A 56,352-nucleotide genomic window follows, 5' to 3' on the forward strand; every position below is an offset into this window, starting at 1 on the left:
GCGAGGTCAGGCCGTCACTCCAGGGAAAAGGACGGTGTGGCATCCGGCGCACCGGCTTGTCGCCGTGCCCGGGGGAGGGCACGGGCGCCGTGGGCCCTCCGGCATTGCCCCTCGCCATGCCGGAAAGCCCCTCGGCTCAGGTGCGTGTCGGGACGGGGTGTCCACCCGGCGCGGTGGGTGGACACCGCCGACACGCACCCGCGGGCCTCGGAGCCGCGGGGGCAACGCGGAGCCGAGACCATGACCCGACTCGGCCAGGCGCGGTCGGCCGAGCGGGAAGGGGGGAATACACGGGACAACCTCTCGGTAAACGACAGTCGAGGGACAGGACCGTCATCGGTGACAGCGCGGGAGGTTCCGCGAGCCGCCGACCAACCGAGTACGGGTCAGTCGGGCGAGGTCGTCGGCAGGGCAGCCGCCCTGCCCGCGCCGACGACGTCCTGGTCGCGGCTGACGCCGAGCAGGCGCAACTGGGTGACCGTCGGGAGGTCACCCAGGACGCCGACCTCGCCGCGAGCGGCGTGGGTGCCGTCCTGATGGTGCGCCACGGTGGTCGAGGGACCCGCGACGGACGCGGGCGCGGGCGGTGAGGGCACCAGGGGCCCGAGTGGGCGCTCGGGCCCCTCGGCCTCGGAGTGCCGGGTGTCGTGGGCGTCGTCGGTCGGTACGGGCGAGATCCACGGTGAAGTGGTCGTGTCCCGCTCACCGGTCCGGTCGGGGCCCGACGGCGACGTCACCGTCGGCTGCTCGGCGTCCGTCAAGGGCGCCGCGGGCACCGAAGGCTCCGCGCGCGGCTCGGCGGGTTCGGTGGGGGCCGTCGCACCCGGTGGGCCGGGGGCCGGGTCGCCGGACCCGATCGGCAACCGGGGGAGTTCGATGCCGGGCAGCGTGTCGGTGAGCCCGGAACCGGGCAGCTCGGCCGGGACGTCCACGACCTCCTCCACAGCGCCGCCGACGGTGTCGGTGACCGCCGGCAGTGCCTCGCCGAGCATCCCGGTGAGTTCCGTCGCGGTGGCGGTCAGCTTCGAGGTGGTGCCCAGCAGCGTCCCGGTGGTCGCGCCGAGCAGTGTGGGGTGCTCGTCGTCCTCACTCGGCGCGACCCGGGGGCCGTCGGCGGGCAGCAGCGCGCTCTCACCGCAGGGCAGTGGCACCGAGGCGGGCTCCGAGCCGTCCTCGGACTCCGGCTGCTCCGGCTTCTGCGAGTCCGGCGAGTCGGTGCTGTCGGTGCTGTCGGTGCTGTCACTGCCGTCGCTGCCGTTGCTGCCGTGCGGCTCGTCGGCGTCGCCGGCGGGCGCGGTCGGTGTGCCCGGCTCCGCAGGTGTCGTGTCGTCGGCGTCGTCGCCGTTGCTCTCCGGGGCCGTCGGCTCGACCGGCTCGTCGGTATCGGGGTCGTCGGCGCAGTCGAGTGGGCCGGGTGACGCGGGCTCTGAGCGGGTGTCCTCAGGTGGGGTCGTGGCGACCGACGGGCAGGGGGCCGCCTCGTCTGCCGGGGCGGTGGTCGGTTCCTGGGCGGTGGCGGTTCCGGCGAGGACGGCGGAGACGAGCCAGCCGCCCACGGCGAGCGCGACCACGGCCAGGAACCGGCGGAGAGACAGTGGCAGGGGAGCGCGGCGGCGCACCGCCCACACAGCCCTCACCGCCATCACCACCTGTCGTGCTCCGTGCGTCGCGTTCGCGGCCCGCGTTCGTTCGTGATCGCGAACGACCCCCGGCTTACCCCGGGACTGCTATTTCTAGCACCCCGCGCGAGTGTTTCACCCCGTCGGTGTGCGATCCACCCCGGACGGCGGAACCGAACCCAAGGTACGCAACCGCTCAATCGCTTCGTCGAGCACCTCGTGACGTTTACAGAAAGCAAACCGCAGCAGATGCTTCCACTCGTTCGGGTGGTCGGTGAACACGCTGACGGGGACTGCGGCGACACCGACCGACTCCGGAAGTCGCCATGCGAGTTCCTCCGCATCGGTGAATCCGAGCGGGCGGATGTCCGCGCAGACGAAATAGGTCCCCTCGCTGCGGCGGATACCGAAGCCCGCCTCCGCCAGGCCCGCGCACAGCCGGTCGCGCTTGGCCTGCAGCGACGTGCGCAGCGAGTCGACCCAGGGGAGCTCGTGCCGGAGCGCGTGCGCGACCGCGGGCTGGAGCGGCCCCCCTGACACGAACGTGAGGAACTGTTTCGCCGCGCGGACGGCGGCCGTGAGTTCCGGGGTGGCGCAGACCCAGCCGATCTTCCAGCCGGTGCAGTTGAACGTCTTGCCCGCGCTGGAGATCGAGACCGTGCGGGGGGCCATGCCGGGGAATGTGGCCAGCGGCCGATGCCGCGTGTCGTCGAAAACCAGATGCTCGTACACCTCGTCGGTGATCGCGATCAGTTCGTGTTCGACGCACAACTCCGCGAGCGTAGCCAGTTCGGAATCGGTGAAGACGGTTCCGGTGGGATTGTGAGGTGAGTTGAGCAGAATCGCTTTCGTGTTCGGCGTGATGGCGTGGCGCACGGCGTCGAGGTCGAGGGCGAACCGGTCACCGTCCGGCACGAGCGACACCACGCGGCGCCTCGCCCCCGCCATCGCGACCGCCGCGGCGTACGAGTCGTAGTAGGGCTCGACGACGATCACCTCGTCACCGGGGCCCGCGAGGGCGAGCAGGCTCGCCGCGATGGCCTCGGTGGCACCGGCCGTGACGAGGATCTCGCGGTCGGGGTCGTACTCGGTGCCGTACCGCGCGCGGTGTGCCGCGATGGCCTCCCGGAGTTCGGGCCTGCCCGGCCCCGGCGGATACTGGTTGGCGCCCCCGAACAGGGCGTCTCGCGCCGATTCGAGCATCCCGGCCGGGCCGTCGGTGTCCGGGAAACCCTGCCCGAGGTTGACGGCCGACGTGCGGCTCGCCAGGGCGGTCATCTCGGCGAAGATCGTGGAAGTGAACGGTCGGAGGCGTTCGACGAGTACAGGTTCGCGCACGAGGATTCATCCTCACGGACAATCACGGTATGGAGCAAACGACGCCGGCCGAACTGCCGGTGGGGCGGCCGGGGGCGAGTGAGCGCGAGGAAGCCAAGCGACGCGGCCTGCGGCGGATGAAGCTGGTCGCGCTGTCCTTCCTCGTCGGCGCGACGGTGATCTTTCTGTTGACCAGCTGGGCGCAGGCGCGGGGCTGGCCCGCCTGGGTCGGCTACGTCCGCGCGGCGGCGGAGGCCGGGATGATCGGCGCGCTCGCCGACTGGTTCGCGGTCACCGCGCTGTTCCGCCACCCGCTCGGGTTGAAGATCCCGCACACCGCGATCATCCCGAGGAAGAAGGACGTGCTCGGCGACAGCCTCGGCGACTTCGTGGGCACGAACTTCCTGTCCGAGCCCGTCGTCCGGGCCAAGCTGCGGCGCGTGGAGACGTCGCGGCGGGCGGGGGAGTGGCTGGCCCGCCCCGACAACGCCGAGCGGGTCACGGCCGAGATGGCCACCGTCGTGCGCGGCGCCGTCACGGTGTTGCGTGACGAGGACGTGCAGGCCGTGATGGAACAGGTGGTCGTCCGGCGCATCGTCGACCGGCAGTGGGGACCGCCGCTGGGCAAGCTGCTCCAGCAGATCCTCACGGACGGCGCCCATCACCGCCTGGTCGACCTCGTGGTGGACCGCGCCTACGAGTGGGTGCGGGAGAACCACGAGACGGTGCTGCGGGTCGTGTCCGACCGGGCGCCGTCGTGGTCGCCCCGGTTCGTCGACTCGATGCTCGCCGACCGCGTGTACGGGGAGGTCCTGTCGTTCGCGTGGGCGGTCAAGACCGACGTCAACCACCCGATGCGGCTCGCCGTCGACCGGTTCCTCGTGGAGTTCGCCCGGGACCTGCAGTCCGACCCGGAGACGATGGCGCGCGCCGAGGCGGTCAAGCAGCAGTTGGCCGAGCACCCCGAGGTCCGGAAGGTGATCGACTCGGCTTGGTCGACGGCCAAGGACATGCTGCTCACCGCCGCCGAGGACCCGTCAAGCGAGCTGCGGCGGCGGGTCGCGACCGGGCTCGCCACGCTCGGGCACCGGCTGCAGGACGACCCGGCGCTGTCGCGGAAGGTCGACGGCTGGGTCGAGGGCGTGGCGGCGTACGTGGCGAACCACTACTCCGGCGAGGTCACCACGATCATCACCGACACCGTGGAGCGCTGGGACGCCGAGCAGACCTCCCGCAAGATCGAGTTGCAGGTGGGTCGGGACCTCCAGTTCATCCGTATCAACGGCACGGTGGTCGGCGCGCTCGCAGGCGTGGTCATCTACACGGTGGCGCAGCTGCTGTTCTAGCTCGTTCGTCCCGTAGAGCCCCTGACACATTGGCGTTCGATTAGGGAGCGGCGGCCAGGCGGACGCGTCGCAAGGCGGAGGAGCGTCCGCGTACTGGAAGTACGTGGGCGCTACTCCAACGCGGCGAGGCGCCGGCTGGGCGTCGCGAGCCGAACAGACCAATGTGTTAGGGGCTCTTAGTTCGTGACGAGGTAGAGCGAGCCCACCTGGCGGGTCGCGCTCTCGTCCGGGTGCGGGTAGCGGAGCACGGGAACCGGCTTGCCGACGGGCACGCCGGTTCCCCGCTCCTGCTTGCTGAACGTCAGCGTCCCGCTCCCACCCTGCACCTCGTGCAGCACGTTCAGGTTGAGCAGCTGCGCCCGGACATCGCGTGCCGTTGGGGCCGACGCCGCGCCCTCGGGAGCCGCCAGCCGGATGGCACTCGCCGCCGTGAGCAGGGCGTCGTGCATCATGATCGCCCCGCCGTCGTCGAGATGGTCGCCGTGGAAGTGCTTCTCGAAGGCCGTACGGAAGTCGCCGTAGTACTCGGGTGTGTCGGGGTCGTCCTGGTTCGCCCGCCATCCTTCGGCGTCCACCGTGGCGGCCGAGATGATGGTCAGGTTGGCGTCCGCCAGCTCGTCCTCCGAGCCGCGGAGCACGTCGCCGAGTTCCAGTCCGGCCGTGAGGATGGTGAGCGGCAGGCGGTAGCAGGTGCGCTGCTCCAGCGAGTCGAGGAACGCCGCGAGATCGACCTCCCGGCCCGCGTACAGCACCGCACGCAGTCCCTCGGCCGCCGCCGCGCAGATACTGGCGCGGACACCGGCGAACAGGTTCGGTTCGGCCGTGCGTGCCAGCGACGAGCCCGCGAACTGCTGGGTGGGAAAGTGCAGCATGTCGGCCATCTGACGCTGGAACTGCCGCTCCAGCGTCTGGGTGTAGAGGTCGAGCCCGGCGTCGGAGTTGGAGTCGCGCACGAGGATGGCCGAGTCGATGTCGGTCTCGGCGGTGAGGTACTGCCGGAGTGCCTCGACGTAGTGGCGGTTGCTCGGTGAGGTCTTCACGAGACCGGGGATGCGTTCGTAGTCGAATCCGTCGGCGGTGAGATAGGCGCCGACCATCGGGATCCCGTGCCGCGAGAGCATCGCGGCCTGCTGCTGCGTGTGCTTCGCGCTGATGCCCAGCCCGATGACGCCGACCACCGGGTTGTCCCGCGTGCTCAGGTCGATGATCTCTTCGGTGACCTCCCGCCACTGTTGCTCGGAGGTGCCCTGGTTGGCGAGCAGCAGCTGGATCTGCGGACTGGCGTCGCCCGCGACCGCCGTGGTGTTCACCCTGCGCAGCGCCGTGTACGCGCCTTCGAGCCGGTTGCGGACCTGCTCGGCAGGCAGACCGCCGCGCGCGGTGGCGGTCAGCGGGTCCACCAGCACGAGAGTGACGTAGTCGGAGGTGGCCTCCCGCACCCTGGCGTTCTCGGCCGCGATCTTCTCCTGCACGTGGGCCAGTTCCGGGTGGAACTCGTACGAGCCGTCGGTGACACCGATGCAGTCGTCGTCCACGACCGACACCCCGGACCACGGGGTGCCGCACGAGCGCATGATCGTCGTGCCGCCCCACACCGCACCGGCCAGCACCAGCACGACCACCGCCACCAGCGCGGTGCGCCTGCGCCGCCGCCGCTTGCGTGCCGTGCCGGTCAGCGGCGGCACGATCTCGTCGAACGACTCACTCATCCTGGCCTCCCCTCGCCGTTGAGCCCGTCAGTCCCACCACTCGGCCTCCCTGCGGTGCCGCCGCGTCGCCTCGAGGAACACGGTGTGCGGGCCGCCGGGACACAGCCGCGACACGGCGGAGAAGTCGTCGGCGATCTGGAGGTGCAGATCGCGTCGGCGGCTGTCGGTGAACGGGTCGGCCGCGATCCGCAGCGCCGCCACCAGCCTGGCCACGCACACCAGCGGTTCGTCCGGTTCCGCCTCGTCGAGTCCGGCGCGGACCTCGTCGATCGGGGCCTCGGTGTGCCGGTGCTGGGACGGGGCGAGAGTGACGGCTTCGAGCAGCTCGAACCACACCTCGCTGTGGAGTTCGAGCAGCCGGTCGTAGAGCTGGCGCGTCACGTAGCCGAGTTCGTCGTCGGCGAGTGCGTAGTAGAGGTCGCCGGTCTCGTCGCCCTCGGCCCGGCACAGCACTCGCAGCCTGGCGTGGACACCCGACCAGCTCGGCAGGTCGGACTCTCCGCCGCGCGCGGCGAGGCGACGGCGGAGCAGCCGGTGCAGCAGGGTACGGCCCGCGGACTCCTCGGCGGGCCACAGGATCGGGTCGAGCACCTCCTCGTAGCCGGTGAGCCCGCTGACGAGCAGGTCCTGCTGGCCGGCCAGCGCGAGGGCGTGTTGCCGCTGCCGCGCCGCCGAGCAGGTCACCAGGTCCCGCAGCGCCACGTCGGAGACCTCGCCGAGCAGCCGTTCCAGCAGCCGTTGCTCGACCGTCGGCACCGATTCCGCGAAGTGGCCGGGTTCGTCCCTCTCGAGCATCGACTCCGGGGCGAACCACCGGCTCGGCGCCGCCGTGGCCGCCGCGTCGACCAGCAGCCGGGTCGCGGCGGAGTGCCCGCCGGTGAGCTGGTGAACCACCCGGCTCAGGCACTGGTTGTCTCCCCAGTCCATCGCCATGTCGGTGACGGTGCGGGCCACCTCGTCCTCGGTGAGGTCGGGCAGCCGGTAGCGCAGCCACCAGCGCTGCGGTGACTCGGCGATCGAGCCGCCCGCGCCGAACCGGGGCAGCTCTTCGCGGGCCACGGTCTCCACGCCGTCGGCGACGTCCGACAGCAGCGCTCCCCTGCTGGTGGCCACCACGGTGAGCGGGTCGGCGTCCTCCTCATCGCCCGCGACCCGTTGCCGCCGCGCGCGCACGAGCTGGTGCAGGAAGCGGCGGCCGAGTTCGGTGTCGACGTTGTCGAGCAGCACGACGCAGTTCACCGACCGTTCGTCGGCCTGCCTGCCCTTGCCGAACTCGGCGCGCAGGTCCGCGAGGAAGGCGGACCAGAGCAGGTCGTCGATCCGCTGCCGGGTGTCGTCGTCGCCGTAGTCGCTGGCCCAGCGGTTAAGATCGACCAGCACGTCGATGGGATCGTGGAGCAGTCCCAGGTCGCGGTGGCCGTACCAGTCCTGGAACGCGCCCAGCACGAGCCGCCTGCTCACGGACCGGTCCGCCAGCCATTCGATCACGGAGTCCAGCAACCGGGTCGGTGGCACGGGCACTCCCGAGGGGCCGACGGTCGCCAGCACCTCGCCCGCCGTTTCGGCGAGCACGCCGCGCACGGTGTCGAAGCCGCGGTGCCGCTTGAGCGCGTCGACGACCTGGTGCCGGGCCTTCTCGTGGTCACGCAGGTCCAGTTCGAGCGACATCGCGAGCTGTCCCACGATGAACCGGGGAAAGCCGAGGGAGTCGTACCGGGGCCGTTTGCGGCTCAGGTCGAACGCGATGGCGGAGAGCAGTTGCGGCACGGTGGCGTGCCGGTTGGTGTCGAGGTCCAGCCTGGCGTGCGGGATGGACTGGTCGAGCAGGTCCGCGAGCGCGGTCACGAGCGCGCTCTTGCCCGACCCGCGAAATCCCTCCACCACCAGCACCGGCACGTGTCTGCTCCGCAGTGCGCCGTTGCGCTCCTCTCGCGTCATCAGGACCTTGACCAGATCTATGACGCCCTTCAGCCCGTAGACCCGGTGATCGATCGTCGCCACGGTGGTACACACCTCCCGGCAAAACAGGCTCAGCACTCTACTCTGCTGTTTCACCCTGCCGGGGCGTTTTGCCGACGATGACCGGTAACCACCCGGTCAAGATCGGTCGCTGTTCGCGGGAGTGGCACGGCTGTCTCGCGCTCCGGCACACACGGCGCTTTCACTCCGGAGGGTGAAGTTATCCACAGCCCCGAGAGTTATCCACCGAGTTATCCACAGGGCATTCGCCGACTTTGGAGGTTCGATGAGTACGTCGATCAGGTTGGACTGCGTGGTGCTGGACTGTCCCGACCCCGAGCGGCTGGCGCGGTTCTACGGCGCACTGCTGGGCTGGGTCGCGGACGAGCCCGAGGACGACGGCAACTGGGTGACACTGCGCGACCCCGCCCGGAGTGGCGCCACGGGGGCTCCGATCGCGCTGGCGTTCCAGCGTGACCCGGACTTCCTGGCGCCGACCTGGCCGTCGCCCGAGCGGGCGCAGATGTCGCACCTGGACTTCCTCGTGACCGACCGGGATTCACAGGGGCGGCGGGCGCTCGAACTCGGTGCGACCCTGCTGCGGGACTCGCCAGGGGCGAGCTTCACCGTGTACGCCGACCCGGCCGGCCACCCGTTCTGCCTGTGTGACCATCCCGCGTGAGGCAGAGTACCCCGAGTGTATACGTCGGGTGTATAGTCCGGGCGCATGTCGATCGGACGAGCATTGCCGGGCCGCCCGCCTGACACGGCGGCCCGCCAGGAACCCGGCCTCCTGCGCGCCCACGACGGGCACACCTACGACAGCGGGGTGCCCGCATGCACGCGCTGAGGGAGCTCGTACTCGGGGCGCGACTCGCGTTCCGGGCGGGTCGCAGCCGGGGAACGGGGCTGGTGCGCACGGCGTTGACGGCGCTCGGCATCGGACTGGCCGTGGCCGGGCTGCTTCTGGTGTTCGCGTCGGGCAACGGGCTGCAGGAACGCCTCGACCGCGTCGCAGGGCGGACGGCGGTGACCGCCTCGGCGGGGGAGCCGTCGCTGGCGTACCTGGAGGTGCCGTCGAGCTACCGGGGCAGCGAGCTCACGGCGGTCTACCTGCACCCGGAGCACGGGGACGCGCCCGTTCCCCCGGGGCTGGACACACTGCCCGCGCCGGGCGAGGTCGTGGTCTCGCCCGCGCTGTCCGCCTTGCTGGACTCGGACGGGGGCGCACTGCTGCGGCCGCGGTTCGCCGAGACGCACATCGCGGGCACGATCGGCGACGAGGGGGTGGCCGAGCCCGGCGAACTCCGCTACTACGTGGGCGCGGGTCCCGACCTGCGCGAGGCGGGCAGTGTGGAATCGGTCGGCGGGTTCGGCGTGCCGTCCGGGGCGCTGAGCCTGGGGCCGTTCTTGACCTTCGTGCTGGCGATCGCGGGTGCGGTGCTGGTGAGCCCGCTGCTGGTGTTCCTGGCCTCCAGCGGCAGGCTCGCCGTGGCGGATGCCGAGCGGCGGTTGTCCGCGCTGCGGCTCGTGGGCGCCGATGTGGGCCAGATCCGGCGGATCGCGGCGGCGGAGTCGCTCGTCGGGGCCCTGATCGGGCTGGTGCTGGCGGGAGGACTGTTCCTGGCGGGTCGCCCGCTGGTGGCCGCGGCCGACCTCGGCGGGCTGAGCCTGTTTCCCGAGGCGATGGTGCCGCCCTGGCCCGTGACTGTGCTCGTGTCGGCCCTGGCTCCCGTTGTCACGGTCGGTAGCGCGCTCGCCGGGCTGCGCCACGTCATCGTCGAGCCGCTCGGCGTGGTGCGGGAGTCCGCGACGACCCAGCACCGGCGCGGCGGCTGGCGGGTGGCGCTCGTGGTGGTGGGCGTGGCCCTGTTCTTCCCCGATGTGTGGTTCGGCGTCGACGAGCGGAGTGGAGCGAGCGCGGTGTTCGCGGGTGCCGGGTCGATGGTGCTGCTCGTGGGAGTCCCGGTGCTGGTGCCGTGGCTCGTGGAACGCGGTGTGCGGCGACTGCGCGGCGGGCGGCCGTCCTGGCAGCTCGGCATCCGCAGGCTCCAGCTCGACATCGGCACGCCCGCGCGGGTGGCGGCGGGCGTCACCGTGGTGCTCGCGGGCGCGGTGGCGTTGCAGGCACTCTTCGGCGGCCTCGCCGACCGCGACGAGCGGGGATCGGATCTCGCGTACGTGACGTCGACGGAGTCCGAGCAGCAGGTGCGGGAGCTGGTCGCCGGGGCGCCCGGGGTGACGCCGACGGGGCCGTGGGAGTTCAGGCTCGACCCGGCCGTGCCCGAGGCGGCGGAGCACCTGCGCAACGGCCTCGCACCGCTCGGCTGGCGGGTGAGCGTCTACCGCGATGCCGATCGGGACGGGGCGGCGAACACGGCGGGCACGCTCGCCGCGCTCCTCGGCACCGCCTCGACCTTCACGCTGCTGCTCGCGGGAGCCAACCTGCTGGTCCTGACCAGTGCTCAGGTGATGCAGCGGCGGGCCGCCTTCGCGGCACTGCGGGCCACCGGAGTACCGGAGGGAGTGCTCGCCCGCTCGCTGCTCTGGCAGAACGGGGTGCCGGTGTGTCTCGGCGTGGTCGTCGCCTCGGCGGTGGGGCTCGGCACGGCCGCACTGGTCGGCAGGCTGCTGGGAGTGTCCGTCCAGCCCTCCTGGCTCGTGGTGGGGGGATACTCGGCCGCATCCGTGCTGCTGGTGCTGGCCGTCACGGGTGCGTCACTGGTGACGTTGCGCGCCGCCGTCCGCGACGGCTTGCCGCGAGGCGGTTGAGTCGAGCGGGGTGTCACACGGAGGAAGCGAATCTGCGTAGGCTGTGATCGTGATCTGTCCCAAGTGCCAGAACGTGATGACGACCGTGGACAAGAACGGCGTCCACCTCGAACAGTGTGGTGGGTGCCGGGGCATCTTCCTGGATCGCGGCGAGCTCGAACAGATCGTGAACGCGGAGAACTCCTTCTACGCGTCCGCGCCCCCGCCGCCCTACAGCCCCGGCTCGCACCCGCCGCCCCCGCCCGCGGCACCCGGTCCGCCGCCCACCCAGCACTACGGCCGCGGTTACGACGACTCCCCGAAGCCGTACCGGGGCGGTCACGGTGGTTACGGCGCCCAGCACAGCGGTCGCTACGACGACTCGCCGAGGCCATACCACGGTGGGTACCGCGATTCGCCGGGGCCGTACGGGCACGGTCGCAAGCGCAAGCGCAGTTTCCTCGAGGGCCTGTTCGACTGACGCGCACGGTGCTGGATCTCAAGATCTGCCCCGGTTGCGGTGATCGGGCGCGCCGTCCGGTCGTCGAGGCGGGACTGCTGGTGTGCGCGGTGTGTGAGCACCGCGCGCCCTTCCGCCGGTTGCCGCTGCTGGCCCTGACGGGGCCCAGCGGCGCCGGCAAGTCCACGGTGGGCCCCGAACTCGCCCGCAGGCTCGCGGGCGAGGCTGTGGTGCTCGAACAGGACGTGCTGTGGACGGCGGGGCTGCGCGACGACGTCGACGGCCACCCCGCGTTCCGTTCCACGTGGCTGCGGATGGCCGCGATGATCCACCAGAGCGGGCGTCCCGTCGTGCTCTGCGGGACGGTCGTGCCGCCCGAGTTCGAAGACCTGCCGGAGCGCGTGTTCTTCTCGGCCGTCCACTACCTCGCGCTGGTGGCGGAGCCGGACGCGCTGGCGGCGCGGCTGCGGGTGCGGCCCGCGTGGCGGGGCTGGGACGAGGCGCGGATCGCGGAGATGCTGGAGTTCAACGCCTGGTTGCGCCGGGAGGCCGGGACGCTGTCGCCGCCCGTCGAGCTGTTCGACACGACCACGGCGTCCCGGGAGCACGCGGCCGACCACGCCGAGCGCTGGGTGCGCCGGGTGCTCACCCGAACGGGTGCGAACTGAGCGCTTGCAGGAGTTAGCGCTCGCGCGTACCGTCGACGGTGAAGGAGGTGTCGGGGCGTCATGACGTCGACGTCGGAATCCCACGACAACACCGGGGGCCCGATCGACCGGGTCGCCGACCTCGGCAAGGACCTCGGAAAGGACATCGGCTCCTACATCCGCCAGCAGCGGAACAACGCCGAGATCTCGCTGCGGCAGCTGTCGAAGCTCGCCGGAGTGTCCAATCCGTACCTCAGCCAGATCGAGCGCGGATTGCGCAGGCCGAGCGCCGAGATCCTGCAACAGATCGCCAAGGGGCTGCGAATCTCCGCCGAGGCGTTGTACGTGCAGGCGGGGATTCTCGACCACCCCGTCGGTGGTCCCGTCGTCGATGCCGTCCGTGCCGACACCTCGCTGACCGAGCGGCAGAAACAGGTGCTGCTCGACGTGTACGAGTCGTTCCGCCGGGAGAACCGGAGTCCCGACCACGAGGAGTGAGGCACGATGGCGACCACCACAGACGACGTCCGCAAGGTGATGAACACGGCGATGGAGCAGGTCAGGACGTCGTTGCTGGCCGCGCTCGGCGCGGGCAGCATGGCAGGCCAGGCCGTGTCCGACGCCGTGTCGAAGGCGCGGACACGGGTCAGCTCCAGCAGTGAGACGGCGAAGAAGAACATCGAGGACCTGCCGTCGGAGCTGGAGGGCCTGCGCGAGCGGCTCGACCCGGCCGAACTGCGCACACTGCTGGACGAGTACACCGACGCCGCGCTCAAGCTGTACCGCCGGCTCGCCGAGTCGGGGGAGCAGACCTGGGAGCACTCGGTGGAGCCCCAGGTCAAGCGAAGCATCGAGCAGTTCGAGGAGGCGCTGAACACCGCGCAGGAGCGGGTCGACGGCCTCGCCACCGACACCAGGGAGCGCGTGGACGAGGTAGTGGCACTGCTGACGCGGCGGGCGCACGAGGTCGAACAGAAGGTCGAGACGCCGAAGACCGAGGCGAAGGCCAAGTCCGCCACCGAGGCGAAGTCCCAGACGCCGAAGGCCGAACCGGCCGAAGCAGCCGGAGCCAAGCCCGCACCCAAGACCGCGAAGCCCGCCGAGTCCAAGCCGAAGGCTGCCAAACCCGCGAAGAAGACCGAGTCGGCGCGCAAGAAGGCCATGAAGCCCGAGGCGGGAACGCAGGCTCGCACCGCCCAGCGAAGCACGTCGAACGGAAGCTCGAACCCCTCCGCCGACGCGCGGTGACGCGGCCGTCGATCACTCGGCCCGGTGGGCGTCCTGACGTAGGCTGGGCTGCGTGCCGCCTTTCGCCTACTACATCGTCATGGTCATCGACTGGGCCGGAGTGCTCGTCGGGCTGGTCGCGTTCGCGCACGCCGTCACACAACGCTCGGACGCCTACACCGCCGCCGACCGGCTGACCAAGCCCGCGTGGCTGGCCATCACCGGTGGTTCGACGGCGGCCATGCTGCTGTTCCAGTTCTACGGTGCCGGCATGATCTTCTGGCTCGCCGCGCTCGTGGCCACCCTGGTCTACGTCGTGGACGTCCGGCCGAAGCTGATCGAAGTCCAGCGCGGCGGATCGAGCTGGTGAACGGCGGGGATACGGTCGAGGCGTGACTGACTGGACGATCGCCGGAACCCTGACTCCCGTTCCGGCCGCCGAGCATCCCGAGTTGCTGGCCCCGCCGGTGGTCGAGGCACTGGCCTCGCTGGACGGCCCCGTCGGCGTCGTGGAGATCGATCCCGAGCTGGCCGACACCGCGGAGTTCTGCGAGGCGTACTCGTCGCCGCTGTCGGCCTCGGCCAACTGTGTCGTCGTGGCGGGCAAGCGCGGCGGGTCGGTGCGCCACGCCGCCGCACTGGTGCTCGCCACCACCCGCGCGGACGTGAACAACGTGCTCCGCCGCGAACTCGACGTGCGCAAGGCGTCGTTCGCCCCGATGGACGAGGCGGTGCGGCTCACGGGCATGGCGTACGGCGGCATCACGCCGCTCGGGCTGCCCGGCGACTGGCCCGTGTTCGTCGACCGGGCGGTGGCCGAGGCCGCCGAACTGGTTGTGGGCAGCGGCATCCGGGGTAGCAAGCTCCTGGTGACCGGCGCGACGCTGGCGGCGCTGCCCGGCGCCGAGGTGATCGACGGGCTCGCCCGGTGAGAACGGTCGACGACACAGGGAGGGACTCCGCACATGGGTAAGGTCACGGCCACGGCCGAGCGGACCATCGACGCGCCGGCGGACACGGTGCGTGAGCGGCTCGCGGACTACCGCGACGTGCGACCGCGCATCCTCACCGAGCACTACCGCGACTACGCCGTCGTGGAGGGCGGCACGGGCGCGGGCACGGTGGCGCGCTGGAAGCTCCAGGCGACGTCGAAGCGCGTGCGCGACGTCCGGGCGACGGTCGGTGAGCCCGAGCACGGCGTCCTCACCGAGACCGACGCCAACTCCAGCATGGTCACCACCTGGACGGTGTCGCCGCGGGGAGAGGGCAGCGTGGTCCGGGTCGTGACGAGCTGGGACGGCGCGGGCGGTATCGGCGGATTCTTCGAGCGCACCTTCGCCCCGCGTGGGTTGCAACGCATCTACGACGGCGTGCTGGCCAAGCTCGCCGAGGAAGTACGAGGTCAGTGATGACGGCGACCGAGGTACGGCTGGCGTCGCGTCCCGAGGGCGCGCCCAGTGCGGACAACTTCGACATCGTGGACGTCGAGGTGCCCAGCCCGGGACCGGGAAGGGTGCTGGTGCGCAACACGTGGCTGTCGGTCGACCCGTACATGCGGGGCCGGATGAGCACCGCCAAGTCCTACGTGGCTCCGTTCGAGGTCGGTGCGGTGATGGACGGTGGCGCGATCGGCGAGGTGATCGAGTCACACGCCGACGGCGTCGAGGTCGGTGACGTGCTGCTGCACGGGCTCGGCTGGCGCACCCACGCGGTGCTGAACCCGGCGCACGCGGTGAAGCTCGATCCCGAGGCGGCGCCGGTGCAGGCCCACCTCAGTGTCCTCGGGATGCCGGGGCTCACCGCCTACGCCGGGCTGTTCGACGTCGCCGGGATGAGGGAAGGCGACACGGTGTTCGTCTCGGGCGCGGCGGGGGCCGTCGGCTCGCTCGTCGGGCAGCTCGCGAAGCTGCGCGGCGCCAAGCGGGTCATCGGCAGTGCCGGGTCCGCCGAGAAGGTGCGCTGGCTGCGCGACGACCTCGGCTTCGACGCCGCGTTCAACTACAAGGACGAACCCGTGCGCGACCAGCTGCGCGAGGCCGCGCCCGACGGTGTGGACGTGTACTTCGACAACGTCGGCGGCGAGCATCTCGAAGCCGCGATCGCGGCGTTGAACCTGCACGGCCGGATCGCGGTGTGCGGCATGATCTCGCAGTACAACGGCACCGAGCCGACACCAGCTCCCCGTAATCTCGCGCAGATCATCGCCAAACGGTTCACGATGCGCGGATTCCTCGTCGCCGACCACGAGCACCTGCGCCCGGCGTTCCTCGACGAGGTGGCGCCGCTGGTGCGCGACGGCAGGCTCGTCTACTCCGAGACCGTGGTGGACGGCATCAGGCAGGCACCGCAGGCATTTCTCGACCTGCTCGCCGGCGGCAACACCGGCAAGATGCTCGTCCGGTTGTGAGATACGCGCCCCACCGCCCCTGGTGGGGGGTGTGGCTGTCGGCACTGGCGCTCTCGGCGATCGTGGCCGGTTGCGCACCGCCGGTCGACGAGGTCGGCGGCACCGCGCTGGTGCCGTCGGCCGAACCCGGCACCTTCCCCGTCACGATCGACCACCGCTACGGCACGACCGAACTGACCGAGCAGCCGGAGCGGGTCGTCGCGCTCGGCTCGCCCGGTCGTGACGCCGTGCTCGCGCTGGGGGCCAGGCCGGTCGGCGTCGTCGACGACACCGGTACCGGGGGGATGCCGCCCTGGACCGACTCGCGGTGGGCCGACCGGGAGCCCGCCGTCGTCGGCGACGGCCACGGTGGCGACATCGAGCGGATCGCAGCATTGCGTCCCGACTTGATCATCGCGCAGCGCTCCGGCCTGACCCGCCAGCGCTACGAGCGGCTTTCGCGTATCGCCGACGTCATCGCCCCGCCCACGGGCCGGCCCGTCGGTGCGGCTGCCTGGCCGGAGCTGGTCAAGCCCGTCGGAAAAGCGCTCGGTTTCCCGCGTCTCACGCGGTTTCTGCTGCGCGAGACGGAGAGCGAGTTCGCCCGCGTGCGGCTGGCGCACCCCGAGTTCGGGAGCCGGACCGTCGTCGTGGCCCGCCGGATCGCGCCGGGGCGGTTCGCGGCGTTCACCAGCGACGATCCGAGGGCGGCCTTCCTCGCCGAACTGGGTTTCCGGCTCGATCCCCGCGTCGACGACCTCGCCGAGCGTGGCGCCACCGCCGTCGAGCTGAGCGGGGACGAGCTGAGACTGCTCGACCAGGACCGCCTCGTGTGGCTCACCTCGGGTGCGAGGGACCGTGCCCGGATCGAGGCGGACCCCCGGTACCGGCGGCTGGCGGTTCATCGCGAAGGGCGCGCGGTGTTCGCGCCCGCCGACGACCCGGACTTCGGCGCCGCGTTCTCGACGCCCACCGTGCTGTCGATTCCCCACGCCATCGAGCGGCTGGTGCCGAGACTTGCGGCGAACTGACGGGTCCGTCGTCATCGCAGCCTGCGGACACGGCTACGTGGGCTGCGGACACGGTGTCAGTCGGGATGGGGTGAGTACCAGGTTCGCCAGAGTTCCGCGTAACGGCCGCCCTGGGCCACGAGGTCGGCGTGGGTGCCGGTCTCGACCACCCTGCCCTCGGCGAGGACCACGACCCGGTCGGCGGTCTGTGCCTGGGTGAGCCGGTGGGCCACCACGATCGCGGTGCGTCCGTCGAGGGCGCGCTGCGCGGCCTGTTCGAGGGTGCGCGCGCCGGCGCTGCCCGCGTCGGCGGTGGCCTCGTCCAGGATGGCGACGGCCGGGTCTGCCAGCACCAGCCTGGCGAGGGCGAGCTGCTGGGCCTGCGTGACGGTGAGCCGGTGCCCGCCCTCGCCGACCACGGTCGCCAGGCCGTCCGGCAGGGCGCGGACCCAGCCGAGTGCGTCGACGGACTCGAGTGCGGCCAGCAGGTCGTCGTCGCTCGCGTCGGGACGGGCCAGTCGCAGGTCGTCGGCCAGCGGTCCCGCGAAGACGTGGACCTCCTGGCTGACGAGGGCGACGGTGCGGCGCAACTCGGCGGGCGCCAGCTCGCGGAGGTCGACGCCGCCCACCACGATCGAGCCGCGCGCGGGGACGTGGATGCCCGCGACGAGGCCGGCGAGCGTGGTCTTGCCGGCCCCGCTGGCGCCCACGAGCGCCACGCGCTCACCCGACCGGATCTCCAGGTCCACATCGGAGAGCACGGGATGCTCGGGGAGGTAGGCGTGCCCGACGTCGGCGAGCTTCACCGTGGCGTCCACGGCGGGATGCGGGCGGGTGGGGCGGGGCGCGTCGGGCAGGTCGGCGACGCCGACGAGCCGGGCCATGCCCGCCGCCGCCGACTGTGCGTCGTCCATCAGCGCCAGCGTCGCGTTGATCGGGTTGAACAGGTTCTGGAAGTACAGTGCGGCCGCCGTGGCCGTGCCCAGTGTCGTGCCGCCGTCGGCGACGAGAACGAACCCGGTCACGAGCACGGCGGCGAGCCCCACGAACTCGGCGCCGTTGAGCCGCGAGAAGAAGCGGGTGACCAGCCGGGTGGCGGTGAGCGTGACGGTGACGACCTCGCCGGAGCGCTGCCGGACGCGCCGGACGTGGTCGTCGGCCAGCCGGAACGCGCGCACGGTGCGGGCACCGCCGACGGTGTCGAGCAGCTGGTGCTGCATGGCGCCGTCGGCTCGGCGTTGCCGCGCGTACACCGGTCCGGACCGGCGCAGATACCAGCGCGCGACGAGCAGCTGGATGGGTGCGGCCAGCAGGGCCGCGAGGAGGAACCGCCAGTCGAGCAGGGCGAGTCCGCCGAAGGTGAGCACGATGGTGAGCGCCGAGCGGCCCAGCTCCGGCAGCGCCTCCCGCACCGATCTGGCGATCATGGTCACGTCGTTGGTGACCCGGGAGGTGAGGTCGCCGGAGCCCGCGCGTTCGAGCTGGGCGAGTGGCAGGGCGAGTGCCTTCGCGACGAACCGTTCCCTCGCGTCGGCGAGCATGTTCTCCCCGAGCCGCGAGACCAGGGCCAGGCCCCAGGCGGTCATCGCCGCGTGGGTGAGGCCGACCCCGACCAGTGCCAGTACGGGGACGGTGAACGCGGTGCTGCCGGTGACGACCAGATCGACGAGGTGGCCCAGCAGCGGCGCGGTGAGCAACCCGACGGCGGTGGCCACGACCAGTACGGCGAACGCCGCGGCGGCCAGCCCGCGCCGGGGGCGCAGCAGCTCCGCCACGGCGGCGGCGGTACGCCTGCCGGACGCGGTGGGCAGTGTGGTCGGCTGCGTGGGCTGCGTGGGCTGCGCCTCGCCCGGGGTCCCGCTGTCCCTTTCGCTCATGACAGCACCGCCGCCCGGTAGGCCGGGTCGCCGGCGAGGAGCGCGGCGTGGGTGCCGTCGGCGTGGACCCTGCCGTCCCGCAGGTACACGACGCGGTCGGTGACGGCGAGCAGGGCGGGGCTCGTCGTCACCAGCACGGTCGTTCTGCCCGCTCGGGCGTCGCGCAGTGCGGTGGCGATGCGTGCCTCGGTGACGGCGTCGACGGCGGTGGTGGGGTCGTGCAGCACCAGCACCGGACTGTCCCGGGCGAGGGCGCGGGCGAGCGCCACGCGCTGCCGCTGGCCGCCCGACAGCGAGCGTCCGCGTTCCGCCACTCTGGTGTGCGCGCCGTCGGGCAGCGCCGCCACGACCTCGTCGGCCGCCGAGGCGGTCAGTGCGGTGTGGACGGTCGCGGGATCGCCGCCCACGTTGTCCGTCACAGTGCCTTCGAACAGGTCGGCGTCGTGGGCGGCCGTGAGGACGCACCGCCGCAGGAGTCCGGGGTCGAACTCGGTCACGGGCACCCCGCCGACCGTGACGGCCCCGCCCTCCGGTTCGGCCTCCCCGCCGAGGCAGCGGACGAGGTCGTCGGCCACGGCCTGTTCCGCGGTGACGACGCCGAGCAGGGTGCCGGGTGCGACCCTGAGGTCGAGGCCGCGCAGCGTCCCGTGGGTCAGGCCCCGCAGACCCAGCTCGGCCGGTGTGCCGGGTGGGAGCTGCCGGGTGCCGCCGACGACGGCGGGCCGCGCCGACAGCACGGCGTCGATGCGGCGGGCGGAGGCTCTCGCCCGCGCGAGCTGGCCACCGACCCAGGCGATGATCTGGAACGGCCCGAGCAGGTACTGCGCGAGCCCGACGGCCGCGACGAGTCCGCCGACCGTGAGGGAGCCCGCCGCCGCGAGGTGCGCTCCCACCAGCGCCACGACCGCGATGAACACTCCCGTCAGTGCCAGGATGGCGCCGTCGTGACCCGCGTGTGCCCTGGCCGCGCGCAGGGTCGCCGCGAGCGCGTCGCGGCTGGTACGCCGGTACCGGGCGACGGCGGCGGCCTCGGCTCCGATGCCCTTGAGCACGCGCAGTCCCGCCACGAGGTCGGCGGCCACGCCCGAGGCGTGTGCGGCGCGTTCGGCCTCGGCGCCGCTGCGGCGTTCCAGCGGGCGGCCGACGAGGTGCGACAGCCACAGCAGCGGTGGAGTGCCCAGCAGGACGAGCAGCCCCAGTGGCACGGAGATCCGCAGCAGGGCGACCGCGCTGACGGCGATTCCCGCGAGTGCGGCGATGCCGAACGGCAGTGCCCCGTTCAGCGTGCCGACCTTCCTGGCGTCGGTGGTGGCGATGCTCACCAGTGCCCCCGGCAGGCGGCCGGTCTCGGCGCCGCCACAGGGATCGACGACGCGGTTGGTGATCGCCACCCGCAACTCGTGTGCGGCGTGTTCGGCGGCCCGCTCGGCGATGCGGGCGGCGAAGCGGTAGCTGAGTGACAGTGCGGTGAACACGGCGGCGAGCGCGGCGAGCAGGACGGCGAGCGCGGTCTGAGACCCGGTGCTCACGGCTTCGTCGATGACGACACCCACGAGAACGGGCACGGCGGCCTCGCAGCCCTGGTGCAGCGAGGCCAGTACCGAGGCGGACGACAGCCGCCTGCCCTGGCCGTGGATCGCCCGGCGTAGCGCGCTGTCCAACACAGAAGGCGAGGCTAACCTAGTCTGGACCGCTCGTCACTGGTTCGGTTAGCCTCACCTTATGTCCGTTGCCGCCACCGCCGAGCCCGACGCGGGGTCCGAACCGGAATCCCGGCCGGGCCGGAGCCGTACCGCACGGCGGTCGGCACACCTGGCGCGGGCACTGGGGCTGCTGGTGGCCGCGACCGCACTCGGATTCGTGGCCCTGCTCAGCGTGTGGTTCGGAGCCAAGGGTATCCCGTTCTCGGAGACCTGGACCGTGCTCTTCGCGCCCGACGCCAGCGACGCCGCCGTCATCATCCACGACTACCGCATTCCCCGGACGTTGCTGGGAATCGCCTGCGGGGCCGCGCTCGGCCTCGCCGGTGCGCTGATGCAGGCGCTGACGCGCAACCCGCTGGCCGAGCCCGGGTTGCTCGGCGTCAACATGGGGGCCTCCACCGGCATGGTGGTGGCGGTCGCGTTCCTCGGGATCTCGTCGGTCGTGGGGTACGTGTGGTTCGCGCTGGCGGGGGCGGCGATGGCCTCGTTGCTGGTCTACGTCCTCGGCGCCACGGGGCGCGGGGCCGCCTCACCGGAGCGGCTCGTGCTCGCGGGCGCGGCACTGACAGCCGTGGTCTTCGCGTTCAACACGGCCGTGCTGCTGTCCGACCCGGATGCCTACGACGCCTACCGGTTCTGGAACGTCGGCTCGCTCGCGGGCCGCTACTACGACGTGCTCGTGCCCGTCTTGCCGTTTCTCGTCGTGGGCACGGTGGTGGCCCTGCTGCTGATGCGCCCGCTCAACGCGCTGTCGATGGGGGACGAGCTGGGCGCCTCGCTGGGTGCGCATCCGGCCCGCACCCGGGTGTTCGGGGCGGTGGCCGTGACGTTGCTGTGCGGTGGCGCCACCGCGGCGATCGGGCCGGTGGCGTTCGTCGGGCTGGCCGTTCCCCACGCGGCACGGCTGCTGGTCGGCCCCGACCAGCGCTGGGTGCTGCCGTACTCGCTGGTGCTGGCCCCGTTGCTGCTCGTGGGCGCGGACGTGCTCGGCAGGGTGATCGCCGCGCCCGGTGAGGTGCAGGTCGGCATCGTCACGGCGGTGATCGGCGTGCCCGTGTTCTGCGCGCTCTGCCGTCGGCGGAGGCTGGCGAGCCTGTGAGGAGCGAGACCATGACCGAGTCGGTCCCCGCCCGGCCGGTGACCGGCCGGGTGCTGCGGACGCGCGGCGAGCGCGTCGCGCTGCGGCTGGACTCGCGGGCGCTGCTGGTGGGTGCGCTGCTGGCGCTGGCGTCGCTGGTGACGGCGGCGATCACACTCACCACCGGCGAGTACCCGCTGTCGGTGGCGGAGGTGCTGGCCGCGATGACGGGCCAGGGCGACGGCGGCGCGGAGTTCATCGTCCTGACGCTGCGCCTGCCCCGGCTGCTCACCGCGCTGTTCGTCGGTGCCGCGCTGGCCGTCAGCGGAGCCATCCTGCAAAGCCTCACCCGCAACCCGCTGGGCAGCCCGGACTTCATCGGCTTCACCAACGGCGCGTCGACCGGGGCACTGCTGGTGATCATCGTGGTCGGCGGCAGCATGACGCAGGTCGCGGCGGGCGCGCTGGCCGGCGGCATCGTGGCCTCGGTGCTGATCTACGCCGTGTCGTACCGGCGTGGCGTGCAGGGGTACCGGTTCGTGCTCGTCGGTGTCGGAATCAACGCCCTCGCGCTCGCGGTGAACTCCTACCTCATCACCAGGGCGGACATCTACGACGCGGTCAGCGCGCAGGCGTGGCTGGTCGGCAGCGTGAACAGCCGGGGCTGGGAGCACGTGGCCGCGGCCGGGCTGGCGCTGGCGGTGTTGCTCCCGCTGGCGATGAGCCGGTCGCGGGCGTTGTCGATGCTCGAACTGGGCGACGACTCCGCCGCCGCACTCGGGGTCGGGGTTCAGCGCAGCAGGGCGATCCTCATCGTGGTGAGCGTGCTGCTGGCGGGGTTCGCCACGGCCGCGGCGGGGCCGATCTGGTTCGTCGCGCTGGCGGCGCCGCAGCTCGCGCGGCGGCTGACCCGCTCGCCGTCGCCCGGGTTGGTCACCTCGGCCCTGATGGGCGGGCTGTTGCTGCTCGTGGGAGACCTCGCGATGCAACGACTGTTCCCCACCGCACAGCTTCCCGTGGGTACCGCCACGGGCTGCCTCGGTGGGCTGTACCTCATGTGGTTGTTGGCGTCCGAGTGGCGCGGGAAGGCTAGGTACGCGTGAGGGGTGCGACTCCGGCGGACGACCGCCACGGTGGCGAGGGCGGCAGGCTGCGCGCCGAGGGGCTGACGCTCGGCTACGACGACAGCGTGGTGGCGCGCGACCTCGGTGTCGACGTGCCCGACGGGTCGTTCACCGTGATCATCGGCCCGAACGCCTGCGGCAAGTCGACGCTGCTCAAGGCACTCGCGAGGATGCTGAAACCGAGCGCGGGGGCGGTGTACCTGGACGGGAAGGCGATCACGCACTACCGCTCGCGCGAGGTGGCGCGGCGGCTCGGGCTGTTGCCACAGAGTTCGCTGGCCCCCGGTGGGATCACCGTCGGCGACCTGGTGGCCCGCGGCCGGTATCCACACCAGAAGCTGCTGCGGCAGTGGTCGTCGCAGGACGAGGCCGTGGTGGTGGAGGCCATGCGCCGCACCGGGGTGGAGGACCTGTCACCGCGCCTGGTCGACGAACTCTCCGGGGGCCAGCGCCAGCGTGTCTGGCTGGCGATGGTGCTGGCGCAGCAGACCCCGATCCTGTTGCTCGACGAACCGACCACGTTCCTCGACATCGCACACCAGATCGAGGTCATGGAGCTGTGCGCCGATCTCAACGCCGACGAGGGGCACACCCTGGTCGCCGTGCTGCACGACCTCAACCAGGCGTGCCGCTACGCCACGAACCTGGTGGTGCTCGCTCCCGGCGGCCGGATCGCGGCGCAGGGCGATCCCGGCGAGATCGTCACGGCGGAGCTGATCGCCGACGTGTTCGGGCTGCGCTGCCGCATCGTGGCCGATCCCGAGACGGGCACGCCGATGGTCGTCCCGGCCGCGCGGCGGCGCGGGAAGTCAGAAGACGACGGTGCGGTCGCCGTGCACGAGCACGCGGTTCTCTAGGTGCCAGCGCAGGCCGCGGGCGAGTGTGACCTTCTCGATGTCGCGGCCCTTGCGGACCATGTCGGACACCGCGTCGCGGTGATCGACGCGGATGACGTCCTGCTCGATGATCGGCCCCGCGTCCAGGTCGGCGGTGACGTAGTGGCAGGTCGCGCCCACCAGCTTCACCCCCCGCGTGTACGCCTGGTGGTACGGACGGGCACCCACGAACGACGGCAGGAAGCTGTGGTGGATGTTGACGGCCCTGCCCGCCCACGCCGCGCACAGCTCCGGCGGCAGGATGCGCATGAACCGGGCCAGCACCACCGCGTGCGGGTCGTGTTCGTCCACCAGCTTGGCGATCTCGGCGAAGGCGGCGGTGCCGTCCCCGGTGAACGGCACGTGGTGGAACGGGATGCCGTGGGCCCTGGTGATGTCCGCGAGCACGTCGTGGTTGCCGATCACGGCGCGGACGTCGGCGTCCAGCTCACCCGAGGCGACCCGGCCCAGCAGGTCGTAGAGGCAGTGCCCCTCCTTCGACACGAGGATCACCACGCGGGGTCGCTCGCCGGTGTCGGCCACGTCCCAGTCGGTCTCCGAGCCCAGCGACCGGGCGACGCCCGCGAACCGGGCCCGCAGCTCGTCGACGTCGAAGGGCACCGAATCCGCCCTCACCGCCTGGCGGGTGAAGAACCATCCCGTGTCCGGGTCGGTGTGGTAGGCGGCCTCGACGATCCACCCACCGATCTCGGCGAGGAAGGAGGAGATGCGGGAGACGATCCCCCTGCGGTCGGGGCAGCCGAAGGTGATGACGTACTGACGTTCGTGCACGGCTCACCATTATCGCTGGTCACCGTGGCGGTCGGCCCGGTGGGGCCCGCCGGGGCGCGACGGCGGGCCAGCACCCGGCGCACGAGCTCGGCCACCCCGAGCGCCGCGATGCCCGCGCCGAGGGAGACGAGCAGCCCCAGGGCGGGGTCGTCGGAGAACCCGGCGCCGCCGAGGTAGCCCAGGGCGACGGCGTAGATTGCCCAGATCGTCGTGCCGAGCGCGTCGAACGCCACGAAGCGGCGCAGCGGGAACCGCAGGCTTCCCGTGGCGAGCCCGACGGCCACCCGCCCGCCGGGGACGTAGCGCCCCGCGACGACCAGTGCGGTGCCGTGCCGATGCACCGTGGTCTTCGCCCACTCGTAGCTTCGTCTGCTGCGCTCGCCGCGCAGCACGCGGTCGAGGGTGCGCGACCCCGCGAGCCTGCCCAGCCCGTGCCCGCCGACGTCGCCGGCCAGCGCGCCTCCCGCCGCGACGAGCACCAGCAGCGCGAGTCCCGCCGGGTCGGGCCCCAGCAGCACGGCCACGGTCACCACCGCGCCCTCGCTCGGCATGAACGGCAGCAGCGCGTCGAGGCCCGCGACGACGAACACCACCAGCCACAACCACGGTGAGTCGAGCAGGCCCCGCATTGTGGCCACGAGGAGGTCGAGCCACTCAAGCACGCGCGGGCTCCCTGCCCAGCACGGCCTCGCGGGCCTGCCGGGCCAGCCGTGCGCGGTCGCCGTCGGGGGCGAGCGCGGGGTGGCTGGTGAGCCGGAGTGTCAGCTCGCGTGCCCGCAGCACTCTGCCGAGCGAGTGCGCCAGCGTGTCGTCACCGACGAAGGCGGCGATCCTGCTCGGCCGCCCGCGCTGGTGGTAGGACAGCGACACGGGCCGCACGGGTGCTCCGGCGTCCAGCGCGGCCTGGAACGCCGCGTGGCGGAACCGCCCGCCCGGCGCGGCACAGTGGGTGGTGGCCTCGGGAAAGACCACCACGCTGTGCCCGGAGCGCAGCCGCTCGCGCAGTGCCGCCACGGCATCGGGCAGCGTGCGCAGCGCCCACCGGTCGACGAACACGGTGCCGTGCCGCCGCGCGACCGAGGACACCCACGGCCAGCGCGCGATCTCGCGCTTGGCGAGGAATCCCACACCCTCGACCGCGGTGAGCCCCACGACGTCGAGCCACGACTGGTGATTCGCCACGACCAGCGTTCCGACGCTTCCGGGCACGCTCAGCGTCGCCCGCCCACCCGCCTCGGCCCGCACGTCGAGGGCCACGCCGAGCGCGGCGAGGGCGGAGCGCGCCCGCTGTGGCAGCGGACCGCCCCTGGCCAGCGCCGCTGCCAACTCGGCGGCCCGGCGCGCCGCCGTGCCGGGCGACACCGGAGCCTCGGCGTGCCGCGCGCAGTCCGGTGTGCAGGGCGAGAACGCCCGGTACGGGTTCACCGGCCCTCCTCGCCCAGGAAGCGACGCAGGTAGCGGTCGTCGAACCGGTCAAAGGGCAACAGCACGAGAAAGTCCGCCACTCCGAACTCCGGGTCGTGGGCGGGCGGCCCGCACACCCACGCGCCGAGGCGCAGGTATCCCCGGAGTAACGGCGGCACGGCCCTGTGGTCGGCGACCGCGCCGGACCCGGCCATGCCGGTCACCGGCCACGGCCGGTAGGGACGTACCCGCGACCCTTCCGGCGCGAGGTGCCCGTCGCGCACGTGCTGCCAGGTCTGCTCGGCCGCATACCCGCCGTCGGCCAGGGGGACCGACGCGCAGCCCGCGAGGTAACGGTGCCCGGACAGCAGCGCGTAGCGGACCACCGCCGCCCACATCGCCGTGATCACCGCGCCGCCGCGGTGGGCGGGATCGACGCACGAGCGCCCCACCTCCAGCAGCGAATCTCGCAGCGGGTCGAGCTCGGTGACGTCGAACTCCGCCGCCGAGTACAGCGCGTCACCGCCGCCGGGCAGCATCCTGTAGGTGCCGACCACCTCGCCGGTGGTGTCGTCGGTGGCGAGGAGGTGCCGGCAGTGCCGGTCGAAGGCGTCGACGTCGATTCCCGGCTCGGCCGAGGACAGTTGTGCGCCGAGTTCGTCGGCGAACACGCGGTGGCGCAACCGCCCGGCGGCCTCGATCTGCTCGGTGGTGTGGGCGATGGACGTGGTGTAGGTGCGGGTAGGTGCCGTGGTGCGTGCCATGAGTGTGTGTCCCGTCTTGATCAGTGGTGCCACGGCGGGTGGCGGATCGAGATTCGCGCGGGTCACGCCCGCCCGAGAAGGGCTGACGGCGCATCTCCGGGGGAACTCAGGGAGCGCATGGCCGCCCCTTACCCGCTGCCCCTACTCCCGGGGTGGGGCCAGCCGGAAGCCACGTGCCAGGGCACCGTCAGCTCGCCGAGTCGCCGGCCTGGTACGGGCTCACCGGCTCGCCCCGCACAGGAAATGCCGCAGGTAGTGGTTGTCGATCCGGTCGAAGGGCAACAGCACGAAGAAGTCGGCCACTCCGAACTCCGGGTCGTGGGCGGGCGGCCCGCACACCCACGCGCCGAGGCGCAGGTATCCCCGGAGCAACGGCGGCACGGCCCTGCGGTCGGGTGCCGCGCCGGACCCGATGGCTCGGCAGGCTCGGCCGTTCTCGGGGGCTTCGCTCACCGGCCACGGCAGGTGGGGACGCACGCGCCACCGGCGCGGCGAGAGGTTCCGCTCGCGCACGAGCCGCCAGGTCTGTTCCGCCGCGTACCCGCCGTCGGCCAGCGGCACCGACGCGCTGCCCGCGAGGTAGCGGTGGCCGGACAGCAGCGCGTAGCGCGCGAGCGCCGACCACATCGCCGTGATCACCCCGCCGTCGCGGTGGTCGGGGTGGACGCACGAGCGGCCCATCTCGATGAGCGACCTGCGCAGGGGTGCGAGCGGGGAGAGGTCGAACTCCGTCGCCGAGTACAGCTCGGCGGTGCGCCCGGGCGGCAGCAGGCGATAGGTACCGACCACCTCGCCGGTGGAGTCGTCGGTGGCGAGCAGGTGGTCGCAGTGGCGGTCGAAGGGGTCGGCGTCGAGTCCGGGCTCGGCCGTCGCGGGCAGGCGGGCGCCCAGTTCGCCCGCGAACACGCGATGCCGCAGCCGCCTCGCGGCCTCGACCTGTTCGGGGGTGTGCGCGATGGAGGTGGTGTAGGTCCGGGCGGGTGCCGTGGTGTGTGCCATGAGTGTTCCCCCGTCTCGATCAGCGGTGCCACCGCGGGTGTCGGATCGAGATTCGCGCGGGTCACAGCCCGTTGAGAAGGGCTGATGCCGCATATCCGGGGGAACTCAGGGCGTGCGGGGCCGACCCTTACCGGCGACCCCTAACACGATCGGTGGGAATCCCCGATCACCGTGTGCCAGGGCACCGTCAGCTCCCCGAGCCGCCAGCGGCGGCGCCCGCCCAGCACCGGCCAACCCCGGGCGGCCAGCAACCGGACGGCCTCCGTCCACCGCGCTCGCGGACCGAACACCGCGTAGGGCGCGGCCGTGTCCCAGCACGCGTCCAGCGCGGACAGCAGCGCGTGGACCGGTTCGCCGTCGACGTTGCGGTGAATGAGCGCCTTCGGCAGCCGGGCGGCCAGCGCGGAGGGCCGGTCGAGCGTGGCGGTGCGGCACGAGAGCGTGAGCGTGCGCGGGCCCGCCGCCGTGAGCGTGACCCACGCGCAGAGCCTGCCGATCTCGTCGCAGGTGCCCTCGACGAGCACGCCGCCCGGCGCGAGCCCGGACAGCATCGCCGCCCACGACGGGGCCACGTCCGCCTCGTCGTACTGGCGCAGCACGTTGAACGCCCGCACGAGCACCGGCCGTGTTCCCGCGAGTTCGAATCCGCCCCGGCGAAAGTCCAGCCGCGGTGGCTCCGCGACCGCGCGGCCCGCCGCCACCCGGTCGGCGTCGAGTTCCAGGCCCAGCACCCGGACGCCGGGTCGCACGGGCGCCAGCCTGCGCGCCAGCTCCACGGTCGTCACCGGTGAGGCGCCGTAGCCGAGATCGACCACGAGCGGGTCGTCCGCCGCCCGCAGCGCGCGCCGCACCAATGGTTCGGACACCAGCCAGCGGTCGATCCTGCGCAGCCGGTTGGGGTTGGTGGTGCCCCGGGTCGGCGAGCCGACCGGGATCACTGCGCGAGCCACTGCCGGGCGGCGCGCGTCTCGGCTTCGAGCAGGTCCGTGACCTGCTCGGCGACGAACTTCTCGATCTTGCCTCCGACGAGCGGCACCCGCACGACGACCTCGCCGCGCGTGGTCTCGGCGCACCCGTCGCCCTCCGGTCGCAGGTCGGTGTCGGCGGTGATCCGGCCGGGAAGGTCGGCGACGTCGGCGGTCACCCTGCCGGTGCAGCGATCGCCCGACCGGGTCCAGACGTGGGTACGGACCACCGTGATGTCGCCGGAGCGCAGGCTCCGCACGATCGACGGGAGTTTGTCGGCCGCGATGCCCTGCACCAGTGTGTACCGGACACCCCGGTCCGTGACCTCGTGGTCGCGCAGCTCGGCGCGCTCGCCTCCGACCCGGTCCAGCCGCGCGCGCAGGGCCCGCTCGTCGGTCTGTGCGGTGAACACGTCGTCGAGGCTGTGCGCGAACGTGGCGCGATGCTCGATACGGGTGGCCATGCCGGGACAGTACCGTTTGACGTCGTGAGCACTGTCGAAACGGTCGGCCGGACGTCCGGCGAGCCTCTGCGCGAGCACACCACCCTGCGGCTCGGTGGCCCGGCGCGGCGCTACGTCGTGGCGAGGACCACCGACGAGCTGGTGGCGACCGTGCGCGACCTCGACGACGCGGGCGAGCCCGTGCTGCTCGTCGCCGGTGGGTCGAACCTCGTGGTCGGTGACGACGGTTTCGACGGGACCGTCGTGCGCGTCGCCACCACCGGGACGGGCGACGGGTGCCGCACGGTCGCGGCGGGGCAGGACTGGGACGCCTACGTGGCGGCCACGGTGGCGGCGGGACTCGGCGGGGTGGAGTGCCTGTCGGGCATCCCCGGCTCCGCCGGCGCGACGCCCATCCAGAACGTCGGCGCGTACGGGTGTGAGATCAGTCAGGTCCTGGAATCGATCGAGCTGTACGACCGTCGCCGCCGCGAGGTGCGGGTCGTCCCGGCGGGCGAGCTCGGCTTCGCCTACCGCACGAGCGTGCTCAAGGGCACCGACGGCGGCGTGGTGCTGTCGGCGCGGTTCCGCCTGACCGACGACGGGCTCTCGGCTCCCATCCGCTACGCCGAGCTGGCCCGCACGCTCGGTGTCGACATCGGAGCCAGGGTCCCCGCCGCCGACGCGCGGCGGGCGGTGCTGGAGCTGCGGCGTGGCAAGGGCATGGTGCTCGACCCCGACGACCACGACACGTGGAGCGCGGGCTCGTTCTTCACCAACCCGGTCGTCGCCGACGCCGACGCCGACCGGGTCCTCGCCACGATCGCCGACGTCGTGGGCGCCGACACGGCCGTGCCCCGCTACCCCGCGGACGGCGGCGTGAAGCTCTCGGCCGCGTGGCTCATCGAGCGCGCGGGCTTCGGCAAGGGGCATCCCGGGCCGGGAGGCCGGGTGGCGCTGTCCACCAAGCACACGCTCGCGCTCACCAACCGGGGCGCGGCCACGACCGCCGACCTGCTCGCGCTCGCCGGGGAGGTACGGGACGGCGTGCGCGAGCGTTTCGGCGTCGAACTGCGGCCGGAGCCCCTGCTGGTGAACTGCGTGCTGTAGTGGCGATGCGCGCCGGGATCACTCCCGGTGGACGCGGCTGCCGTTGTACTGCGCCCTCGGCTTGACCACGATCTGGTCCAGGTTGACGTGCGGGGGCCGGGTCGCGGCGAAGGCGACCACGTCCGCCACGTCCTCGGCGCTCAGCGGCGTGAGGCCCCGGTACACCGCGGCAGCGCGCTCGGTGTCGCCCTCGAACCGGTTCACCGAGAACTCGGTCTCGACCATCCCGGGGATCACCTCGGTGAGCCGTAGCGGATCGCCCAGGTGCTCGGACCGCAGCGTGCGGTGCAGCGCGGACTGGGCGTGTTTGGCGGAGGTGTAGCCCGCGCCACCGTCGTACACCTCGTGGCCCGCGATGGAGGTCACGGTGATGACGTGCCCGTCGCCGGAGGCCAGCAGTGCGGGCAGCAGCGCCTTGGTGACGCGCAGTGTGCCCAGCACGTTGGTCTCCCACATCCACCGCCAGTGCTCCTCGTCGGCGCGCTCCACGCGGTCGAGGCCCAGCGCCCCGCCCGCGTTGTTGACGAGGACGTGGCATTCGGCCACCCGCGCCGCGAACGCCGCCACCGACTCGGCGTCGGTGACGTCGAGCGGCTGGGCGGTGCCGGACAGCTCCTCGGCGAGCGGGCGCAGCCGATCCTCGCGCCGCGCTCCCAGGACGACGTGGAATCCCGCCGCCGCGAGGGCCCGCGCGCTCGCCGCGCCGATCCCGGCGCTCGCTCCTGTGATGACTGCCGTTCGGGTGCTCATGGCCCTCGATGCTGCCAGGTAATGTGGGCGTGCTCAGCGGCAGGCCGCGCGCCTGTGCGAGGTGCCGCGAAGGCCACCCTCGCTGCGTCTCACGCGGTCAAGGTGGCCTTCGCCGCAACCACCCGGGGCCGAAACGAGAGGGACGAGCGGATGAGGGTCGAGGTCGTCGGTGCGTCGGGGGTCCGGCTCGGAGTTCGCCTCGGCGGCAGGGAGGACGCGCCCGCCCTGGTGTTCGTCCACGGCTGGGCGCAGTCCGCGCGGGCGTGGCAGGCCCAGTTCGACGATCCCGCGTTGTGCGAGCACTTCCGCCTCATCGCCGTGGATCTGCGCGGGCACGGCACCTCCCGGATTCCCGACGGCGTGCGCGGCGGATTCGACGACCCCGCCGTGTGGGCTGCCGACCTGGCCGCCGTGCTCGACCTGGCCGGCCCCGGCGCCGTGCTGGTGGGCTGGTCCTACGGCGGTCTGGTCATCACCGACTACCTGCGCACCCACGGCACTCACGGCCTGGCTGGCCTCGCGTTCGTGGGCGCCATCACCGAGATCGGTCGGGGCCGCCCCGGCGGCCGGGTCGGGCCCGCGATGGCGCGGGCGCTGCCCGGCGCGCTGTCCGACGACCTCGACGTGGCCCTGCCCGCGCTCACCACGCTGGCCAAGGGCATGACCGCGAAGCCCGTACCCGGTGCGGTGGCCCAGGGCCTGCTTGGCGCGAGTCTCAGCGTGCCGCCCAGCGTGCGCGCGGCCCTGTTCCGGCGCGATGTCGACAGCGCCGACGTGCTCGCGGCCCTCGACGTGCCCACGCTCGTCGTCCACGGCACCGACGACGCCGTTGTCGACGTCACGGCGGGCGAATACGCGGCCGGGAAGATTCCGGGGGCCCTCGCGCGTTGGTTGCCAGGGGTAGGCCACGTGCCGTTCGTCGAGTCCGCCCGGGAGTTCGGCACCGCCCTCGGGCGGTTCGCCGGACAGGCCACCGGGTGAGCAGAAAGGTGATGGGGTGACGATCTCCTGGTACCGGGCGGCCACACGGCCGCGCCGGATCGCCGTGCTGTCCGTACACACCTCCCCGCTGGAACAGCCGGGAACCAACGACGCGGGTGGGATGAACGTCTACGTCTCCCAGACCGCCGTCGAGATGGCCCGCCGCGGCGTGGCCGTCGAGGTGTTCACCCGCGCCACGTCCTCCGACCAGCCACCGGTGGTCGAACTCGCGCCGGGGGTGACGGTCCGCCACATCCCGGCGGGCCCGTTCGAGCCGCTGCAACGCGGCGAGCTGCCCTCGCAGCTGTGTGCGTTCACGTCGGGCGTGCTGCGCACGGAGGCGTTCCAGGAACCGGGCTACTACGACCTCGTCCACTCGCACTACTGGCTGTCGGGACAGGTCGGCTGGCTCGCGCGCGAACGCTGGGGTGTGCCGCTGGTCCACACCGCGCACACGCTGGCCAAGGTGAAGAACGCCGCGCTCGCCGACGGCGACACCCCGGAACCGCGCACGCGGGTGATCGGCGAGGAGCAGGTCGTGGCCGAGGCCGACCGGCTCGTGGTCAACACGGAGGTGGAGGCCGACCAGCTCGTGCGGCTCTACGGGGCCGCTCCCCGCGCGGTGCGCACGGTGTCACCCGGAGTGGATCTCGCGCGGTTCCGGCCGGGTTCGCGAGCGCGGGCGCGGGCCGCCCTCGGGCTGCCCGGTGACGCGGTGGTGCTGGCGTTCGCGGGCCGCATCCAGCCGTTGAAGGCGCCCGACGTCCTGTTGCACGCCGCCGCCCGGCTGCTGGAGCGCGAGCCCGCGCTGCGGAGGCGGCTCGTGGTGCTCATCGCGGGCGGTCCGTCCGGTACGGGGCTCGAACAGCCGTCGTCGCTACGGGAACTGGCCGAGCGCCTAGGCGTGTCCGACGTCACCCGCTTCCTGCCGCCGCAGGGCGGTGACGACCTCGTCGGCGTCTACCGCGCGGCCGACGTGGTCGCGGTACCCAGCCACAACGAGTCCTTCGGGCTGGTCGCGCTTGAGGCCCAGGCCTGCGGCACGCCCGTGGTCGCGGCCGGTGTGGGCGGGCTGCCCGTGGCCGTGGACCACGAGCGCTCCGGCCTGCTGGTTCCCACCCACGCCGCCGACGACTGGGCCGACGCGCTGGCTCGCGTCGCACTGCGCCCCGGTGTGCGGGAGGCCCTGGCCCGTGGTGCCGTGGAGCACGCGCGGCGCTTCTCGTGGGCACGCACCACGGACGCGCTGCTGGAGACGTACGCGGAGGCGACGAGGGCCTTTCCGGGTGTGGGACTGGAGGTGGCGGTGTGAGCACCGACGTCGACGCGGTGATCGCCGCGACGTTGGACGCGGCGGAGCTGGACTACGACCGGCGGCGGGAGGGTGTCTACTTCGTCACACTCCCGGGCGCGAAGAAGCTCCAGACCAACTGCTGGCTGATCGCCCGCGAGCACAGCCTGTCGGTGGAGGCGTTCGTGTGCCGCCGACCGGACGAGGCACACGAGGCCGTCTACCGGTTCCTGCTGCGGCGCAACGCCAAGCTCTACGGCGTCCACTACACGATCGACGAGGTCGGCGACATCTACCTCGTCGGACGGCTGGGGCTGGCGACGGTGACGGAGTCCGAGCTGGACACCGTGCTGGGGCAGGTGCTGGAAGCCGCCGACGGTGACTTCAACACGCTGCTGGAACTGGGTTTCGCCACGTCGATCCGGCGGGAGTGGGACTGGCGGGTCTCGCGCGGGGAGTCACTGGCCAACCTGCGGGCGTTCGAGCACCTGGTGCGCCCCGATGGTGGCCCTGCCGATCACACCCCGGGTTCGCTGACCTCGGAGTAGCGGGTGTCGCGGGGCGGCTCGAGGGAGGGGGGAGTCGCGAACTCGAGCCGCCCCGCTGACGTTCCCGCCGCATGGACCCGGTGGCGAGGGGGATGCCAACGGGGCCGGCGGGTCGCAGCTCGGCAGGGGGGAGACGAGCTGCGCCTGCGCCCGCATTCGGCCGGGGAGTGCGTGGTGACCGACCGAGCGGGTTGTAGCCAACTTGTCAGACTCGGGACTGTAATCACAAGACTACGCACTACCCCAATAGGGTGAAATTCGCCCCTATCGTTAACGCATCGCGACCCTCTTCACGGAAAGGACACGTTGTTGGCGGCACGCCCAGGGATCGAGTGAAGATCAGCTCTCGGTTACGCCACAGTCAGTAGATCGCTGCCGGTGCCTGCCCAGGCGACCGGCCACCCGAACGGTCGCATGGCAGGCTGGGGGCATGGCCGAACTGGGAACACTGGTGCTGCTGCGGCACGGGCAGAGCACGTGGAACGCCGAGAACCTCTTCACGGGCTGGGTCGACGTCCCGCTGTCCGAGCTGGGCGAGCAGGAGGCGCGACGCGGCGGCGAACTCCTCGTCGACGCGGGCCTGCTCCCCGATGTCGTCCACACCTCGCTGCTGCGCCGCGCGATCTCCACCGCCAACCTCGCGCTGGACGTCGCCGACCGGCACTGGATCGACGTGCGCCGCGACTGGCGCCTCAACGAGCGCCACTACGGCGCGCTCCAGGGCAAGGACAAGAAGCAGACGCTCGCGGAGTTCGGCGAGGAGCAGTTCATGCTGTGGCGGCGCTCCTACGACACGCCGCCCCCGCCGATCGAACCGGGCGCCGAGTACGGCCAGGACGCCGACCCGCGCTACGCCGGCCTCAGGGCCGAACTCCCCGCCACCGAGTGCCTCAAGGACGTCGTGGCCAGGCTGCTGCCGTACTGGGAGTCGAGCATCGTGCCCGACCTGCGGGCGGGACGCACCGTGCTGGTCGCCGCCCACGGCAACTCGCTGCGCGCGCTCGTGAAGCACCTCGACGGGATCTCGGACGCCGACATCGCGGGGCTCAACATCCCGACCGGCATCCCGCTGCGCTACGACCTGGCCGACAGCGACGGCGACCTCCGGCCCACCAACCCGGGCGGCACCTACCTGGACCCGGACGAGGCCGCCAAGGCCGCCGCGGCGGTGGCGAGCCAGGGCCGCTGACGGCGTCGGCGCGGGTGGTGCCGCGGCACCCGCCACGTGAGCACGGGCCGAGCGGCGTTCGTCCGCCGGGTGAACGAGTGGTGACCCGGCGGCGAACTCGTGCCGGGCAGGTGTCAGGACCGTCACGGGAGGGCTTCCGGGACTAGGACCGGAGGCCACTTTCGTGCCTACGATGCTCCCGTGACGGCGCCCGCTACGTTCGCGCTGGCCCTCGCCGCAGCGGCGATCGGCCTGCTGGTCGGTTTGGCTCTCGCCAGGGCCCGCCGTCCCCGGGCCGCTGGGCAGGGCCCGACGGCGGCCGAGTTGCTCGACCGCATCGTCCGCTCGTCCAACAACGGCGTGCTGGTGCTCAACCGCTTCGGCGACCTCGTGTTGTACAACCGCAGGGCCGAGGCACTGGGGCTCGTGCGGCTCAACCAGGCCGACGCCAGGGCACGCAAGGCGGCCGAGCGAGCCGCCGACGGCGACGAGCCCTCGGAGATCGACCTCTCGCCTCTCGCGGTACGGGGCAGGGGCCCCGCCGCGGTGCTGGGCGAGGTGCGCCCCCTCGGCGACGGCTTCACCGTCATCGAGGCGGTGGACCACTCCGAGGCCGTGCGGCTGGAGGCGACCCGGCGCGACTTCGTCGCCAACGTCAGCCACGAGCTGAAGACCCCGGTCGGCGCCATCGCTCTGCTGGCGGAGGCGGTGCTCGACGCGGCCGACGACGCCGACGAGGTACGCCGGTTCGGGGAGAAGATCCTCGGCGAGTCCACCCGGCTCGGCAAGCTCGTGACCGAGCTGATCGCGTTGTCCCGGCTCCAGGGCGCCGAGAAGCCGCCGGATCTCACCGTGGTGGACGTCGACACGGTCGTCGCCGAGGCACTCGGCCGTACCCGGCTCGCCGCCGAGGCCGCCGACATCGACATCACCACCGACAGCGCGGTGGATCTGACCGTCGAGGGCGACCGGACGCTGCTGGTCACCGCGCTGTCGAACCTGCTGGACAACGCGCTCGCCTACTCCCAGCGGGGCAGCCCCGTGTCGATCAGCCGCAAACTGGTGGACGGGCATGTCGAGGTCGCGGTGACCGATCGGGGCATCGGCATCGCGGAGGCCGACCAGCAACGGGTGTTCGAGCGCTTCTACCGCGCCGACAAGGCCCGCTCCCGGGCCACGGGCGGTACCGGGCTCGGACTGGCCATCGTCAAGCACGTCGCCGCCAACCACGGCGGCGAGGTGCGCCTGTGGAGCAGCCCCGGCGTCGGCTCCACCTTCACGCTGCGGATTCCCGCCCACCAGGGCGCGCGGCCGCCCGGCCAGCGTGACGAGCACGTCGTGCCTGCGACCGCGCAGGACAGCACAGGAGGAGGAACGTCGTGACGAGGGTGCTGATCGTCGAGGACGAGGAGTCGTTCGCCGACCCGCTCGCCTTCCTGCTGCGGAAGGAGGGGTTCTCGGCCGCTGTCGCGACCGACGGCAGGCAGGCCATCGAGGAGTTCGACCGCAACGGCGCCGACATCGTCCTGCTCGACCTCATGCTGCCGGGTATGAGCGGCACCGACGTGTGCAAGCAGTTGCGGCAGCGCTCCGCCGTGCCGGTGATCATGGTGACGGCCAGGGACAGCGAGATCGACAAGGTCGTCGGGCTGGAACTCGGGGCCGACGACTACGTGACGAAGCCGTACTCGGCGCGGGAACTCATCGCGAGGGTGCGCGCCGTGCTGCGGCGCGGGGTGGAGCCCACGGGCGAGGCCCAGCAGGAGCAGCCCGTGCTCAGCGGCGGCCCGGTGCGGATGGACGTCGAGCGGCACGTCGTCACGGTGGGTGGCGAGGACGTGTCGCTACCGCTCAAGGAGTTCGACCTTCTGGAGTACCTGCTTCGTAACGTCGGCCGAGTGCTCACGCGCAACCAGCTCATCGACCGGGTGTGGGGTGCGGACTACGTGGGCGACACCAAGACGCTCGACGTGCACGTCAAGCGGTTGCGGTCCAAGATCGAGCCCGATCCGGGCGCGCCACGGCACCTCGTCACCGTCCGTGGGCTGGGTTATAAGTTCGAGGGATGACGGTCGTCGCTCGGCGCAGAACGACGACCGCCGAGCGGTTCCCGTCTCATGTCACAGCGGGATCACGCACCAGGGCGGTACCGTAGGATTTTGTGCGCCTAGGGGTACTCGACGTCGGCTCCAACACCGTTCACCTGCTCGTGGTGGACGCCCATCGTGGTGCGCACCCGACGCCCATGCATTCCGAGAAGACGGTCATGCGGCTCGTCGAGCGGATCGACGCCGGTGACGAGCTGGACAAGAAGGCGGCCGACGAACTGGTCCTCGCGGTCGCCGAGGCCCGCGACGCTGCCCGGCGGCTCGGGTGCGAGGAGATCATGGCCTTCGCGACCTCGGCGATCCGGGATGCCGTCAACGCGGGCGAAGTCCTGGCCAGGGTGGCGGAGGAAACGGGGATCGAGCTGCGCGTGCTCACCGGCGAGCAGGAGGCCCGCCTCACGTTCCTCGCCGTGCGGCGCTGGTTCGGGTGGTCGGCGGGCAGGCTGCTGGTGCTGGACATCGGCGGCGGCTCGCTGGAGGTCGCGATGGGTGTCGACGAGGAACCCGACCTGGCCGAGTCGCTGCCGCTCGGAGCGGGGCGGCTGACCCGCACCCGCTTCGACCACGATCCACCGACGCGCTTGGAGGTGGTGTCGACCACGGTCTGGCTGGGCGATCAGCTGGGCGAGCTGGCCGACCACGTGGCGGCGCTGGGGACGCCGGACCGGGTGGTGGCGACGTCGAAGACGTTCCGGTCGCTGGCCCGGTTGACTGGAGCGGCACCGTCGTCGGCGGGTCCGAGGGTGAGCCGGGTGCTCACCCACGCGGGGCTGCGGCAACTGATCTCGTTCATCTCGCGGATGTCGTCCGATGACCTGGCGCAACTGGAGGGCGTGAGCACCAGCAGAGCCCACCAGCTCGTCGCGGGAGCCCTTGTGGCGGAGAGCACGATGCGGGCCCTGTCGCTCGAATCCCTGGAAATCTGCCCCTGGGCGCTTCGGGAGGGTGTCATTCTGCAACGGTTGGACCACTCCGACGGCACGGACCAGACCGCACTGTTGACCGGCCGGAGGCGCGACGGATGATGCCAGGGTTCAGACTGGACGGAACGAGCGGGCGACGGGCACGGTGGAAGGGATGACTCGAGACAGCGACGGCGAGCGGCCACAGAAGACGGTGGCCGAGCTTCTCGCCGAACACGGCGGACAGGTCGGTGGCGCGCCGCGCCGTCGGCGTCGTCGCGCTGCCGAGGACGACGACGCGGGCGACGGTCGGCAACCCGGCATCACCGACACGGCGCCACAGGCGATCATCGAGCGCATTCGTGCCGAGGGGCCGCCACCCGGGCAGGCGCCACAGCCGGGGCAGGCCGCGCCGGGACAGGCGCCGCCCAACGGGGCCAACGGAGCTGGCGGAGCCGTGAACGGACGCGCGGGCGAGGGCGAGCAGCCCCGGCGCGGTGGGCGGCCGGGCAGGCCACCCTCCGGGGCGGGACAGCCTCCGCCGCGACCGCCGCAGAACTCCGGCCCCTATCCCGCGCCGGAGGAGCCGGGCCGTAACCCCCTGCCGCCGCGTGGCGCGAACGCCGGGCCCGCGCCCACCCAGTCGAACCTGCCGCCGAGCAGTTCCCACAGCACCGGGTACGGCAAGCCAGCCAACGGCTTCCGGCCACCGCGGGCGAAACCGCAGTCCACCGGGGGCAACCCGGTTCCACCGCCGCCCAACGGCGCGGGACCGCAGGCACCGCAGGGCCCGGCGCCGCAGGCCGGGCCGCCGAAGCAGCAGTCGTCCGGAGCGTTGCCCACCCCACCCGGGCCGCCGCCGGGCGGCGGCCGGGACGCGGCGAACCGGATGAACGCCACCCGGCGAGTGGCCGCACCGGGCCCGCCGCCACCCGCCGCACCGCAGTCGCAGCAGCCACCGAACGACGGCGCGCAGGAGGGCTCGCTGTCGGCGCGCCTCGACGGCCTCGACCGCGCGAAAGACACGGACGACGTCGACGCGCCGCAGGCGCAGCCACCCGCCGGGCCGCCGCAGCGCTCCGGCCGGTTCCCGATGCCGCCGCGCAGGCGCAGGCCGCCCAGGGGCGCGCCCGCGCCTCCCGCCGAACCGAGCACGCAGCAGTTGCCCGCCGTGTCGGACGGTGATCCCGAGCAGACCGCGCTGGCCGAGCCGGTCCGGCCGGACGAGCCTCCTGCCGGCCTGGCCGGTGCTCCGGGCCAGGCCGACGAGCCCACCAGGGTCGGAGTCGCGCCCGTGCCCGGCGGCCCTGCCGAGGGCGGAGACGGACCGGCCACCGGTTACTACGTGCCCGACTTCGGCGACGAGCCGGACGGTCCGCGCGAGCGCGGTGACTTCGACGACTTCGACGGCTTCGACGACGCGCCGACCCGGGTCGGCATCCTCGGCGACGATCCGCTCGCCGCCAGCGACTACGCCGACTACGACGGCGACGACGGCGACTACGGCGACTATGACCGGTACGACGACTACGACGACTACGACGGAGACCCCGACGACCCCGAAGACCGCCATGACGCGGACGGTGCCCGGTCGGTGCGGACCCGGACGGCCGAGGACGACGACGGTGCGGGCCGTGCCGACGAAGCCGAGGACGCCGACGGTTCACCGGCCAAACAGTGGTTGGTGCTGGCAGGCCAGCTCGCGCTCGGTGTGGCCGGCGGCGCGGGCGTGTGGCTCGGCTTCAACTGGTTGTGGGGTCAGCTGCCCGCCGCCGCGCTGATCGCGGCACTGGTGGTCACGGTCGGCCTCGTGTGGGTGGTGCGCAAGGTCCGGCGGGCCGAGGACACCCAGACCACGGTGCTCGCGCTGCTGGTGGGGCTGGTCGTCACGGTCTCGCCCGCGGCGTTGTTGCTGGTCTCCCGTTAGCGTGGCCGCCCCGGCGATCCCGGTGACACTGTCCACGGCGTCGGTGTGGCCGTTGCGTGCGCAGAACGCCTTCGAGCTGGCCTCCGACCTCGGGTACGATGGTGTCGAGGTGATGGTGTGGGCCGACCCGGACAGCCAGGACGTCAAGGCGCTCCGGCGGCACAGCAAGGCCACCGGCGTCCCGGTGCTGTCGCTGCACTCGCCGTCGCTGCTCATCACCCAGCGCGTGTGGTCGCCCGATCCCGTGGAACGACTGCGGCGGTCGGTGGACGCGGCGCACGAGCTGGGGGCGAACACCGTGGTCGTCCACCCGCCCTTCCGCTGGCAGCGCCGCTACGGCGACGCGTTCGCCGATCTGGTGGCCGAGCTGGAGCGCGACAGCGGGGTCGCTGTCGCGGTCGAGAACATGTTCAAGGTGCGTCCGCCCGGCGGCGGGCGCAACGCCCGCGTGTCGGCGTTCCGGCCGTCGATCGATCCGACCGACGTGGGGTACGCGCACTACACCCTCGACCTGTCCCACACGTCCGCCGCCGGAATGGACTCGCTGGCGCTGGCCGAGCGCATGGGGCCGGGGCTGGCGCACGTGCATCTGGCGGACGGCACGGGGGCGCCCAAGGACGAGCACCTGGTGCCGGGCCGCGGCAGCCAACCGTGCGGTGAGCTGCTGGAATGGCTGGTGGAGCGGGACTACGACGGCGCCGTGGTGCTGGAGGTCAACACGCGGGCCGCGCGCTACCCGGCTCGCCGGGTCGCCGATCTCGCGGAGGCGTTGCTGTTCACCCGTCTGCATCTCGGACAGTGACCGGGTCGTCATCGTCCACCGCCGTTCGCCCCGTAGAGTTTGCGTCGTGGAGCCGCTGCGTACGTTGATCCTCGCCGCCGCCGACAACGACGTGATCCGGCGGGTGGTCGCCACCGCACCGGGGAGCCGTCAGATCGTCGCCCGGTTCGTCGCGGGCGAGACCGTGGCGGACGCGCTGGACGCCGTGCGGGGGCTCGCCGCCGACGGCAGAACGGCGACGCTCGACTACCTGGGGGAGTACACGAGCGACCCCGAACTGGCGGAGAAGACGGTCCGCACCTACGTGCATCTGTTGGAGGAACTCGGTGCGCACGGGCTCGCGCGGCACGCCGAGGTGAGCGTCAAGCTCTCGGCGCTGGCGGTCGGGGGCGACGAGGTCCTCGCCGGTCGCGCGCTCAGCCGGATCTGCGAGGCCGCCGAGGCGTGCGGCACCACGGTCACCGTCGACATGGAGGACCACACCGCCACCGACGCCACTCTGCGCGTGGTGGAGCGGGCGCGCCAGCGGTGGCCGTGGGTCGGCGCCGTGGTGCAGTCGTACCTGCACCGCACCGAGTCGGACCTTGCGTCGTTGGCACACAAGGGGTCGCGGGTGCGGCTGTGCAAGGGTGCCTACGCCGAGCCCGGTGACGTCGCGTTCACGGACACCCACGCGGTCGACGTGAGCTACGTGCGCTGTGCGAACGCGCTGCTGGACGGCGGCGCGTACGCGATGTTCGCCACCCACGACCCCCGGCTGGTGAGCGTGCTGCGCCAGCGGGCCCGCTGGTACGGCAGGGAACGCGGCAGCTACGAGTACCAGATGCTGTACGGGATCCGGCCGGACGAACAGCGCCGGCTGGCCACGGAAGGGGAGACCGTGCGCGTGTACGTACCGTTCGGGGAGCAGTGGTACGGCTACCTCATGCGGAGGCTCGCCGAGCGACCCGCGAACCTGGCCCTGTTCCTGCGAGCCCTGGCCAGTCGTTCGTGAGTACGGTCGACTCGGAGCCGGTGCCGTTCTCCACGGCCTGTGACGTCCGCTCGCTCGGCGACGGCACCTTCACCGCGGATCTGCGGCAGGAATGGGCGATCGGCAAGCATCCCCACGGCGGGTTCCTGCTGGCCCTGCTGGCGAAGGCCGCGATCCGTACCCTGTTCGAGGCGGGCGAGCCTCCCGCGGAACCGCTGGTGGTGAACGCCGAGTTCCTGCACGCCCCCGCGCTGGGGCCGGTACTGGTGCGCACCGACGTCCGCAAGATCGGCAGGCGGACCACGGTGGTGGCCGTGGTGCTGGAACAACGTGGCCGCAGTTGCGTGGAGGCCAGGGTCACGGCGGGCAGGCTGCCGCTGCGCCCGCCGGTGTGGAGCGACGCGCCCGCGTTGCCCGCCGAACCGCCCGCGAGTGCGTTGCCGCTGAGCGGGCGCACCGCCGAGGGACTGTTCCACCTCGCCAAGGGTTGTGACGTCCGCGTGGACGCGGCCACCGCGGGCTACCTCACCGGGCGCCGCGACGACCCGCCGCGCCTGCGGTTGTGGGTGCGGCCGAGGCGGGGCGAGCCCGACCCCTACTTCGCGTTGCTCGCGGGCGACATCAACCCGCCCGTCGTCTTCAACCTCGGTCGCACCGGCTGGGCCCCGACCGCCGCGCTCACCGCACTGGTACGGACCAGGCCGCACACCGGGTGGCTGCGGGTGGCCGTGGAGTGCCGTGCCGTGCAGGAGGGCTGGTTCGACTCCGACGCCGTCGTGGTCGACAGCCAGGGCCGCATCGTGTGCCAGGCGCGGCAGTTGGCGCTGTCCCCGCTGCCCTGACCCGCCACCGGGCGGCACCGGGTGCCCGGCCTAGTGTTGCGGGCATGGCAACCATCGCGGTACTGGGTGCGGGCAAGATCGGCGAGGCGCTGCTGTCGGGGCTGCTGCACGGTGGCCGTAGTCCCGGCGATCTGCTGTTCACCGAGCGCCATCCCGAGCGGGCGGCGGAGCTGGAGTCGGCCTACGGCGTCACGGGTGTCACCGTGGCCGAGGCGGCGCGGCGAGCCGATCTGCTGGTGGTGGCCGTCAAGCCGCAGGACATCGACCCGGTGCTGGCGGAACTCGCCCAGGCACTGCGGCCGTCGTCGCTCGTGGTGTCGCTGTGCGCGGGACTGCCCACGGCACTGTTCGAACGCACGCTGCCCGAGGGCACCCCCGTGGTGCGGGTGATGCCGAACACGCCGATGCTCGTCGGCGAGGCGATGAGCGCCGTGTCGCCGGGCAGCCACGCCGACGCCGAGCACGTCAGGCAGGTCACGGATCTGCTGAGCTGCGTCGGCAAGGTCGTCGAGGTGCCCGAGTCGCAGCAGGACGCGGTGACCGCGCTGTCGGGTTCCGGTCCGGCGTACTTCTTCTACCTCGTGGAAGCGATGATCGATGCGGGCATCCTGCTGGGGCTTCCGCGCGCGGTGGCCGAACAGCTCATCGTGCAGTCCGCCGTCGGCGCCGCCACGATGCTCGCGGAGGGCGCGGGCCATCCGGTGCTGCTCCGGGAAGCCGTGACCTCGCCCGCCGGCACGACCATCAACGCCATCCGGGAACTGGAGAAGCACGGCGTGCGGGCGGCGCTGCTGGCCGCCATCGAGGCCGCCCGCGACCGGTCGGTCGAGCTGGGCCGAGCGCACGAGGACTCCGAACGGGCATGACGGTGGGTGCCCGGTCGGGTCGGGTTCCGGCGTGTTGACACCGCGTTGACTCCGTCCGGGTGCCTGTTTCCCCTCGACAGGCGTCGCACCAGCCCCACATGTCCCGCTACCCTCGAGAGCAGCACGCGCGTGTCGGTACCGCTCGATGGGGAAGTCGAGCGGCACGGCGCGTGGCAGAGGGACACGGTGAACTGTTATGCCGCCGAACGGAAACGAGGACGTGCCGGGCCCCCGACATGTCCAGTTCCTGACCGTCGCCGAGGTGGCCACGCTGATGCGGGTCTCCAAGATGACGGTCTACCGACTGGTGCATTCCGGTGAGTTGCCCGCCGTGCGGGTGGGCAAGTCGTTCCGGGTGCCCGAGCAGGCCGTCCACGACTATCTCGACAACGCCTACTTCGACGTGGGTTAGGGCCACCGAGGGCCACGCACGCCGCGCTGATGTGCCCAGGTAACCTGGAAGGCCGTTCGCGACCGACCGTTAGGAGCGTGGTGTGGGCTCGGTAATCAAGAAGCGACGTAAGCGTATGTCCAAGAAGAAGCACCGGAAGCTGCTTCGCCGCACCCGCGTGCAGCGTCGCAAGCAGGGTAAGTGACGTCGCAGGCCCGCGGGCGCAAGTGAGGCCGGGGGTCTGATGAGGCCGAAGGTCGTCCTGGTCACCGGGGTTTCCGGTGAACTGGGCGGGCGCCTGCTGTCGCGGTTGGGCGCCCGCAGTGACCTCGAACGGGTTGTCGGCGTGGACACGTCGCCCCCGGCGGCGAAGATCCTCCGTCGACTCGGCCGCGCGGAGTTCGTGCGGGTCGACATCGGCAACCCGCTGATCGCGAAGATCATGACGTCCGCGAGAGTGGACACGGTGGTCCATGCCGGTCCGACCTGCCATCCCGCGGGCTCGGGCAGGCGGTGGGCCGGGAAAGAGGCCACCGTCATCGGCACCATGCGGCTGCTCGCCGCGTGCCAGAACTCGCCGTACGTCCGCACGCTCGTCGTCACCTCGACGACGGCGGTGTACGGCGCGTCACCGCGGTCCAGGGCCGTGTTCACCGAGGACGCGGAACTCATTCCGACCACCGTGTCCGGCTACTCGAAGGACGCCGTCGAGCTGGAGGGCTACGTGCGCGGGTTCGCGCGGCGCCGTCCCGAGGTCGGCGTGACGACGTTGCGCCTCGCGGACGTGCTCGCGCCGGACTTCGACACCGTCTTCTCCCGGTACTTCTCGCTGCCGCTGGTCCCGACCGTGCTCGGGTTCGACGCGCGCCTGCAGTTCCTGCACTCCGAGGACGCACTCGCCGTGCTCGAACGGGCCACGGTCCGCGCGCGGCCCGGCGTGTCCGAGGTGTTCAACGTCGCAGGCCAGGGCGTGCTCGCGCTGTCGCAGGCGATCCGCAGGGCGCACCGCGTGCCGGTGAGCGTCCCGCGTGCCGCGATGCCCTCGCTCGGCAGGGCGCTGCGGGGTGCGCGCAGGGTGAACACCTCGCCCGACCTGCTGCGCCTGCTCAGCTTCGGCCGCGTGGTCGACACCACCCTGCTGAGGCGGGACTTCGGCTACTCACCCCGGTGGACGACACCGCAGACGTTCGACGACGCCGTGGTCAGCCGGGGTGTTACGTGACCGGGCTTGGCGGGCCGGAGTCGTGGGCCGGCGCGCTCACCGGATTCGCCCGCCGCAGGCTCGCCGGCGACTACGAGGTCGACGAGTTCGGGTTCGACCCCGAGCTCACCGAGTCGGTGCTGTTCCCCCTGCTGCGCCCGCTGTACGAGCGGTGGTTCCGGGTCAGCACCCACGGCCTCGGCAACATCCCCTCCGAGGGCGGCGCGCTGCTGGTCTCGAACCACTCGGGCGTGCTGCCACTGGACGCCGTGATGACCGCGTTCGCCGTCCACGACGAGCACCCGGCACACCGGTTCCTGCGGATGCTCGGCGCGGAGCTGGTCTTCGACACCCCCGTGCTCGGCGAGCTGGCGCGCAAGACCGGTCAGACCTTGGCGTGTCACCCCGACGCCGAGCGCCTGCTGCGGGACGGCGAGCTGGTCGGGGTGTGGCCGGAGGGCTACAAGGGCGTCGGCAAGCCGTTCTCGGCGCGCTACAAGCTCCAGCGGTTCGGGCGCGGTGGGTTCGTGTCGGCCGCGCTGCGCACCGGAGTGCCCATCGTGCCCTGCGCCGTCGTGGGCGCGGAGGAGATCTACCCGAAGATCGCGGACATCCGCCCGCTGGCGCGGCTGCTGCGGTTGCCCTACTTCCCCGTCACCCCGTTCTTTCCGTGGCTGGGGCCGCTCGGGACGATCCCGTTGCCGACGAAGTGGCACATCGAGTTCGGCGAACCGGTCCGGACCGACACCTTCGACGCGGAGTCCGCCGACGACCAGATGCTCGTGCTCACCCTGACCGACCAGGTGCGCGAGAGCATCCAGCAGCTGCTGTACCGCAGGCTCGCCCTCCGTCGCGGCATCTTCACCGACGGCGGGCCCGGTTCGTCGCAGGGTTAGCCGGGCTCGCATCGTCCGCTGCGGACACGACTACGCAACCTGCGGACACGACTACGCAACTTGCGGACACGGCTACGCAGGCTGCGGACACGGCTACTCGGGGTGGTTTCAGGCGGCTCTTCTGCGGTAGGCCAGGCCCGCGGCGACGGCTCCGGCCAGGGCTCCGGCGCCCAACACCGACGGCACACCGATCCGCGCGGCCTTGCGGCCGGTGCGGAAGTCGCGGATCTCCCAGCCCCGGTTTCTGGCGGTCTCCCGCAGGCCCGCGTCCGGATTCACGGCCACGGCGGCGCCCACGACCGACAGCATCGGCACGTCGTTCTGTGAGTCCGAGTAGGCCGTGCAGCGGCGCAGGTTCAGGCCCTCCCGCGCGGCGAGCGCACGCACGGCGTGCGCCTTCGCCCTGCCGTGGAGCATGTCGCCGACCAGCCGTCCCGTGTACACGCCGTCGACGCTCTCGGCCACGGTGCCGAGTGCTCCGGTGAGTCCGAGCCGCCGGGCGATGATGGCCGCGAGTTCGACGGGCGTGGCGGTGACCAGCCACACGCGCTGCCCCGCGTCCAGGTGCATCTGGGCGAGTGCCCTGGTCCCGGCCCAGATGCGGTCGGCCATCAGCTCGTCGTAGATCTCCTCGCCGATGGCGACCATCTCGTCGACGGTTCGTCCCGCCACGAACGACAGGGCCTGCTCCCGGCTGGACTGCACGCCCTGGTGGCTCTCCCGGCCCCCGACGCGGAACTTGACCTGCTGCCACGCGAATCCGGCCAGGTCGGAGCTGCTGAAGTACTTGCGCGCCGCGAGCCCCCTGGCGAAGTGGAAGATCGACGCGCCCATCATCATCGTGTTGTCGACGTCGAAGAACGCCGCCGCGGTCAGGTCCTGCTGGACGGGAGGCTGGGTCTCGGGTGGACGCGGTTCGGCCTCCGGTTCGACCGTCGCGACCGCCGCGGCCTCCATCGCGACCGCGGCGTCGGCCGAGGCCTCACCGGCCAGCGCCGCGAGCCGCTCGCGTTCCCGTCCCTTACCGCGGCCCCGCCACCGAGACACGCACACCGCCTCCATACGTATGGGTTCGCCTCCGGCGCTTGCCCACAGAGTAACGAGCGTGACGCGAACACCGGAGAGCTATCCGACGGTCACGGCGGGCAATCCGGAGAGCACGCCTGTGACACTCACCACGGGTGCCGGGACGGGCGCTTCGGACGGCAACCGGGGCCGCTCCGGTGCGGACACGGGTGCGGGCACCGTGGCCGGTGGGGCGACGTCGGCCGGATCCAGCGACCCGAACGGTGGGCCGGGCCGGTCCGAGGTCGGCGGCGCCACCGGCGAGGTCGGCGAGCTCGGCGCGGGCGGGGCGGGCGCGGCAGTCGGCTCGACGGGGAGATCCACTTCGAGAGCGGGATCGGCCGCCGGTGGCTGCCCGGTCGGCGGCGGCCCCGGCCCGAGCGGCGACGGGGGCGCGCAGCGGCCGGTGGCGGGGAGCGCGCCGAGGTCGTCGGAGTGCGCCGAGGTGATCTCGTAGCACTCCATCCGTTCGGCCAGCGCCGAGGCTCGCCGGTCGATGCGGTCGAGCAACCCCGCCACCTCGTCCGTCACTTCGTCCGCCACCGCGTCCGGCAGCGCGGTGGGCAGTCCGGGGGCCAGCGTGTCGAGGCGGGCCGTCTCGCGTCCCGCCCAGTCGCGCAGTACGCCGAGCTGGCTGCCGTCGGAACGGGTGGCGAGCGCGGTGAGCCGCACCGTGCCCTCGGTGGCGTGGTCGGCGAAGCCGCGCAGGGCCGCGCGGACCCGGCCCGGTTCGGCGGAGCCCGTCTCGCCGAGCGTGGCGAGTTCGTCGAGCCGCCGGGATGCGTAGTTCAGCCGCCGGACGGCGGCGTCCTCGTCGTCGAAGGTCAGCCCGAGCGCGGCGCTCTCCTGCGCACGCTTGAGCTGGTAGAGCGGCCCCCCGGGCAGGGCGTCGCGCGACAGCAGCAGGCCGGTGAACGCGAGCAGGGTCGCCAGTGCGGCCAGCGCGGTGAGCACCGGCAGCGGGCGGCGCCGAGGCGAGCTCACCGAGCGCCGGGCCATGCGTTGCCGCGTGGCCGCGTCGACCGTGACGTCGTGGGCGACGGTGTCGCCGAGCCTGCGCAGTGCGGCCACCACGGCCAGCTCGGCGCCGAACTGGTCGGCGTCGGTGCCGGAGTCCACGGCTCGCGCGAAACGCTCGTCCCGCGCACGGGCCTGCCGCGACCGCCGGGACCACGCAGTCCTGCCCACCGCGTTCCCTCCACCGCTCGCCGTGCTCCGGGCCTTCCCGCCGGAGCAACGAGCGCGGGGGTGCGGCGGTTACGTGCGGTGGCTCACCGGAGCCCGTGGGGCAGCAGGGTGGCGAGGCGGCGCACGGCGCGGTGCTGCAACGCCTTCACCGCACCCTCGTTGCGCTGCATGATCGCGGCGGTCTCCGACACGGAGTAGCCCTGGATGAAGCGGAGGATGATGCACTCGCGCTGGTCGTCGCCGAGGTCGGCGACACAGCGCAGCAGTTCGTCACTGGTGGATCGGCTGATCACTTGTTGTTCCGGGCCGGGTGCCGCGCCGCGGCTCACGCCGCCCTCGGTCACCTCGTCGGTGACGACCTCCAGCCGGAAGCGGCTGGACTTGACGTGGTCGAGCACGAGGTTGCGGGCGATGGTGGTGAACCAGGCCCCGACGTCGCGGCCCTGGTAGGAGATCGACGTGATCCGGCGGAGTGCTCTGAGGAAGGTCTCGCTCGTGACGTCCTCGGCGAGGTGCCGGTCGCCGAGGCGCAGCAGCACGTAGCGGTAGACGCCCTCGACGTGCCGGTCGTAGAGCGTGGCGAACGCGGCGGAGTCGCCGCGCTGGGCGGCCCGCACGAGCTCCCAGTTCTCGGCCACGACCCCGTCGGCGGGTACCGGGGACTCGGTCGTGCCGCCCGTTGTCTCCGCGTCGGAGGTCGCGGGCCGCGCGCCAAGCAGTCCCAGCGTCGCGGGTGCGGGACCAGCCGCAACAGCGATCGGCATGCTCACGTGTCGCACCTCCTCCGGGCCCGTTCCCGGCCTCCGCGTGATCATCGCCACTACGTCGCCCGACGGAGCATACGTGTTGTTACCGCGAAGTAGGTAGTGGTGTCCTGGTTGCGAATCGGCGACATCACCGGTGACGATCTGGCCGCCACCGGGTCGCTGAGACACTGTGGGGACGGCGAAAGGGGCAGGTTGTGACGGGTGAGAGTGGCAACGTGGCGGAGCTCGCCACCGCCGCGGGGGAACACAGGCCGGGCCGCGACGCATTGATCGATACAGCGACGGGAACCACACTCACCTGGGACGAAACGGACAGGGCCGTCACCGCCACGGCACACGTGCTGCGCGCCGCCGGAGTCGAACCCGGCGACAGGGTGGCGCTGCGCTATCCCACCTCGGCGGCGTTCGCGGTGTCGTTTCTCGCCGTGCTGCGTGCCGGGGGGATCGCGGTCCCGCTGAATCCGCAGGAGCCCGACTCGGCTTCCGAGGCCCTGCTGGCGCACAGCGGGGCCCGCGTGCTGCTGACGGACCGGCCGTTCGAGGCGACCCGACAAGCCCCCGCGCTCGTCGAACCGGTGCTGAGCGCCACCGCCGAGGCGGACCCGTTCCCGCAGGTCACGCGAGGAGGCGAGGACGTCGCCGCGCTGCTGTACACGTCCGGCACCACGGGGCCCGCTCGCGGCGCGATGCTGTCGCACCGGGCGTTGCTGGCCAACGTCGGGCAGTTGCGCGCGCTGAAGCCCGCTCCGGTGGAACCGGGCGATCGCGCCTACCTCGCGGTGCCGCTGCACCACGTCTACGGGCTCGGGCCCGGGCTGCTCGCCGTCGCGGCGGCGGGCGCCACCGCTGTGCTCTCGCCGCGGTTCGAGGTCCGCACCGCGTTGTCGGACTGCCTCACCCACCGCGTGACGGTCGTGCTCGGCGTCCCGGCGATGTACGCGGAGTTCGCCGCGCGGCCGGTCGACGAACTCGGCGAGTGCCTGGCGACGGCCCGGTTGCTGGTCTCCGGCGCGGCCCCGCTGCGGCCGAAGGTGCTGGCCGCCGTGCGCGGCGCCACCGGGCTGGCGGTGTTCGAGGGCTACGGGCTCACCGAGGCCGCACCCGTCGTGACGTCCACGCTGGTCACGGGCTACGCGAAGCCGGGCTCGGTGGGCAGGCCGCTGCCCGGCGTCGAGGTGCGGCTCGTGGACAGCGACGGCAGCGCGGACCCGGCGCCGCAGGACCCCGACGACCCGGACGACACGTTCGACGACACCGACGGCACCGGGCTGGTGGCGGTGCGCGGCGCGAACCTGTTCTCCGGCTACTGGCCCGACGGCGCGCACGGGCCCGGCGACGACGGCTGGTTCCGCACCGGAGACGTCGGCTACGTCGACGTCGACGGCGACCTGCACCTGGTGGACCGCGCGGGCGACCTGGTGATCGTCAACGGGTTCAACGTCTACCCGCACGAGGTCGAGGACGTGATCGCGGAGCTGCCTAACGTCGCGGAGGTGGCCGTGGTGGGCACGCTCGACGAGCGCACCGGGGAGGCGGTCAAGGCCGTCGTGGTGCCCTCGCCCGGCGCCGCCCTGTCCGAGCAGCAGGTCGTGGACCACTGCGCGAGCAGGCTCGCCGGGTACAAGGTGCCCACCGTGGTGCGCTTCGCCGACGCGCTGCCGCATTCGGCGACCGGGAAGGTGAGCAGGGCCGGGCTGCGCGACGCGCCCGCACCGGGTGAGGATGGCGGTCATGGCTGACGGTTCGGCACCGGCACACACGGTCGTGGTGATGACGCGCGCGGGCTGTCCCGCGTGCGAGCGCGCGGAGCGCGATGTGGAACGCATCTGCGGCGTACTCGGGGTGCCGTGGTCGGCGGCGGACGTCGACACCGACCCGGAGTGGCGCGCGGAGTACGGCGACCGGGTGCCGGTGATCCTCGTCGACGACGCCGAGCACGGCTACTGGTCCGTGGACGAGGCTCGGCTGACGGCGGCGCTGCGCGACGGGTAGGCGGTAGGGCGGCGCAGGCACCGGGTGGTCTCCAGGGGGCCTGGTGTGGCCTGCGTCAACCCCTTCACCAGGGGTTTTGTGCCTACGTTCACAAGTGGCTACCGTAGTGCCATCGCCGCGCGAGCCCGGCTATCGAACACTACCGTGCCCGCTCGGTCAAGCATCGATTTTCCCCGACCGGTGACAGGAGTCCAGCGTGGTGGCACAGCGGGGCCGGCGCAACGGGTCTCCGGGGGCTCCAACAACTCCAGGAACCCGAGGAACTCCAGGAGCCCCGGCGTCCGCGAACCCCCGGCGAGGCGCACCCGTGCCACGGCGTGCCTCGGAGCTGGACACCGCGCCGACCGACGAGTTGCCCGTCGTGGCACCGCCCGCGGCGTCCGGCGCGGCCAGGGCGATCCCTGAGGCCGCCGTCGCCCGGCTGGCCGTCTACCTGCGGGTGCTGTCGGCCATGGCGGAGCAGGGCTCCACGACGGTGTCCAGCGAGGAACTGTCGGCTGTCGCGGGGGTCAACTCGGCGAAACTGCGCAAGGACCTCTCCTACATCGGTTCCTACGGCACCAGGGGAGTGGGCTACGACGTCGCGGTCCTGGTGGGCCAGATCGAACGGACTCTGGGCCTGACGCGCCAGCACAAGGTCGCCGTCGTCGGAATCGGCAACCTCGGTCATGCGTTGGCCAACTACGGCGGCTTTCCCGGTCGCGGTTTTCCCGTCGAGGCCCTGTTCGACATCGACCCCGACCTGGTCGGCGTGCCGGTGGGCGGGGTGCCGGTGTCACACCTGGACGACATCCCCTCGGTGTGCGCGCAGCGGGGCATCTCCATCGGGGTCGTCGCGACGCCGCCGACCGCGGCGCAGTTGGTCTGCGACCGGCTGGTGGCGGGTGGAGTGCAGTGCATCCTCAACTTCGCCCCCGCGGTGCTGCAGGTGCCCGAACATGTCGAGGTGCGAAAGGTCGACCTGGCTGTGGAGTTGCAGATCTTGTCCTTCCACGTGGCGCGGAGGGCGGACGGCGAGGGTGACGGTCAGGCCGCCGCGCCGAACGCCGGTCCCGCCGAGGGAGCGGTGGTGTCCTCATGAGCATCCTGGCGATCGGCCTGTCCCACCGCACCGCCGACCTGACGACGCTGGAGCGGGCCGCCGTGCCCGCCGCCGAGGTCGGCAAGGTGCTGTACGAACTCCAGCAGGCCGACGACGTCTCCGAGGTCATGCTGCTGTCGACCTGCAACCGCATCGAGGTCTACGCCGTCGTGGAGACCTTCCACGGCGGGCTCGCCGGGATCGCCGACGTGCTGGCCCGGCAGGCCGGCATGGAACCGGCGCAGCTCTACGACCACGTCTACGTCCACTACGCGGGCGCGGCGGTGGAGCACGTGTACTCCGTGGCGTCGGGACTCGACTCCATGGTCGTGGGCGAGACGCAGATCCTCGGCCAGGTCCGGTCGTCCTACGCGGTGGCGCGCGAGGCGGGCACCGTCGGCCGCACCCTGCACGAGCTGGTCCAGACCACCCTGCGGGTGGGCAAGCGCGTCCACAGCGAGACGGGCCTCGACCGGCTGGGCGCGTCGGTGGTCTCGGAGGCACTGGCCGCCGCGGGGGACCTCACGGGGCGCCGCGCGCTCGTCGTCGGTGCGGGTTCGATGGGCGCCCTGTCGGCGTCCCAGCTGCGCAAGAGCGGTGTCGCCGAGATCGCCGTGGTGAACCGCACCGCCGAGCGGGCGGCCCGCCTGGCGGAGTCGATCAGCGAGCAGGGAGTGGCGGCGCGGGCCGTGCCGATGGCCGAGCTGGCGGACGAGCTGGCGCTGGCCGACGTCGTCGTGGCCTGCACCGGTGCCAAGGTGGCGGTGCTCGGTACCGAGCACGTGGCCGCCCGGCCCGACCGGCCCGTGGTGATCTGCGACCTCGGCCTGCCGAGGGACGTGGAACACGCGGTCGGGGAGGTGCCCGGCGTCTCGCTGGTGGACCTGGAGACCGTGCGCAGGCGCATGAAGGAATCCGGAACCGCCACCACGGAGAAGCAGATCGCCAGGGCGTCGGGCATTGTGCTTGACGAGGTGCGCGCGTACCTGGCGGGCCAGCGCAGCGCGGCCGTCACGCCGACGGTGACGGCGCTGCGCAAGCGGGCCGCCGAGGTCGTCGACGCCGAGCTGCTGCGGCTCGACCGCAGGCTGCCCGGGATCGACGCCGAGGTGCGTGACGAGCTGGGCCGCACGGTACGGAGGGTGGTGGACAAGTTGCTGCACTCCCCGACCGTGCGCGTCAAGCAACTCGCCGCGGAGAAGGCGGGCACCGACTACGCGAACGCGCTGCGCGAGTTGTTCGAACTCGACCCGCAGGCGCCCACGGCGGTGTCGAGTCCTTCGGCCGTGCTCCGCCCTGACCAGATCGACGGTGACCACAGTGACTGACTCCCGGCCCGGAACCACGTCCGGCAGGACCATCCGTATCGGCACGCGGGCCAGCAAGCTCGCGATGGCGCAGAGCGGCACGATCGCGGCGATGCTGGAGGCCGCGGGGCAGCCGGTCGAACTGGTGCCCGTGTCGACCCCTGGCGACCGGTCGTCCGCGCCGATCGCCGAGATCGGGGTCGGCGTGTTCACCTCGGCGGTGCGGGACGCGCTGCTCGACGGCAGGGTCGACGTCGCTGTGCACTCGCACAAGGACCTGCCCACCGCCGCCGAGCCCGGCATCGTGCTCGCCGCCGTGCCGGTGCGGGAGGACCCGAGGGACGCGCTCGTGGCGCGCGACGGCCTCGCGCTCGGCGAGCTGCCACCCGGCTCGACGGTGGGCACCGGCTCCCCGCGCCGCATGACGCAGTTGCGGGCGCTCGGGCTCGGGCTGAACGTCGTGCCGATCCGTGGCAACATCGACACCCGGATCGGCAAGGTCACGTCGGGCGAGCTCGATGCGGTCGTGCTGGCCAGGGCGGGACTGTCCAGGGTGGGCAGGCTCGGTGAGATCACCGAAACGCTCGACCCGATCCAGGTGCTGCCCGCACCGGCTCAGGGAGCACTCGCCGTCGAGACCCGCGTCGACGACGTGGACACCGAACACCTGCTGCAGTCCATCGTGGACGACGAGGCGACACGGGTCGCCGTGACGGCCGAGCGGGCGCTGCTTGCGGCGCTCGAAGCGGGCTGCAGCGCACCCGTGGGCGCACTCGCCGAGGTCGTCGAGGATCTGACCGGTGAAGGCGCCGTGATCGAGCGCCTCTCGCTGAGGGGGGTCGCCGCCACCGGGACGGAGGGCGACGCCGTGCAGATCCTGCGGGCCTCGGCGATCGCCGACAAGCACGAGGCCGAAGGGCTGGGCCGCAGACTGGCCGCCGAGCTGCTCGACCTCGGCGCAGGCGCCCTGTCGCGCTGACATCCGGAAGAACCGCGCAAGAACGAATGGCCGACCGTGGCGATCACGGTCGACGACGAGGAGAGACGACGTCATGACCCGCGCACGCAAAACCACGGGCCGTGTCGCTTTCGTGGGCTCGGGCCCGGGGGACGCCGGACTGGTGACGGTCCGCGCCCAGGAGCTGCTCGCGAAGGCCGACCTGGTGGTCACCGACCCCGATGTGCCCGCCGGTGTGCTCGCCTTCGCCGGGGCCAACGCCGAGGTCCGGCCCGCGGTCGGCGAGCCAGGTGACGTGGCCAGGGACCTGTCCACCGAGGCCAAGGCAGGCAGGCTCGTGCTGCGGCTGACCGCAGGTGATCCACTCACGCAGCAGGCCGTGGTCGCCGAGGTCAACGCCGTGTCGCGCACGAGCGCGGTGTTCGACGTGATCCCCGGCGTTTCGGCGGGGACGGCGGTGCCCGCCTACGCGGGTGTGGCGCTCGGAGCCGTGCATGCCGAGGTCGACCTGCGCTCCGGTGAGGTGGACTGGGCGGGCCTGGCGGCCACGCCGGGCCCCATCGTGCTGCACGCCACGTCGAGCCACCTCGCCGAGGCCGCGTCGGCCCTGGTCGAGCACGGAATCTCCGCGCAGACCCCGGTGGCGGTGACCTCGAACGGCACCATCAACACCCAGCGCACGCTGGACTCCACCCTGGCCTCGCTCGCGGCCGACGCCGGTGAGCTGGTCGGTCCGCTGGTGGTGAGCATCGGCGACGCCGTGAGCAATCGGCAGAAGCTCTCGTGGTGGGAGTCGCGCGCGCTGTACGGGTGGAAGGTGCTCGTCCCGCGCACGAAGGAGCAGGCGGGTGACATGGCCGACCGGCTCCGCAGCCACGGTGCGACCTCGCACGAGGTGCCCACGATCTCGGTCGAGCCGCCCCGGAGCCCCGCGCAGATGGAGCGCGCGGTGAAGGGCCTCGTCGACGGTCGTTACCAGTGGATCGTGTTCACCTCGGCCAACGCCGTGCGCGCGGTGTGGGAGAAGTTCGGCGAGTTCGGGCTCGACGCCAGGGCGTTCTCCGGTGTGAAGATCGCCTGCGTCGGCGAGTCCACGGCGGACAAGGTGCGCTCGTTCGGGATCATCCCGGAGCTGGTGCCGAAGGACGAGCAGTCGAGCGAGGGGCTGCTGGAGGAGTTCCCGCCGTTCGACGACATCCTCGACCCGGTGAACCGGGTGCTGCTGCCGAGGGCGGACATCGCCACGGAGACGCTGTCGGCCGGGTTGCAGGACCGTGGCTGGGAGGTCGACGACGTCACCGCCTACCGCACGGTGCGGGCCGCGCCTCCGCCCGCCGAGACCCGCGAGATGATCAAGACGGGCGGGTTCGACGCGGTGTGCTTCACGTCGTCGTCCACGGTGCGCAACCTCGTCGGCATCGCGGGCAAGCCGCACGCCCGCACGCTCGTGGCGTGCATCGGGCCGAAGACGGCCGAGACGGCCACCGAGTTCGGGCTGCGCGTTGACGTGCAGCCGGACAAGCCCAACGCCGTGACGCTGGTGGACGCGCTGGCCGAGCACGCGGCCAAGCTGCGCGCCGAGGGCGCGCTTCCCCCGCCCCGCAAGGCCAAGCGCACCCGCCGTTCCTGAGCGGGTCGCCGGTGCCGCGAAGGCCACCCTCACTGCGTGAGACGCGGCGAGGGTGGCCTTCGCTGCGTCTCACGCGGCTAGGCTGGCGGGGTGTTTCCCGAGTATCGGCCCCGTCGGTTACGCACCACGCCCGCCATGCGCAGGCTGGTGAGTGAGACCACGCTGCGCCCGCGACAGCTGATCCTGCCCCTGTTCGTCGCCGAGGGGGCCGAGCGGCCCCGCCCGATCTCCAGCATGCCCGGGGTGGTGCAGCACACGCGCGACTCGTTGCGCCAGGCGGCGGCCGACGCCGTCGCGGCGGGGGTCGGCGGCCTGATGCTGTTCGGCGTGCCCGAGACCCGCGACGCCGTCGGCAGCGGCGCCACCGACGAGAACGGTGTGCTCAACGTGGCGCTGCGGGACCTGCGCAAGGACCTCGGCGACGACACGGTGCTGATGGCCGACACGTGCCTCGACGAGTTCACCGACCACGGCCACTGCGGGGTGCTCGACTCGGCGGGAGTGGTCGACAACGACGCCACCCTCGACCGGTACGCCGACATGGCACTGGCGCAGGCCGAGGCGGGCGCCCACGTGCTCGGCCCGAGCGGCATGATGGACGGCCAGGTCGGGGTCATCCGGCGCGCGCTGGACGGCGCGGGACACACCGATACCGGGATCCTGGCCTACTCCGCGAAGTACGCGAGCGCCTTCTACGGGCCCTTCCGCGAGGCCGTGGACTCGCAGCTCACCGGCGACCGCAACAGCTACCAGCAGGACCCGGGCAACGCCAGGGAGGCGTTGCGCGAGATCGAACTGGACGTCGCCGAGGGTGCCGACGCGGTGATGGTCAAACCCGCGCTCGCCTATCTCGACGTCGTGCGGGCGGCGGCCGAGACCTCACCGGTGCCGGTGGCGGCCTACAACATCTCCGGCGAGTACGCGATGGTCGAGGGCGCGGCGGCCCAGGGGTGGGTCGAGCGGGAGCGCACGATTCTTGAGGTGCTGACCTCGATCCGCAGGGCGGGGGCCGACCTGGTGCTGACCTACTGGGCCGCTGAGGCGGCGGCCTGGCTGGACTAGAGTCGGCACCGTGACTGAGTCAGGCGAACCGGACGGCACGCCCGAGCGTCGCGAGTCGGACGAGCAACGTCGTGCGAAGGGGCTGCCCCCCGAGCCCAGCATGCCGGGGGCG

General features: G+C 72.5%; 58 protein-coding genes (1 of these 58 only partly in view). 41 read left to right on the forward strand and 17 right to left on the reverse strand.

Annotated elements, in window-relative coordinates; all coding sequences use genetic code 11:
• Positions 1 to 386 precede the first annotated feature (386 nt).
• On the reverse strand, positions 387 to 1,637 hold the full coding sequence (locus tag FFT09_RS09535) for a hypothetical protein (RefSeq protein ID WP_138382434.1): 1,251 nt from the start codon (positions 1,635 to 1,637) through the stop codon (positions 387 to 389).
• 117 nt (positions 1,638 to 1,754) lie between these two features.
• Positions 1,755 to 2,957, reverse strand: a complete 1,203-nt coding sequence (locus FFT09_RS09540) for a pyridoxal phosphate-dependent aminotransferase (RefSeq protein ID WP_138382435.1) — start codon at positions 2,955 to 2,957, stop codon at positions 1,755 to 1,757.
• A 29-nt stretch (positions 2,958 to 2,986) separates the two neighbouring features.
• Between FFT09_RS09540 and FFT09_RS09545 the strand changes: the two genes are divergently transcribed.
• Positions 2,987 to 4,282, forward strand: a complete 1,296-nt coding sequence (locus FFT09_RS09545) for a DUF445 domain-containing protein (protein WP_081193095.1) — start codon at positions 2,987 to 2,989, stop codon at positions 4,280 to 4,282.
• Positions 4,283 to 4,458: 176 nt separating this feature from the next.
• Here FFT09_RS09545 and FFT09_RS09550 read toward each other — a convergent pair whose 3' ends face one another.
• Together FFT09_RS09550 and FFT09_RS09555 are read right to left on the reverse strand one after the other, a co-directional pair.
• Positions 4,459 to 5,991 carry an ABC transporter substrate-binding protein gene (locus FFT09_RS09550; RefSeq protein ID WP_138382436.1) on the reverse strand — a complete coding sequence of 511 codons (1,533 nt, stop codon included), beginning with the start codon at positions 5,989 to 5,991 and terminating at the stop codon, positions 4,459 to 4,461.
• 27 nt (positions 5,992 to 6,018) lie between these two features.
• Complete coding sequence (locus tag FFT09_RS09555; RefSeq protein ID WP_138382437.1) at positions 6,019 to 7,992, reverse strand: hypothetical protein; 1,974 nt, start codon at positions 7,990 to 7,992, stop codon at positions 6,019 to 6,021.
• 244 nt (positions 7,993 to 8,236) lie between these two features.
• Here FFT09_RS09555 and FFT09_RS09560 point away from each other — a divergent pair, with 244 nt between their 5' ends.
• Genes FFT09_RS09560 through FFT09_RS09610 form a run of 12 tightly spaced genes read left to right on the forward strand, consistent with a single transcriptional unit; the run spans position 8,237 to position 16,452 of the window.
• Positions 8,237 to 8,632: a VOC family protein gene (locus FFT09_RS09560; RefSeq protein ID WP_081193101.1), complete on the forward strand. Its 396-nt coding sequence runs from the start codon at positions 8,237 to 8,239 to the stop codon at positions 8,630 to 8,632.
• 45 nt (positions 8,633 to 8,677) lie between these two features.
• A complete protein-coding gene (locus FFT09_RS23425) occupies positions 8,678 to 8,800 on the forward strand; it encodes a hypothetical protein (RefSeq protein ID WP_279631016.1) in 123 nt (40 codons plus the stop codon).
• The gene (locus FFT09_RS09565; protein ID WP_138382438.1) at positions 8,788 to 10,722 is read left to right on the forward strand and encodes an FtsX-like permease family protein; all 1,935 of its coding nucleotides are present in this window, start codon (positions 8,788 to 8,790) and stop codon (positions 10,720 to 10,722) included. The genes FFT09_RS23425 and FFT09_RS09565 overlap by 13 nt, the downstream gene beginning before the upstream one ends.
• Positions 10,723 to 10,771: 49 nt before the next feature.
• Complete coding sequence (locus tag FFT09_RS09570) at positions 10,772 to 11,182, forward strand: TFIIB-type zinc ribbon-containing protein (protein ID WP_024876493.1); 411 nt, start codon at positions 10,772 to 10,774, stop codon at positions 11,180 to 11,182.
• Between the two features lie 8 nt (positions 11,183 to 11,190).
• Entirely contained in the window at positions 11,191 to 11,829 is a 639-nt protein-coding gene (locus tag FFT09_RS09575; RefSeq protein WP_024876492.1) for an AAA family ATPase, read from the forward strand.
• A gap of 60 nt (positions 11,830 to 11,889) precedes the next feature.
• On the forward strand, positions 11,890 to 12,306 hold the full coding sequence (locus FFT09_RS09580) for a helix-turn-helix domain-containing protein (protein ID WP_024876491.1): 417 nt from the start codon (positions 11,890 to 11,892) through the stop codon (positions 12,304 to 12,306).
• Between the two features lie 6 nt (positions 12,307 to 12,312).
• On the forward strand, positions 12,313 to 13,056 hold the full coding sequence (locus tag FFT09_RS09585) for a hypothetical protein (RefSeq protein WP_081193106.1): 744 nt from the start codon (positions 12,313 to 12,315) through the stop codon (positions 13,054 to 13,056).
• 52 nt (positions 13,057 to 13,108) lie between these two features.
• On the forward strand, positions 13,109 to 13,405 hold the full coding sequence (locus FFT09_RS09590; RefSeq protein WP_024876489.1) for a DUF2516 family protein: 297 nt from the start codon (positions 13,109 to 13,111) through the stop codon (positions 13,403 to 13,405).
• 22 nt (positions 13,406 to 13,427) lie between these two features.
• Positions 13,428 to 13,967 carry a YbaK/EbsC family protein gene (locus tag FFT09_RS09595; RefSeq protein ID WP_138382439.1) on the forward strand — a complete coding sequence of 180 codons (540 nt, stop codon included), beginning with the start codon at positions 13,428 to 13,430 and terminating at the stop codon, positions 13,965 to 13,967.
• Positions 13,968 to 14,000: 33 nt separating this feature from the next.
• The gene (locus FFT09_RS09600; protein ID WP_081193110.1) at positions 14,001 to 14,444 is read left to right on the forward strand and encodes an SRPBCC family protein; all 444 of its coding nucleotides are present in this window, start codon (positions 14,001 to 14,003) and stop codon (positions 14,442 to 14,444) included.
• Positions 14,444 to 15,442: an NADP-dependent oxidoreductase gene (locus FFT09_RS09605; RefSeq protein ID WP_138382440.1), complete on the forward strand. Its 999-nt coding sequence runs from the start codon at positions 14,444 to 14,446 to the stop codon at positions 15,440 to 15,442. Before FFT09_RS09600 ends, FFT09_RS09605 begins: the two co-directional genes overlap by 1 nt.
• Positions 15,439 to 16,452: an ABC transporter substrate-binding protein gene (locus tag FFT09_RS09610; RefSeq protein ID WP_167305354.1), complete on the forward strand. Its 1,014-nt coding sequence runs from the start codon at positions 15,439 to 15,441 to the stop codon at positions 16,450 to 16,452. Before FFT09_RS09605 ends, FFT09_RS09610 begins: the two co-directional genes overlap by 4 nt.
• A gap of 56 nt (positions 16,453 to 16,508) precedes the next feature.
• Here the strand turns inward: FFT09_RS09610 and FFT09_RS09615 are convergent, their stop codons facing one another.
• Together FFT09_RS09615 and FFT09_RS09620 are read right to left on the reverse strand one after the other, a co-directional pair.
• The gene (locus FFT09_RS09615) at positions 16,509 to 18,308 is read right to left on the reverse strand and encodes an ABC transporter ATP-binding protein (protein WP_138382442.1); all 1,800 of its coding nucleotides are present in this window, start codon (positions 18,306 to 18,308) and stop codon (positions 16,509 to 16,511) included.
• Positions 18,305 to 19,972, reverse strand: coding sequence for an ABC transporter ATP-binding protein (locus FFT09_RS09620; RefSeq protein ID WP_244231287.1), 1,668 nt, complete (start codon positions 19,970 to 19,972; stop codon positions 18,305 to 18,307). The genes FFT09_RS09615 and FFT09_RS09620 overlap by 4 nt, the downstream gene beginning before the upstream one ends.
• A 58-nt stretch (positions 19,973 to 20,030) precedes the next feature.
• On the opposite strand from FFT09_RS09620, the gene FFT09_RS09625 reads away from it, so the two are divergent.
• The 3 genes from FFT09_RS09625 to FFT09_RS09635 are packed head-to-tail and all read left to right on the forward strand — an operon-like array spanning position 20,031 to position 23,070.
• Complete coding sequence (locus tag FFT09_RS09625) at positions 20,031 to 21,110, forward strand: FecCD family ABC transporter permease (protein ID WP_081193119.1); 1,080 nt, start codon at positions 20,031 to 20,033, stop codon at positions 21,108 to 21,110.
• An 11-nt stretch (positions 21,111 to 21,121) separates the two neighbouring features.
• Complete coding sequence (locus FFT09_RS09630; RefSeq protein ID WP_138382443.1) at positions 21,122 to 22,192, forward strand: FecCD family ABC transporter permease; 1,071 nt, start codon at positions 21,122 to 21,124, stop codon at positions 22,190 to 22,192.
• Positions 22,189 to 23,070, forward strand: coding sequence for an ABC transporter ATP-binding protein (locus FFT09_RS09635; protein WP_138382444.1), 882 nt, complete (start codon positions 22,189 to 22,191; stop codon positions 23,068 to 23,070). Before FFT09_RS09630 ends, FFT09_RS09635 begins: the two co-directional genes overlap by 4 nt.
• Here the strand turns inward: FFT09_RS09635 and purU are convergent.
• The 7 genes from purU to FFT09_RS09670 form a co-directional block, all read right to left on the reverse strand.
• The gene (gene purU, locus FFT09_RS09640) at positions 23,023 to 23,829 is read right to left on the reverse strand and encodes a formyltetrahydrofolate deformylase (protein WP_244231318.1); all 807 of its coding nucleotides are present in this window, start codon (positions 23,827 to 23,829) and stop codon (positions 23,023 to 23,025) included. The two genes, FFT09_RS09635 and purU, sit on opposite strands and share 48 nt — an antisense overlap.
• The gene (locus FFT09_RS23260) at positions 23,721 to 24,542 is read right to left on the reverse strand and encodes a DedA family protein (RefSeq protein ID WP_244231288.1); all 822 of its coding nucleotides are present in this window, start codon (positions 24,540 to 24,542) and stop codon (positions 23,721 to 23,723) included. Before FFT09_RS23260 ends, purU begins: the two co-directional genes overlap by 109 nt.
• Entirely contained in the window at positions 24,535 to 25,305 is a 771-nt protein-coding gene (locus tag FFT09_RS09650; RefSeq protein ID WP_138382445.1) for a lysophospholipid acyltransferase family protein, read from the reverse strand. The genes FFT09_RS23260 and FFT09_RS09650 overlap by 8 nt, the downstream gene beginning before the upstream one ends.
• The gene (locus tag FFT09_RS09655; RefSeq protein WP_138382446.1) at positions 25,302 to 26,048 is read right to left on the reverse strand and encodes a GNAT family N-acetyltransferase; all 747 of its coding nucleotides are present in this window, start codon (positions 26,046 to 26,048) and stop codon (positions 25,302 to 25,304) included. The genes FFT09_RS09650 and FFT09_RS09655 overlap by 4 nt, the downstream gene beginning before the upstream one ends.
• 219 nt (positions 26,049 to 26,267) lie before the next feature.
• Positions 26,268 to 27,047, reverse strand: coding sequence for a GNAT family N-acetyltransferase (locus FFT09_RS09660; RefSeq protein WP_138382447.1), 780 nt, complete (start codon positions 27,045 to 27,047; stop codon positions 26,268 to 26,270).
• A 140-nt stretch (positions 27,048 to 27,187) separates the two neighbouring features.
• On the reverse strand, positions 27,188 to 27,997 hold the full coding sequence (locus FFT09_RS09665; protein ID WP_138382448.1) for a class I SAM-dependent methyltransferase: 810 nt from the start codon (positions 27,995 to 27,997) through the stop codon (positions 27,188 to 27,190).
• A complete protein-coding gene (locus FFT09_RS09670) occupies positions 27,982 to 28,476 on the reverse strand; it encodes a DUF2505 domain-containing protein (RefSeq protein ID WP_138382449.1) in 495 nt (164 codons plus the stop codon). The genes FFT09_RS09665 and FFT09_RS09670 overlap by 16 nt, the downstream gene beginning before the upstream one ends.
• Before the next feature lie 24 nt (positions 28,477 to 28,500).
• Between FFT09_RS09670 and FFT09_RS09675 the strand changes: the two genes are divergently transcribed.
• Positions 28,501 to 29,565, forward strand: a complete 1,065-nt coding sequence (locus tag FFT09_RS09675; RefSeq protein ID WP_024876472.1) for a UDP-N-acetylmuramate dehydrogenase — start codon at positions 28,501 to 28,503, stop codon at positions 29,563 to 29,565.
• Between the two features lie 18 nt (positions 29,566 to 29,583).
• On the opposite strand, the gene FFT09_RS09680 is transcribed toward FFT09_RS09675, so the two are convergent.
• Positions 29,584 to 30,315 (reverse strand): SDR family oxidoreductase, encoded by a 732-nt coding sequence (locus FFT09_RS09680; RefSeq protein WP_138382451.1) that lies wholly within the window; start codon positions 30,313 to 30,315, stop codon positions 29,584 to 29,586.
• A gap of 150 nt (positions 30,316 to 30,465) precedes the next feature.
• On the opposite strand from FFT09_RS09680, the gene FFT09_RS09685 reads away from it, so the two are divergent.
• The 16 genes from FFT09_RS09685 to FFT09_RS09760 all read left to right on the forward strand — a co-directional run bounded on the left by FFT09_RS09685 (position 30,466) and on the right by FFT09_RS09760 (position 45,190).
• Positions 30,466 to 31,296 carry an alpha/beta fold hydrolase gene (locus FFT09_RS09685; protein ID WP_138382452.1) on the forward strand — a complete coding sequence of 277 codons (831 nt, stop codon included), beginning with the start codon at positions 30,466 to 30,468 and terminating at the stop codon, positions 31,294 to 31,296.
• A 16-nt stretch (positions 31,297 to 31,312) separates the two neighbouring features.
• A complete protein-coding gene (mshA, locus tag FFT09_RS09690) occupies positions 31,313 to 32,608 on the forward strand; it encodes a D-inositol-3-phosphate glycosyltransferase (RefSeq protein ID WP_081193140.1) in 1,296 nt (431 codons plus the stop codon).
• Positions 32,605 to 33,135, forward strand: coding sequence for a type III secretion system chaperone family protein (locus tag FFT09_RS09695; protein ID WP_024876468.1), 531 nt, complete (start codon positions 32,605 to 32,607; stop codon positions 33,133 to 33,135). Before mshA ends, FFT09_RS09695 begins: the two co-directional genes overlap by 4 nt.
• A gap of 430 nt (positions 33,136 to 33,565) precedes the next feature.
• Positions 33,566 to 34,324, forward strand: a complete 759-nt coding sequence (locus FFT09_RS09700; RefSeq protein WP_138382453.1) for a phosphoglyceromutase — start codon at positions 33,566 to 33,568, stop codon at positions 34,322 to 34,324.
• 180 nt (positions 34,325 to 34,504) lie between these two features.
• Positions 34,505 to 35,686, forward strand: a complete 1,182-nt coding sequence (locus FFT09_RS09705; protein WP_081193142.1) for a sensor histidine kinase — start codon at positions 34,505 to 34,507, stop codon at positions 35,684 to 35,686.
• Complete coding sequence (locus FFT09_RS09710) at positions 35,683 to 36,372, forward strand: response regulator transcription factor (RefSeq protein WP_024876465.1); 690 nt, start codon at positions 35,683 to 35,685, stop codon at positions 36,370 to 36,372. Before FFT09_RS09705 ends, FFT09_RS09710 begins: the two co-directional genes overlap by 4 nt.
• 92 nt (positions 36,373 to 36,464) lie before the next feature.
• The gene (locus FFT09_RS09715) at positions 36,465 to 37,436 is read left to right on the forward strand and encodes a Ppx/GppA family phosphatase (protein ID WP_138382454.1); all 972 of its coding nucleotides are present in this window, start codon (positions 36,465 to 36,467) and stop codon (positions 37,434 to 37,436) included.
• 52 nt (positions 37,437 to 37,488) lie between these two features.
• Complete coding sequence (locus FFT09_RS22890) at positions 37,489 to 39,240, forward strand: hypothetical protein (RefSeq protein WP_167305355.1); 1,752 nt, start codon at positions 37,489 to 37,491, stop codon at positions 39,238 to 39,240.
• 1 nt (position 39,241) lies between these two features.
• Positions 39,242 to 40,042: a sugar phosphate isomerase/epimerase family protein gene (locus tag FFT09_RS09725; protein WP_138382455.1), complete on the forward strand. Its 801-nt coding sequence runs from the start codon at positions 39,242 to 39,244 to the stop codon at positions 40,040 to 40,042.
• A 46-nt stretch (positions 40,043 to 40,088) separates the two neighbouring features.
• Positions 40,089 to 41,015, forward strand: a complete 927-nt coding sequence (locus tag FFT09_RS09730; RefSeq protein WP_138382456.1) for a proline dehydrogenase family protein — start codon at positions 40,089 to 40,091, stop codon at positions 41,013 to 41,015.
• Positions 41,012 to 41,836 (forward strand): thioesterase family protein, encoded by an 825-nt coding sequence (locus FFT09_RS09735; RefSeq protein WP_081193151.1) that lies wholly within the window; start codon positions 41,012 to 41,014, stop codon positions 41,834 to 41,836. The genes FFT09_RS09730 and FFT09_RS09735 overlap by 4 nt, the downstream gene beginning before the upstream one ends.
• A gap of 44 nt (positions 41,837 to 41,880) precedes the next feature.
• Positions 41,881 to 42,702, forward strand: a complete 822-nt coding sequence (gene proC, locus FFT09_RS09740) for a pyrroline-5-carboxylate reductase (RefSeq protein WP_081193152.1) — start codon at positions 41,881 to 41,883, stop codon at positions 42,700 to 42,702.
• 196 nt (positions 42,703 to 42,898) lie between these two features.
• Positions 42,899 to 43,114, forward strand: a complete 216-nt coding sequence (locus FFT09_RS09745) for a helix-turn-helix domain-containing protein (protein WP_024876457.1) — start codon at positions 42,899 to 42,901, stop codon at positions 43,112 to 43,114.
• A gap of 82 nt (positions 43,115 to 43,196) precedes the next feature.
• Positions 43,197 to 43,298 (forward strand): 30S ribosomal protein bS22, encoded by a 102-nt coding sequence (locus FFT09_RS09750; protein ID WP_005453035.1) that lies wholly within the window; start codon positions 43,197 to 43,199, stop codon positions 43,296 to 43,298.
• Between the two features lie 39 nt (positions 43,299 to 43,337).
• Positions 43,338 to 44,315, forward strand: a complete 978-nt coding sequence (locus tag FFT09_RS09755) for an NAD-dependent epimerase/dehydratase family protein (protein ID WP_037335068.1) — start codon at positions 43,338 to 43,340, stop codon at positions 44,313 to 44,315.
• Positions 44,312 to 45,190 (forward strand): lysophospholipid acyltransferase family protein, encoded by an 879-nt coding sequence (locus FFT09_RS09760; RefSeq protein ID WP_244231289.1) that lies wholly within the window; start codon positions 44,312 to 44,314, stop codon positions 45,188 to 45,190. Before FFT09_RS09755 ends, FFT09_RS09760 begins: the two co-directional genes overlap by 4 nt.
• Before the next feature lie 108 nt (positions 45,191 to 45,298).
• Here the strand turns inward: FFT09_RS09760 and FFT09_RS09765 are convergent, their stop codons facing one another.
• The 3 genes from FFT09_RS09765 to FFT09_RS09775 all read right to left on the reverse strand — a co-directional run bounded on the left by FFT09_RS09765 (position 45,299) and on the right by FFT09_RS09775 (position 48,213).
• Positions 45,299 to 46,252 carry an HAD family hydrolase gene (locus FFT09_RS09765; RefSeq protein WP_024876456.1) on the reverse strand — a complete coding sequence of 318 codons (954 nt, stop codon included), beginning with the start codon at positions 46,250 to 46,252 and terminating at the stop codon, positions 45,299 to 45,301.
• 63 nt (positions 46,253 to 46,315) lie between these two features.
• A complete protein-coding gene (locus tag FFT09_RS23430) occupies positions 46,316 to 47,443 on the reverse strand; it encodes a DUF5667 domain-containing protein (protein WP_138382457.1) in 1,128 nt (375 codons plus the stop codon).
• An 83-nt stretch (positions 47,444 to 47,526) separates the two neighbouring features.
• A complete protein-coding gene (locus FFT09_RS09775; RefSeq protein WP_138382458.1) occupies positions 47,527 to 48,213 on the reverse strand; it encodes a sigma-70 family RNA polymerase sigma factor in 687 nt (228 codons plus the stop codon).
• Between the two features lie 191 nt (positions 48,214 to 48,404).
• On the opposite strand from FFT09_RS09775, the gene FFT09_RS09780 reads away from it, so the two are divergent.
• The 8 genes from FFT09_RS09780 to FFT09_RS09815 form a co-directional block, all read left to right on the forward strand.
• Positions 48,405 to 49,949, forward strand: coding sequence for an AMP-binding protein (locus FFT09_RS09780; protein WP_138382459.1), 1,545 nt, complete (start codon positions 48,405 to 48,407; stop codon positions 49,947 to 49,949).
• The gene (locus tag FFT09_RS09785) at positions 49,942 to 50,202 is read left to right on the forward strand and encodes a glutaredoxin family protein (RefSeq protein WP_138382460.1); all 261 of its coding nucleotides are present in this window, start codon (positions 49,942 to 49,944) and stop codon (positions 50,200 to 50,202) included. The genes FFT09_RS09780 and FFT09_RS09785 overlap by 8 nt, the downstream gene beginning before the upstream one ends.
• A gap of 196 nt (positions 50,203 to 50,398) precedes the next feature.
• A complete protein-coding gene (locus tag FFT09_RS09790; protein WP_138382461.1) occupies positions 50,399 to 51,283 on the forward strand; it encodes a redox-sensing transcriptional repressor Rex in 885 nt (294 codons plus the stop codon).
• A complete protein-coding gene (locus tag FFT09_RS09795) occupies positions 51,280 to 52,611 on the forward strand; it encodes a glutamyl-tRNA reductase (protein WP_138382462.1) in 1,332 nt (443 codons plus the stop codon). Before FFT09_RS09790 ends, FFT09_RS09795 begins: the two co-directional genes overlap by 4 nt.
• Positions 52,595 to 53,569 (forward strand): hydroxymethylbilane synthase, encoded by a 975-nt coding sequence (gene hemC, locus FFT09_RS09800; RefSeq protein ID WP_425273052.1) that lies wholly within the window; start codon positions 52,595 to 52,597, stop codon positions 53,567 to 53,569. Before FFT09_RS09795 ends, hemC begins: the two co-directional genes overlap by 17 nt.
• A gap of 73 nt (positions 53,570 to 53,642) precedes the next feature.
• Positions 53,643 to 55,178, forward strand: coding sequence for a bifunctional uroporphyrinogen-III C-methyltransferase/uroporphyrinogen-III synthase (locus FFT09_RS09805; RefSeq protein WP_024876448.1), 1,536 nt, complete (start codon positions 53,643 to 53,645; stop codon positions 55,176 to 55,178).
• Positions 55,179 to 55,268: 90 nt separating this feature from the next.
• A complete protein-coding gene (hemB, locus tag FFT09_RS09810; protein WP_138382463.1) occupies positions 55,269 to 56,240 on the forward strand; it encodes a porphobilinogen synthase in 972 nt (323 codons plus the stop codon).
• A 10-nt stretch (positions 56,241 to 56,250) separates the two neighbouring features.
• Positions 56,251 to 56,352 carry the start of a hypothetical protein gene (locus FFT09_RS09815; protein WP_138382464.1) on the forward strand. The gene runs 456 nt beyond the window's last position, so only the first 102 of its 558 coding nucleotides appear in the window; its start codon is at positions 56,251 to 56,253; the stop codon falls past the right edge of the window.

Source organism: Saccharomonospora piscinae (genome assembly GCF_005862235.1).
In the GTDB taxonomy this organism is placed as follows: domain Bacteria; phylum Actinomycetota; class Actinomycetes; order Mycobacteriales; family Pseudonocardiaceae; genus Saccharomonospora; species Saccharomonospora piscinae.

Excerpts from the sequence above, each read along its gene's own strand:
- FFT09_RS09805 (WP_024876448.1), top strand. The coding sequence starts at position 53,643 with ATGACCCGCGCACGCAAAACCACGGGCCGTGTCGCTTTCGTGGGCTCG.
- FFT09_RS09670 (WP_138382449.1), bottom strand. The coding sequence starts at position 28,476 with ATGGCCACCCGTATCGAGCATCGCGCCACGTTCGCGCACAGCCTCGAC.
- FFT09_RS22890 (WP_167305355.1), top strand. The coding sequence starts at position 37,489 with ATGACTCGAGACAGCGACGGCGAGCGGCCACAGAAGACGGTGGCCGAG.
- FFT09_RS09560 (WP_081193101.1), top strand. The coding sequence starts at position 8,237 with ATGAGTACGTCGATCAGGTTGGACTGCGTGGTGCTGGACTGTCCCGAC.
- FFT09_RS09600 (WP_081193110.1), top strand. The coding sequence starts at position 14,001 with ATGGGTAAGGTCACGGCCACGGCCGAGCGGACCATCGACGCGCCGGCG.
- FFT09_RS09755 (WP_037335068.1), top strand. The coding sequence starts at position 43,338 with ATGAGGCCGAAGGTCGTCCTGGTCACCGGGGTTTCCGGTGAACTGGGC.
- FFT09_RS09785 (WP_138382460.1), top strand. The coding sequence starts at position 49,942 with ATGGCTGACGGTTCGGCACCGGCACACACGGTCGTGGTGATGACGCGC.
- FFT09_RS09660 (WP_138382447.1), bottom strand. The coding sequence starts at position 27,047 with ATGGCACACACCACGGCACCCGCCCGGACCTACACCACCTCCATCGCG.
- FFT09_RS09700 (WP_138382453.1), top strand. The coding sequence starts at position 33,566 with ATGGCCGAACTGGGAACACTGGTGCTGCTGCGGCACGGGCAGAGCACG.
- FFT09_RS09585 (WP_081193106.1), top strand. The coding sequence starts at position 12,313 with ATGGCGACCACCACAGACGACGTCCGCAAGGTGATGAACACGGCGATG.
- FFT09_RS09630 (WP_138382443.1), top strand. The coding sequence starts at position 21,122 with ATGACCGAGTCGGTCCCCGCCCGGCCGGTGACCGGCCGGGTGCTGCGG.
- FFT09_RS09680 (WP_138382451.1), bottom strand. The coding sequence starts at position 30,315 with ATGAGCACCCGAACGGCAGTCATCACAGGAGCGAGCGCCGGGATCGGC.
- FFT09_RS09605 (WP_138382440.1), top strand. The coding sequence starts at position 14,444 with ATGACGGCGACCGAGGTACGGCTGGCGTCGCGTCCCGAGGGCGCGCCC.
- FFT09_RS09625 (WP_081193119.1), top strand. The coding sequence starts at position 20,031 with ATGTCCGTTGCCGCCACCGCCGAGCCCGACGCGGGGTCCGAACCGGAA.
- FFT09_RS09565 (WP_138382438.1), top strand. The coding sequence starts at position 8,788 with ATGCACGCGCTGAGGGAGCTCGTACTCGGGGCGCGACTCGCGTTCCGG.
- FFT09_RS09615 (WP_138382442.1), bottom strand. The coding sequence starts at position 18,308 with ATGAGCGAAAGGGACAGCGGGACCCCGGGCGAGGCGCAGCCCACGCAG.
- FFT09_RS09795 (WP_138382462.1), top strand. The coding sequence starts at position 51,280 with ATGAGCATCCTGGCGATCGGCCTGTCCCACCGCACCGCCGACCTGACG.
- FFT09_RS09655 (WP_138382446.1), bottom strand. The coding sequence starts at position 26,048 with ATGGCACGCACCACGGCACCTACCCGCACCTACACCACGTCCATCGCC.
- proC (WP_081193152.1), top strand. The coding sequence starts at position 41,881 with ATGGCAACCATCGCGGTACTGGGTGCGGGCAAGATCGGCGAGGCGCTG.
- FFT09_RS09580 (WP_024876491.1), top strand. The coding sequence starts at position 11,890 with ATGACGTCGACGTCGGAATCCCACGACAACACCGGGGGCCCGATCGAC.
- FFT09_RS09745 (WP_024876457.1), top strand. The coding sequence starts at position 42,899 with ATGCCGCCGAACGGAAACGAGGACGTGCCGGGCCCCCGACATGTCCAG.
- FFT09_RS23425 (WP_279631016.1), top strand. The coding sequence starts at position 8,678 with ATGTCGATCGGACGAGCATTGCCGGGCCGCCCGCCTGACACGGCGGCC.
- FFT09_RS09550 (WP_138382436.1), bottom strand. The coding sequence starts at position 5,991 with ATGAGTGAGTCGTTCGACGAGATCGTGCCGCCGCTGACCGGCACGGCA.
- FFT09_RS09765 (WP_024876456.1), bottom strand. The coding sequence starts at position 46,252 with ATGGAGGCGGTGTGCGTGTCTCGGTGGCGGGGCCGCGGTAAGGGACGG.
- FFT09_RS09685 (WP_138382452.1), top strand. The coding sequence starts at position 30,466 with ATGAGGGTCGAGGTCGTCGGTGCGTCGGGGGTCCGGCTCGGAGTTCGC.
- FFT09_RS09545 (WP_081193095.1), top strand. The coding sequence starts at position 2,987 with ATGGAGCAAACGACGCCGGCCGAACTGCCGGTGGGGCGGCCGGGGGCG.